This is a genomic window from Caulobacter sp. GW821-FHT12F03, assembly GCF_058806855.1.
The window spans coordinates 111,375-167,041 of the sequence record NZ_JBXAQC010000008.1; the positions used below are offsets into that span (position 1 = coordinate 111,375).

General features: G+C 69.8%; 49 protein-coding genes and 1 pseudogene (2 of these 50 cut by a window edge). 27 read left to right on the forward strand and 23 right to left on the reverse strand.

Translation table 11 applies throughout. The annotated features are described in order from the left end of the window. The 4 genes in view from AC1RN0_RS16900 to obgE are tightly spaced (at most 32 nt apart) and all read right to left on the reverse strand, a layout consistent with a single transcriptional unit that may run on beyond the window. Positions 1-1,035, reverse strand: the 5' portion of a protein-coding gene (locus tag AC1RN0_RS16900; RefSeq protein ID WP_492788631.1) for a glutamate-5-semialdehyde dehydrogenase. Its footprint begins 240 nt before the window's first position; only the first 1,035 of its 1,275 coding nucleotides appear in the window; its start codon is at positions 1,033-1,035; its stop codon lies beyond the left edge, outside the window. Positions 1,036-1,067: 32 nt separating this feature from the next. Continuing rightward, positions 1,068-2,210 carry a glutamate 5-kinase gene (gene proB / locus AC1RN0_RS16905; RefSeq protein ID WP_492788632.1) on the reverse strand — a complete coding sequence of 381 codons (1,143 nt, stop codon included), beginning with the start codon at positions 2,208-2,210 and terminating at the stop codon, positions 1,068-1,070. Further along, positions 2,210-2,650, reverse strand: coding sequence for a hypothetical protein (locus AC1RN0_RS16910; RefSeq protein WP_492788633.1), 441 nt, complete (start codon positions 2,648-2,650; stop codon positions 2,210-2,212). Before AC1RN0_RS16910 ends, proB begins: the two co-directional genes overlap by 1 nt. Positions 2,651-2,663: 13 nt before the next feature. Then, positions 2,664-3,731, reverse strand: a complete 1,068-nt coding sequence (gene obgE, locus AC1RN0_RS16915; protein ID WP_492788634.1) for a GTPase ObgE — start codon at positions 3,729-3,731, stop codon at positions 2,664-2,666. 117 nt (positions 3,732-3,848) lie between these two features. On the opposite strand from obgE, the gene AC1RN0_RS16920 reads away from it, so the two are divergent. Further along, entirely contained in the window at positions 3,849-4,481 is a 633-nt protein-coding gene (locus tag AC1RN0_RS16920; protein ID WP_492788635.1) for a DsbA family protein, read from the forward strand. Between the two features lies 1 nt (position 4,482). On the opposite strand, the gene AC1RN0_RS16925 is transcribed toward AC1RN0_RS16920, so the two are convergent. From AC1RN0_RS16925 to rplU, 3 genes are all read right to left on the reverse strand, one after another. After that, entirely contained in the window at positions 4,483-5,016 is a 534-nt protein-coding gene (locus tag AC1RN0_RS16925; protein ID WP_492788636.1) for a GNAT family N-acetyltransferase, read from the reverse strand. A 130-nt stretch (positions 5,017-5,146) separates the two neighbouring features. Continuing rightward, a complete protein-coding gene (rpmA, locus tag AC1RN0_RS16930) occupies positions 5,147-5,422 on the reverse strand; it encodes a 50S ribosomal protein L27 (protein WP_488901799.1) in 276 nt (91 codons plus the stop codon). 33 nt (positions 5,423-5,455) lie between these two features. Continuing rightward, entirely contained in the window at positions 5,456-6,052 is a 597-nt protein-coding gene (rplU, locus tag AC1RN0_RS16935; protein ID WP_492788637.1) for a 50S ribosomal protein L21, read from the reverse strand. 243 nt (positions 6,053-6,295) lie between these two features. Between rplU and AC1RN0_RS16940 the strand changes: the two genes are divergently transcribed. Further along, positions 6,296-6,943 (forward strand): hypothetical protein, encoded by a 648-nt coding sequence (locus AC1RN0_RS16940; RefSeq protein WP_492788638.1) that lies wholly within the window; start codon positions 6,296-6,298, stop codon positions 6,941-6,943. Between the two features lie 18 nt (positions 6,944-6,961). Further along, a complete protein-coding gene (locus AC1RN0_RS16945; RefSeq protein WP_492788639.1) occupies positions 6,962-8,035 on the forward strand; it encodes a CobW family GTP-binding protein in 1,074 nt (357 codons plus the stop codon). A gap of 228 nt (positions 8,036-8,263) precedes the next feature. Here the strand turns inward: AC1RN0_RS16945 and AC1RN0_RS16950 are convergent, their stop codons facing one another. Then, positions 8,264-8,716 (reverse strand): biopolymer transporter ExbD, encoded by a 453-nt coding sequence (locus AC1RN0_RS16950; RefSeq protein WP_492788640.1) that lies wholly within the window; start codon positions 8,714-8,716, stop codon positions 8,264-8,266. 155 nt (positions 8,717-8,871) lie between these two features. Between AC1RN0_RS16950 and AC1RN0_RS16955 the strand changes: the two genes are divergently transcribed. Beyond that, positions 8,872-9,867, forward strand: a complete 996-nt coding sequence (locus AC1RN0_RS16955) for a WD40 repeat domain-containing protein (protein WP_492788641.1) — start codon at positions 8,872-8,874, stop codon at positions 9,865-9,867. Here AC1RN0_RS16955 and AC1RN0_RS16960 read toward each other — a convergent pair. After that, the gene (locus AC1RN0_RS16960) at positions 9,864-10,265 is read right to left on the reverse strand and encodes an endonuclease domain-containing protein (protein WP_492788642.1); all 402 of its coding nucleotides are present in this window, start codon (positions 10,263-10,265) and stop codon (positions 9,864-9,866) included. The two genes, AC1RN0_RS16955 and AC1RN0_RS16960, sit on opposite strands and share 4 nt — an antisense overlap. A 105-nt stretch (positions 10,266-10,370) precedes the next feature. After that, positions 10,371-11,036, reverse strand: coding sequence for a nitroreductase (locus tag AC1RN0_RS16965; protein WP_492788643.1), 666 nt, complete (start codon positions 11,034-11,036; stop codon positions 10,371-10,373). Between the two features lie 281 nt (positions 11,037-11,317). Here AC1RN0_RS16965 and mtgA point away from each other — a divergent pair. Both mtgA and AC1RN0_RS16975 read left to right on the forward strand, forming a co-directional pair. Continuing rightward, positions 11,318-12,016: pseudogene (gene mtgA, locus AC1RN0_RS16970) on the forward strand (monofunctional biosynthetic peptidoglycan transglycosylase); the annotation flags it as partial. A 272-nt stretch (positions 12,017-12,288) separates the two neighbouring features. After that, on the forward strand, positions 12,289-14,124 hold the full coding sequence (locus tag AC1RN0_RS16975; protein ID WP_492788644.1) for a M2 family metallopeptidase: 1,836 nt from the start codon (positions 12,289-12,291) through the stop codon (positions 14,122-14,124). Between the two features lie 56 nt (positions 14,125-14,180). On the opposite strand, the gene AC1RN0_RS16980 is transcribed toward AC1RN0_RS16975, so the two are convergent. After that, the gene (locus AC1RN0_RS16980) at positions 14,181-14,984 is read right to left on the reverse strand and encodes a sterol desaturase family protein (protein ID WP_492788645.1); all 804 of its coding nucleotides are present in this window, start codon (positions 14,982-14,984) and stop codon (positions 14,181-14,183) included. A gap of 91 nt (positions 14,985-15,075) precedes the next feature. After that, the gene (locus AC1RN0_RS16985) at positions 15,076-16,128 is read right to left on the reverse strand and encodes a helix-turn-helix domain-containing protein (RefSeq protein WP_492788646.1); all 1,053 of its coding nucleotides are present in this window, start codon (positions 16,126-16,128) and stop codon (positions 15,076-15,078) included. A gap of 158 nt (positions 16,129-16,286) precedes the next feature. On the opposite strand from AC1RN0_RS16985, the gene AC1RN0_RS16990 reads away from it, so the two are divergent. The 3 genes from AC1RN0_RS16990 to AC1RN0_RS17000 all read left to right on the forward strand — a co-directional run bounded on the left by AC1RN0_RS16990 (position 16,287) and on the right by AC1RN0_RS17000 (position 21,496). Then, positions 16,287-17,642 (forward strand): pilus assembly protein TadG-related protein, encoded by a 1,356-nt coding sequence (locus AC1RN0_RS16990; RefSeq protein ID WP_492788647.1) that lies wholly within the window; start codon positions 16,287-16,289, stop codon positions 17,640-17,642. Positions 17,643-17,745: 103 nt separating this feature from the next. After that, on the forward strand, positions 17,746-19,572 hold the full coding sequence (locus AC1RN0_RS16995; RefSeq protein ID WP_492788648.1) for a ubiquitin-activating E1 FCCH domain-containing protein: 1,827 nt from the start codon (positions 17,746-17,748) through the stop codon (positions 19,570-19,572). 181 nt (positions 19,573-19,753) lie between these two features. Beyond that, complete coding sequence (locus AC1RN0_RS17000) at positions 19,754-21,496, forward strand: ubiquitin-activating E1 FCCH domain-containing protein (RefSeq protein ID WP_492788649.1); 1,743 nt, start codon at positions 19,754-19,756, stop codon at positions 21,494-21,496. Between the two features lie 49 nt (positions 21,497-21,545). On the opposite strand, the gene AC1RN0_RS17005 is transcribed toward AC1RN0_RS17000, so the two are convergent. Next, positions 21,546-23,972 (reverse strand): hybrid sensor histidine kinase/response regulator, encoded by a 2,427-nt coding sequence (locus tag AC1RN0_RS17005; RefSeq protein ID WP_492788650.1) that lies wholly within the window; start codon positions 23,970-23,972, stop codon positions 21,546-21,548. A gap of 68 nt (positions 23,973-24,040) precedes the next feature. Continuing rightward, entirely contained in the window at positions 24,041-24,997 is a 957-nt protein-coding gene (locus AC1RN0_RS17010; RefSeq protein ID WP_492788651.1) for an isopenicillin N synthase family dioxygenase, read from the reverse strand. Between the two features lie 102 nt (positions 24,998-25,099). On the opposite strand from AC1RN0_RS17010, the gene AC1RN0_RS17015 reads away from it, so the two are divergent. Beyond that, positions 25,100-25,774 (forward strand): YiaD family glycine zipper/OmpA-like lipoprotein, encoded by a 675-nt coding sequence (locus AC1RN0_RS17015; RefSeq protein ID WP_492788652.1) that lies wholly within the window; start codon positions 25,100-25,102, stop codon positions 25,772-25,774. A 4-nt stretch (positions 25,775-25,778) separates the two neighbouring features. On the opposite strand, the gene AC1RN0_RS17020 is transcribed toward AC1RN0_RS17015, so the two are convergent. Beyond that, a complete protein-coding gene (locus tag AC1RN0_RS17020; RefSeq protein ID WP_492788653.1) occupies positions 25,779-27,689 on the reverse strand; it encodes a monovalent cation:proton antiporter-2 (CPA2) family protein in 1,911 nt (636 codons plus the stop codon). Next, complete coding sequence (kefF, locus tag AC1RN0_RS17025; protein ID WP_492788654.1) at positions 27,689-28,255, reverse strand: glutathione-regulated potassium-efflux system oxidoreductase KefF; 567 nt, start codon at positions 28,253-28,255, stop codon at positions 27,689-27,691. Before kefF ends, AC1RN0_RS17020 begins: the two co-directional genes overlap by 1 nt. A gap of 95 nt (positions 28,256-28,350) precedes the next feature. Between kefF and AC1RN0_RS17030 the strand changes: the two genes are divergently transcribed. Next, positions 28,351-29,061, forward strand: coding sequence for a CoA transferase subunit A (locus tag AC1RN0_RS17030; RefSeq protein WP_492788655.1), 711 nt, complete (start codon positions 28,351-28,353; stop codon positions 29,059-29,061). Further along, entirely contained in the window at positions 29,061-29,702 is a 642-nt protein-coding gene (locus AC1RN0_RS17035; protein WP_492788656.1) for a 3-oxoacid CoA-transferase subunit B, read from the forward strand. The genes AC1RN0_RS17030 and AC1RN0_RS17035 overlap by 1 nt, the downstream gene beginning before the upstream one ends. Here AC1RN0_RS17035 and AC1RN0_RS17040 read toward each other — a convergent pair. After that, the gene (locus tag AC1RN0_RS17040; protein WP_492788657.1) at positions 29,699-31,327 is read right to left on the reverse strand and encodes an ArnT family glycosyltransferase; all 1,629 of its coding nucleotides are present in this window, start codon (positions 31,325-31,327) and stop codon (positions 29,699-29,701) included. The two genes, AC1RN0_RS17035 and AC1RN0_RS17040, sit on opposite strands and share 4 nt — an antisense overlap. Positions 31,328-31,558: 231 nt before the next feature. On the opposite strand from AC1RN0_RS17040, the gene AC1RN0_RS17045 reads away from it, so the two are divergent. The 4 genes from AC1RN0_RS17045 (at position 31,559) to AC1RN0_RS17060 (ending at position 36,763) form a co-directional block, all read left to right on the forward strand. Beyond that, on the forward strand, positions 31,559-34,234 hold the full coding sequence (locus AC1RN0_RS17045; protein WP_492788658.1) for a TonB-dependent receptor: 2,676 nt from the start codon (positions 31,559-31,561) through the stop codon (positions 34,232-34,234). Positions 34,235-34,356: 122 nt separating this feature from the next. Beyond that, a complete protein-coding gene (locus tag AC1RN0_RS17050; RefSeq protein ID WP_492788659.1) occupies positions 34,357-35,355 on the forward strand; it encodes an agmatine deiminase family protein in 999 nt (332 codons plus the stop codon). A 2-nt stretch (positions 35,356-35,357) separates the two neighbouring features. Further along, a complete protein-coding gene (gene aguB, locus AC1RN0_RS17055; protein ID WP_492788660.1) occupies positions 35,358-36,236 on the forward strand; it encodes an N-carbamoylputrescine amidase in 879 nt (292 codons plus the stop codon). Then, a complete protein-coding gene (locus tag AC1RN0_RS17060) occupies positions 36,233-36,763 on the forward strand; it encodes a GNAT family N-acetyltransferase (protein WP_492788661.1) in 531 nt (176 codons plus the stop codon). The genes aguB and AC1RN0_RS17060 overlap by 4 nt, the downstream gene beginning before the upstream one ends. A gap of 108 nt (positions 36,764-36,871) precedes the next feature. Here AC1RN0_RS17060 and AC1RN0_RS17065 read toward each other — a convergent pair whose 3' ends face one another. Then, positions 36,872-37,627 carry an acid phosphatase gene (locus AC1RN0_RS17065; RefSeq protein ID WP_492788662.1) on the reverse strand — a complete coding sequence of 252 codons (756 nt, stop codon included), beginning with the start codon at positions 37,625-37,627 and terminating at the stop codon, positions 36,872-36,874. Between the two features lie 170 nt (positions 37,628-37,797). Here AC1RN0_RS17065 and AC1RN0_RS17070 point away from each other — a divergent pair, with 170 nt between their 5' ends. Genes AC1RN0_RS17070 through AC1RN0_RS17080 form a run of 3 tightly spaced genes read left to right on the forward strand, consistent with a single transcriptional unit; the run spans position 37,798 to position 40,895 of the window. Continuing rightward, on the forward strand, positions 37,798-39,186 hold the full coding sequence (locus tag AC1RN0_RS17070) for a hypothetical protein (RefSeq protein WP_492788663.1): 1,389 nt from the start codon (positions 37,798-37,800) through the stop codon (positions 39,184-39,186). Positions 39,187-39,198: 12 nt separating this feature from the next. Then, complete coding sequence (locus tag AC1RN0_RS17075) at positions 39,199-40,101, forward strand: metal ABC transporter solute-binding protein, Zn/Mn family (protein ID WP_492788664.1); 903 nt, start codon at positions 39,199-39,201, stop codon at positions 40,099-40,101. Beyond that, positions 40,098-40,895 (forward strand): metal ABC transporter permease, encoded by a 798-nt coding sequence (locus AC1RN0_RS17080; RefSeq protein ID WP_492788665.1) that lies wholly within the window; start codon positions 40,098-40,100, stop codon positions 40,893-40,895. The genes AC1RN0_RS17075 and AC1RN0_RS17080 overlap by 4 nt, the downstream gene beginning before the upstream one ends. 125 nt (positions 40,896-41,020) lie before the next feature. On the opposite strand, the gene AC1RN0_RS17085 is transcribed toward AC1RN0_RS17080, so the two are convergent. After that, on the reverse strand, positions 41,021-41,872 hold the full coding sequence (locus AC1RN0_RS17085; protein WP_492788666.1) for a MaoC/PaaZ C-terminal domain-containing protein: 852 nt from the start codon (positions 41,870-41,872) through the stop codon (positions 41,021-41,023). A 157-nt stretch (positions 41,873-42,029) separates the two neighbouring features. Between AC1RN0_RS17085 and AC1RN0_RS17090 the strand changes: the two genes are divergently transcribed. Next, the gene (locus AC1RN0_RS17090) at positions 42,030-42,827 is read left to right on the forward strand and encodes a SapC family protein (protein ID WP_492788667.1); all 798 of its coding nucleotides are present in this window, start codon (positions 42,030-42,032) and stop codon (positions 42,825-42,827) included. Between the two features lie 46 nt (positions 42,828-42,873). Here the strand turns inward: AC1RN0_RS17090 and AC1RN0_RS17095 are convergent, their stop codons facing one another. Together AC1RN0_RS17095 and AC1RN0_RS17100 are read right to left on the reverse strand one after the other, a co-directional pair. Then, a complete protein-coding gene (locus AC1RN0_RS17095; RefSeq protein ID WP_492788668.1) occupies positions 42,874-43,266 on the reverse strand; it encodes an acyl dehydratase in 393 nt (130 codons plus the stop codon). Positions 43,267-43,270: 4 nt separating this feature from the next. Beyond that, entirely contained in the window at positions 43,271-44,317 is a 1,047-nt protein-coding gene (locus AC1RN0_RS17100) for an NADP-dependent oxidoreductase (RefSeq protein ID WP_492788669.1), read from the reverse strand. Between the two features lie 52 nt (positions 44,318-44,369). On the opposite strand from AC1RN0_RS17100, the gene AC1RN0_RS17105 reads away from it, so the two are divergent. After that, entirely contained in the window at positions 44,370-46,499 is a 2,130-nt protein-coding gene (locus AC1RN0_RS17105; protein ID WP_492788670.1) for a protein-disulfide reductase DsbD family protein, read from the forward strand. A 46-nt stretch (positions 46,500-46,545) separates the two neighbouring features. Here AC1RN0_RS17105 and AC1RN0_RS17110 read toward each other — a convergent pair whose 3' ends face one another. Beyond that, positions 46,546-47,013, reverse strand: a complete 468-nt coding sequence (locus tag AC1RN0_RS17110) for a hypothetical protein (protein WP_492788671.1) — start codon at positions 47,011-47,013, stop codon at positions 46,546-46,548. A 90-nt stretch (positions 47,014-47,103) separates the two neighbouring features. Between AC1RN0_RS17110 and pgi the strand changes: the two genes are divergently transcribed. From pgi to AC1RN0_RS17140, 6 genes are all read left to right on the forward strand, one after another. Next, positions 47,104-48,678, forward strand: a complete 1,575-nt coding sequence (gene pgi / locus AC1RN0_RS17115) for a glucose-6-phosphate isomerase (RefSeq protein WP_492788672.1) — start codon at positions 47,104-47,106, stop codon at positions 48,676-48,678. Next, the gene (locus tag AC1RN0_RS17120) at positions 48,675-48,896 is read left to right on the forward strand and encodes a hypothetical protein (RefSeq protein WP_492788673.1); all 222 of its coding nucleotides are present in this window, start codon (positions 48,675-48,677) and stop codon (positions 48,894-48,896) included. Before pgi ends, AC1RN0_RS17120 begins: the two co-directional genes overlap by 4 nt. A gap of 199 nt (positions 48,897-49,095) precedes the next feature. Beyond that, on the forward strand, positions 49,096-50,565 hold the full coding sequence (hisS, locus tag AC1RN0_RS17125; RefSeq protein WP_492788674.1) for a histidine--tRNA ligase: 1,470 nt from the start codon (positions 49,096-49,098) through the stop codon (positions 50,563-50,565). Beyond that, on the forward strand, positions 50,562-51,692 hold the full coding sequence (locus tag AC1RN0_RS17130; RefSeq protein WP_492788675.1) for an ATP phosphoribosyltransferase regulatory subunit: 1,131 nt from the start codon (positions 50,562-50,564) through the stop codon (positions 51,690-51,692). The genes hisS and AC1RN0_RS17130 overlap by 4 nt, the downstream gene beginning before the upstream one ends. After that, positions 51,689-52,642 carry an ATP phosphoribosyltransferase gene (gene hisG, locus AC1RN0_RS17135; RefSeq protein WP_492788676.1) on the forward strand — a complete coding sequence of 318 codons (954 nt, stop codon included), beginning with the start codon at positions 51,689-51,691 and terminating at the stop codon, positions 52,640-52,642. The genes AC1RN0_RS17130 and hisG overlap by 4 nt, the downstream gene beginning before the upstream one ends. A 443-nt stretch (positions 52,643-53,085) precedes the next feature. Beyond that, positions 53,086-53,673 (forward strand): AAA family ATPase, encoded by a 588-nt coding sequence (locus tag AC1RN0_RS17140; RefSeq protein ID WP_492788677.1) that lies wholly within the window; start codon positions 53,086-53,088, stop codon positions 53,671-53,673. Positions 53,674-53,772: 99 nt separating this feature from the next. Here AC1RN0_RS17140 and AC1RN0_RS17145 read toward each other — a convergent pair whose 3' ends face one another. Then, a protein-coding gene (locus AC1RN0_RS17145) for a M13 family metallopeptidase (protein WP_492788678.1) crosses the window boundary here: on the reverse strand, positions 53,773-55,667 show its 3' portion. It continues 223 nt past the right edge of the window; 1,895 of the gene's 2,118 nt are visible here — the last part of the coding sequence; the start codon falls outside the window, past its right edge — the gene reads right to left on this strand; the stop codon is at positions 53,773-53,775.

Below are 55,667 nucleotides of genomic sequence, written 5' to 3' on the forward strand. Positions count from 1 at the left end.
CGAGCCGTAGGCGGCGATGTGGGCGGCCGCGCCCTCGACGCCGTCGACCACCGCCACGCTGAGGATCGGGGCCAGGTATTCGGTGGTCCAGTCCTCGGTCGAGGCCGGCTTCATCGAGGGCTCGATAGCCCGGGCGGCGGCGTCGCCGCGCAACTCACAGCGCTCGCGGATCAGGGCGTCGGCGATCGGCGGCAACAGCCGGTCCGCCGCCGCGCGATCGATCAGCAGGGTCTCGGCCGCGCCACAGACCGACACCCGGCGCAGCTTGGCGTTGACGACGATGTCGCGCGCCCTGGCGATGTCGGCCTTTTCGTGGACGAAGACGTGGTTCAGCCCCTCGAGATGGCCCAGCACCGGGGCGCGGGCGTCGGCCTGGACCCGGGCGACCAGGCTCTTGCCGCCGCGCGGAATGATCAGGTCGATCGTGTGATCGAGGCCGGACAGGATCTCGCCGACCGCGGCGCGGTCGGTGGTCTTCACCTGCTGCACGCAGCTGGCGGGCAGGCCGGCCTTGACCAGGCCCTGGACCATGGCCGCGTGCAGCGCGAGGTTGGTGCGCAGGCATTCGGACCCGCCGCGCAGGATCGCCGCGTTGCCCGAGCGGATGCACAGGGCGGCGGCGTCCGCCGTCACGTTGGGCCGGCTTTCATAGATGATCGCGATGACGCCGATCGGCGTGCGCACGCGGGCGATGTCCAGGCCGTTGGGCCGGGTCCAGCGGGCGATCTCGGTTCCCAGGGGATCGGGAATGGCCGCGACCTGCGCCACCGCGTCGGCGACGCCGGCCAGACGGGCCTCATCGAGCATCATCCGGTCGAGCATCGGGCCGGGCAGGCCGGCGGCCTTCGACGCGGCGAAGTCGGCCGCGTTGGCGGCCAGGATGGCCGGGGCGTTGGCGCGGATGGCGTCGGCGGCGGCGAGAATCGCCGCGGTGCGCTGCTCCGCGGTTGACAGGCGCAGGGCGCGCGCGCCCTCGCGGGCGGCCCGTCCGGTCGCCAGCATCGTCGCCTGCAGGGATGCGCCCGCGTCGTCCACGGATCAAAGCCTCGTTTTGCTCAGACTGAGCCTTAGCGGCTTTCCGCCAGCCCGACCAGCGCAAGGTCGTCGGCGTGGACCAGCGGGCCGTTGGTGAAGCCGAGCGCCGCCTCGATGGCGTCGGAGCGCAGGCCGGCGATCTTCCGCGCGTCGGCGGCGTCGTAGCGCGACAGGCCGCGGCCGATCTCGCCGGCGGGTCCCAGCAGCAGAACCGCGTCGCCCTTGCCGAAGCCGCCCTCGACGCCGGTCACGCCGGCCGCCAGCAGGCTCTTGCCCGTGCGCAGGGCCGTGGCCGCCCCGGCGTCGACGGTCAGGGTTCCGGCCGGGGCCAGCGACCCGGCGATCCAGCTCTTGTAGGCGGCGGCCGGGCTGACGGCGGCCTCGATGATCGTCGAGGGCTCGCCGTCTTCGATGGCCCGCAGCGGGTGCGGGCGACTGCCGAGGGTGATGATGGTCGCGCAGCCCGCGGCGCGAGCGATGCGGGCGGCGGCGATCTTGGTCGCCATGCCGCCGGTGCCGACGCCGGTGGCCGCATTGGCGCCGCCTGCCATGTCGGCGATCTCCGGCGTGATGTCGGCGATGCGGTCCAGCCGGCGGGCGGCCGGATCGCGGCGCGGGTCGGCGGTGTACAGACCATCGATGTCCGACAGCAGGACCAGCACGTCGGCGCCGATCATCTGCGCCACGCGGGCGGCCAGGCGGTCGTTGTCGCCGTAGCGGATTTCCTCGGTCACCACGGTGTCGTTCTCGTTGACCACCGGGACCACGTCGAGGTCCAGCAGGGTTTCCACCGTGGCCCGGGCGTTCAGCCAGCGGCGGCGAATCTCGGTGTCGTCGCGCGTCAGCAGCACCTGGGCCACGGCCTGGCCATGCGGTTCGAAGGCCTCTTCCCAGGCCCGCATCAGCAGCGACTGCCCGGCCGCGGCGGCGGCCTGCTTCTCGGGCAGGCTGAGCGCCTTGCGCTTGAGGCCCAGCCGGCGACGGCCCAGCGCCACGGCGCCCGACGAGACGACCAGCAGCCTCTGGCCCCGCGCGCGGAGCCGGGCGGCGTCGGCCGCGAAGGCGGCCAGCCAGTCGCGCGACGGCAGGCCCGTGGCGGCGTCGACCACCAGGGCCGAGCCGACCTTGATCACGACCCGCCGCGCGTGGGTCAGGCCGGCGGCCGCCCCGTTCATCAGGGGGCCTTCAGCTTGTCGATGAACTGCCGGCAGACGGCGGGCGCGCCGCTGGCCGCCCAGGCCGTGACGAGGCCGGTCTTGTCGAAGGCGATGCCCAGCCGGCAGACGAAGGGATCGCCGCGCAGGCAGCGCATGGCCAGGGTCGCCGGGTCCATGCCGCAGCTCATCTCCTGCTCGACCTTGATCTCCCAGAAGACCACTTCGCCGTCCATCGCCGGACGCGTGCCCGCGGAGAAGCCGAGCCGGCCGCGCAGCCGGTCGCCGGTCTTGCCCTTGTAGGGGGCCATCAGGGCGTTGATCTCGGCGATCACCGGGTCGACCTCCGGCGGCTTCGCCGGGGCGGCCGCCACGGGCGGCGCGGCCGGCGCCGTCGGCGGGACCGCGGCGGGCGCGTCGGACGCCATCAGGACGAGCGAGATCAGGCTGGCGATGAGCATCGGTGAGTCCTCGTCAGACCGGCGACCAGCTGGACGGCGGGGCGTCCGCCGGCCTGGCCGATTCCACGGCCGCCGCGGTCTCGGCGGCGCGATGCTGCTTCACCGCCCGGAAGGCCGCGCGCAGCACGTCCTGGACACCCTCGCCGGACACGCCGGAGATCAGGTGGGGCGGCGCGCCGGCCGCGGCCGCGAGGGCGGCGGCCTTTTCGGCCCGCTCCTCCGCGTCGAGCGCATCGACCTTGTTCAGGGCGAGAATTTCCGGACGGTCGGCCAGGCCCTCGCCGTAGGCTTCCAGTTCGCCGCGCACCGTGCGCCAGGCGCCGACCACGTCGTCCTGGGTGGCGTCGACCAGATGGATCAGGGCGCCGGCCCGCTCGACGTGGCCGAGGAAGCGCGTTCCAAGGCCCGCGCCTTCGGACGCGCCTTCGATCAGGCCCGGAATGTCGGCGATGACGAAGCGTTCTTCCGACGACAGGTCGACGATGCCGAGGTTGGGCACCAGGGTGGTGAAGGGATAGTCGGCGATCTTCGGCTTGGCCGCGCTGACGGCGGCCAGGAAGGTCGACTTGCCGGCGTTGGGCAGGCCGACCAGGCCCGCGTCGGCGATCAGCTTGAGCCGCATCCACAGCCAGCGTTCCTCGCCCGGCAGGCCGGGGTTGGCGTGCTTGGGAGCCTGGTTGACTGGCCCCTTGAAGCGGTCGTTGCCCCAGCCGCCGTTGCCGCCCTTGGCCAGCAGCACGCGCTTGCCGGCGACGTCGAGGTCGGCGACCAGCGTCTCCTTGTCATCCTCCAGCACCTGGGTGCCGACGGGGACCTTCAGCACGATGTCCTCGCCCGCCGCGCCGTGGCGATTGCGGCCCATGCCGTGCACGCCGGTGCCGGCCTTGAAGTGCTGCTGGTAGCGATAGTCGATGAGGGTGTTGAGGCCTTCGACGGCCTCGATCCACACGTCGCCGCCACGGCCGCCGTCGCCGCCGTCCGGGCCGCCGTATTCGATATACTTCTCGCGCCGGAACGACACGGCGCCGCCGCCGCCGTCGCCGGAGCGAATGTAGATCTTGCATTGGTCGAGAAACTTCATCGCGCCCTTATGGGCCAAGGGTGGGGTCCAGAAAAGGGCGGCGAGGCCCCGCAGGGGTCGCAAAGATGCCCCGATGGCGGCATAGGTGGCCTCTGGAGCCGTTTTGGGGGACCTCTGATGCGTGGCGCGCTTCGACTGCTGATCGGGCTCAGCGCCCTGTTGCTGCTGCCGGCGGCCTCGATGGCCGCCCGGCCCGCCCTGCGGCCCGACGACATGACCCTCGGAAACGCGAAGGCGAAGGTGGTCGTGGTGGAGTACGCCTCGCTGAGCTGTCCCCACTGCGCGCGGTTCCATGACAACGTCTTCCCGGCCCTGAAGAAGAAGTACATCGACACCGGCAAGGTGCAGTTCGTCTGGCGCGAGTTCATCACCAGCCCGGCCGAGATCGCCGTGCCGGCGACGATGCTGGCGCGCTGCGCCGGCAGGGACCGCTACTTCCAGGTCGTCGATCGCGTCTTCGCCACCCAGAAGGAAATGTACGACGACGGCACCGTCGCCGGGGTCCACCGGATCCTGCGCCGCGAGGCCGCGACCCTCGGCGTCGACAGCGCCGCCTATGACGCCTGCATGCAGAACGAGACCGAGTTCGAGGCGCTGAAGGCGCGTCTCGAGCGGGCCTCGACCGAGGACAAGGTCGAGGGGACGCCGACCTTCGACGTCAACGGCAAGCGCGTCGACCCGCCGCTGGGCAAGGAAATGGACCTCGCCACCCTCGACGCCGCCATCGCCGCGGCGATGAAGGCCAGGTAAGTCAGGCCAGCCAGACCATCATGCGGCAGGGAACCGTCTCGCCTCGGGCCAGGCTGTCGCGCAGCTCGATCCGCCCCGTGTAGAGGAAACCCGCCCGGCAGAGCACGCGGCCGGAGGCGGGGTTGTCCGAGAAATGTCCGGCGGCGACCGCGCGCTTCTTCCAGCTCCGCCCGGCCCAGTCCATGGCTCCGACCAGCGCCTCGCTGGCCAGGCCCCGGCCCTGGTACGGCTTGCCGATCCAGTAGCCCACCTCGATCGCGCCCTCCGGGTTGCGATCGAAGCCCAGGCCGCCGACCACGCCGGCGTCATCATGGTCGATCAGGAAGTTCACCTCGTTCCGGCGGTCGGCGATGGCGCAGCGGGCGATGAAATCCTCCGCGTCACCCCGGGCGTAGGGCCATGGGACGCGCGAGGTCATGCGGCTGATGTCGAAGTCGTTGCACAGCTCGGCCAGACGGGCGGCGTCGTCCATCTGCGGCGCCCGCAGGGTCAGCCGCCTGGTCTCGATCCGGGGCGTGGTGTCGATCACGCACATGGTGGTCCTCCCGGCCCCTCTGCGGGGGCCTGAACATGCAAAAGCGGGGAGCCCGGCGCCCGGACTCCCCGCTTGAGGAATTGCATGTCCGGATCGCCTGTATCGGGCGATCCGGAGAAGGTCGGGTCGCCTATTCGGCGGCCTGGGCGACCTCGGCCGGAACGACCGTCGCGTAGGTGCGGTTATTGCGCTTGGTCACGAACTTCACCGCGCCGTGTACGAGCGCGAAGAGGGTGTGGTCCTTGCCGATGCCGACGTTCGTGCCCGGCCAGAACTTCGTTCCGCGCTGACGAATAATGATGTTGCCGGCGAGAACCTTCTCGCCGCCGAACTTCTTGACGCCGAGACGGCGGCCGGCGGAGTCGCGACCGTTGCTCGAGGAGCCGCCTGATTTCTTGTGAGCCATTGTGCTCTCCTGTCTCTCTGGAGGCGCCGCCGCTTAGGCGTCGCCGTCCTTCTTGGCGGCCGGCTTCTTGGCAGCGGCCTTCTTGGCGGGGGCGGCGGCGTCGTCGGCCTTGGCGGCCTTCGGCGCAGCAGCCTTCTTCGGCGCGGCGGCCTTGGGGGCCGCTTCAGCGTTGGCCGCGACGGCCTTGGCGGCCGGGGAGACCTTTTCGGCCTTCGGCGTCGCGCCGCCGAGCGGCTGGAACGCCAGGCCGCGGGCGCGGGCGTCGAGCTCGCGCTTGGTGGTCAGGCTGACTTCGCCGTCCCACTTGTCGGTCTTGCCGGCGCCGGCCACGGAGGTCACGCGCAGCACGCTTTCGTGCTGGCGGTGGCCCTTCGTGCGACGATAGCCCTGACGGCGGATCTTCTTGAAGATCTTCACCTTATCACCCTTGCGGGTTTCGATCAGGGTGGCGTTGACGGTCGCGCCGTCGACCAGGGGAGCGCCAATGGTCACCGCTTCGCCGTCGCCGAGCATGAGGACTTCGCCGAACGCGACGTCCGCGCCGGGTTCACCCGCCAGTTTCTCGACAACCAGCAGATCGCCAGCCTTGACCCGGTACTGCTTGCCGCCGGTCTTGATCACCGCGTACATCGTGTGCGCCTTGAAAAATCTAGAGTTCGCAAAATAGTGCGCGCCCGCGAGGTGTCCCGCGGGCGAGGGAGCGGTCTTATACAGCCGGCGCTTTCCGAGTCAACGCCGCGCGGCCTCCCGAGGCGTTATCCCTGAAAGAGTTTCGTCTGCCGAAGGACGGAAACCGGTTCGGGGAGGGCCTGGCGGCGCTTTCGGGCAGGGAAGGCGCTGGCGTGTTACTTTGTAACAAGTTATAGCCCTCGGGTGATCTCGCCCTTCTTTCTCTCCTTCGCGGCGGCCGGCTTCGGCGTCGCCCTCGTGCATGTGGCCATCCCCACGCACTGGTTGCCGTTCGTGCTGGTCGGCCGGGCGCAGGGCTGGCGGTTGCGCAAGGTGCTCGGCGCGGCCACGGCGGCGGCCTTCGGCCACATCCTCACCACCTCCATCGTCGGCGTGCTGATTCTGCTGGCCGGCAGGTTCATGGAGCAGTGGCTGAAGGGCCTTCTGCACTACGCCGCCGCGGCGCTGCTGTTCGGCTTCGGCCTGTTCTATCTGAGGCGCGCCTTCCAGCGCCGCGTGGCGCTGGCGGGGGTCACCGACCAGACGCTGCCGCCGCCGCCCCGGGTCGGCGACGACGCGGCCTGGTGGGGCGTGGTGGCGGCCCTGGCCCTGTCGCCGGGCGAAGTGCTGCTCTCCTTCTATCTAACGGGCGATACGCACGGCTGGCCGGGCCTGGCGCTGCTCAGCGCCGTGTTCCTGGTCGGCACCCTGGCCGGCATGGTCGCCCTGATCAGCCTGACCTGGGCCGGCATGGCCCACTTCCGCCTCGACCGGCTGGCGCGTTACGAATCGGCGGTGCTCGGTTCGGTTCTTGTCGCCCTCGCCGTCGTGGTGGTGGTTTTCGACGCCTGAGCCGCCTATCTAGCGGCCATGACCGACACGACCGCGACCCGCATTCCCGTCACCGTGCTCACCGGCTACCTCGGCGCCGGCAAGACCACGCTTCTCAACCGCATCCTCACCGAGGACCACGGCAAGCGCTACGCCGTGATCGTCAACGAGTTCGGCGAGATCGGCATCGACAACGACCTGGTGGTCGGCGCCGACGAGGAAGTGTTCGAGATGAACAACGGCTGCGTCTGCTGCACGGTGCGCGGCGACCTGATCCGGGTGGTCTCGGGCCTGATGAAGCGCAAGGGCGGCTTCGACGCGATCATCGTCGAGACCACGGGCCTGGCCGATCCCGGCCCGGTGGCCCAGACCTTCTTCGTCGACGACGACGTGCGGGCCCGCACGAAGCTCGATTCGGTGACCACCGTGGTCGACGCCAAGCACCTGCCGCTGCGACTGGCCGACAGCCGCGAGGCCGTCGAGCAGATCGCCTTCGCCGACCAGATCCTGCTCAACAAGACCGACCTGGTGACCCCGGCCGAGCTTAAGGCCGTCGAGGCGCAGATCCGCCGCATCAATCCGCTGGCCCCGATCCATCACACCCAGCGCTCGGCCGTGCCGCTCGACGCGATTCTCGGTCGCGGCGGCTTCGACCTGGACCGCATCACCGAGCTGGAGCCGGAATTCCTCAACCCCGGCCACGGCGAGGCCGGTCATGTGCATGACGAGCACTGCGATCACGATCATGACCATGGGCACGATCATCACCACCACGATCACGGCCACGAGCCTCACGCCCACGACCATGTGGCCGAGGCCGGCATCCGCGGCGTGTCCCTGACGCTGGAGCGGCCGCTCGACAGCATCAAGGTGACCAACTGGCTCAACCAGCTGCTCGCCGACAAGGGGCCCGACATCCTGCGCGCCAAGGGCATCCTCGACGTGAAGGGCGAAAACCGCCGCCTGGTGTTCCAGGCCGTGCACATGATCCTCGAGGGCGACTTCCAGCGCGACTGGAAGGACGGCGAGCCGCGCTACAGCCGCATGGTGTTCATCGGCCGCGACCTCGACGAGGCGGCGCTTAAGGCCGGCTTCGAGGCGTGCGCGGCGTAGAACCCTCTTTCCTCCCCGCGAAGCGGGGAGGGGGACCATGCGGAGCATGGTGGAGGGGCAGCGCCAGACTCGTGGGAAAGACCTGAATTCAGGATGGGGCCGCCGGCGTTTGCGCTGCCCCTCCACCGCCCTCCGGGCGGTCCCCCTCCCCACTGCGTGGGGAGGGTCGCACAAGCAAAAGGGCCGGTGTTTCCACCGGCCCTTCGCATGTCTGGCGGTGAGGCCCGACTATTCGATGTCTTCGTTGATCAGGCCGATCTTGTAGAAGCCGTTGGCCTGCAGGACGTTGAGCACGGCCATGAACTGCTCGTATTCCACGTCGGCGTCGGCGCGGACGAACACGCGCTCTTCGGTGAAGTTGCCGGTCACGCCTTCCTTCTGCATGGCCGCCGGAACGTCGACCGGGATGTTGGCCAGGCTCGACTGGTTGTCGCCGATGAAGATGGCGCCGGACTTCTGGATCGAGATGAAGACGGGCTTCTTCGGCTTGGGGTCATCCGGGCTCGGCGGCACCGCGGGCGGCAGGTCGAGCGCGATCGACACGGTGGCCATCGGCGCCGCGACCATGAAGATGATCAGCAGAACCAGCATGATGTCGACGAACGGCGTGACGTTGATGTCGCTGTTCTGACCCAGATCGTATTTGCTGCCGCCGCCGGCGCCACCAAGCTTCGCACCCATTCGGACACTCCCTTACGCGGGCCGGTGCGTCCGGTCCGCTGTCATTCGTTCAACCCCATTACGCGGTTGAAGCCGCTTGTAAAGCCTGTCTCGCTTGGCAGGGGAAAACGATCCGCCGCTGGGCAAGGCCGGTTCCGGGCTATAAACGCGCCACCATGACTTTCGATTTCGACGCCTATGTGACCGCCGCCCTTTTCGACCGCTCAGGCCGAACATTGTTCGCTCTGGGCGACGGGACGGTGCGGGCCGTGACGGGGGAAGGCTTCGTCACCGTCGAGGCCCACCAGGGCGCGATCCTGTCCGCCTGTCTGCATCCCTCGGGCCTCGGCATCCTCACCGGGGGCGACGACGGCCGGGTGGTCTGGACGCGGCTGGAGGGCGGCGAGATCGCCGCCACCCTGGTCGCCGAGGTGAAGGGCCGCTGGATCGACTCGGTCGCCGCCAGCGCCGAGTCGGGCCTGATCGCCTTCACCGCCGGCCGCGATCTGCACGTCCGCGATTCGAAGGACCCGGCCTTCAGCCGCCTGTTCACCCACGAGAAGTCCGCCGCCCATGTGGCCTTCGACCCCAAGGGCCGGCGGCTGGCCGTGGCGACCTACAACGGCGCGGCCCTGTGGTACGCGCGGATCGCCGACCAGAAGCCGCAGCTGCTGAAATGGGCCGGCAGCCATGTGCTGGTCGCCTGGAGCCCCGACGGCCGCTTCCTGATGAGCGCCATGCAGGAGAACCAGCTGCACGGCTGGAAGGTCTCCGACGAGAAGAACCTGCGCATGGGCGGCTATCCGGCCAAGGTGAAGAGCCTGGCCTTCCTGTCCAACGGCCTGATGATGGCCACCTCCGGCGCCAACGGGGCCGTGCTCTGGCCGTTCGCCGGCGCGACCGGCCCGATGGGCAAGGAAGCCGCCGAGATCGGCTACGACCAGTCGGCCATGGTGGTGCAGGTGGCGGGCACGCCGTCGCACAACGTGCTGGCCGCCGGCCTCGATGACGGCCGGGTCTGGGCCGCCGACCTGAAGAGCGGCCAGATCGTGCATCTCAAGGCCGAGAAGGGCGCGGCGATCAGCGCTCTGGCCGTCAGCCTAGACGGCGCCCGCCTCGCCTGGGGCGACGAGGACGGCGGGGCCGGGGTGGTGGAGACGGGGCTGGCTTAGTCGCTTGCCTCCCCGCTCGCGGGGAGGGGGACCGCCGGAGGCGGTGGAGGGGCAGCACCGGCGGCGCGGGCGATTATCGCAAGCGCGCCGTCGAAGTCGTCACGCACCAACCTGTCGGGAATCCGCAGCACGCGCACACCGCGCTCGGCTATCCAGGCGTCGCGCCGGGCATCTGTCATTTTTGCTTGCTCATCCTTATGGGCGCCGCCGTCGATCTCTATGGCGAGATGTCGCGCCGAGCAGAAGAAGTCGGTGACATAGGGGCCCAGTACGTGCTGCCGCCGGAAGCGAATTCCGCCGAGCCGCTTGCCTCGCAAGGCCTGCCACAGACGCTGCTCGGACCAGGTCATCGACCGCCGCAACCTGCGCGCAAGCGTTATCGTTGAGGGGGGCTGCATAATGCCACCTTAAGATGTTCTGTGTTTGTTCGCAACCCGGACGCTGCGGCGCTGCCCCTCCACCGCGCTCCGCGCGGTCCCCCTCCCCCTGCGGGGGAGGGTTTTCTAGGACTCAAACCCCTCCAGTTCGCACCACACATCCAACGGATCGCGCCGGGTGCGCAGGGTGTTGATCGGGGCGGTCTCGTCCGCGTAGCCGAGGGCCATGCCGGAGAACAGCATGTGGTCGTCGGGCAGGCGGATGTGCCCTGCCACGGTCTTCGGATAGCGGGCCCAGAACTCCTGGGCGCAGGTGGCCAGGCCGCGCTCGACGGCCAGCAGCATGACCGTCTGCATGTACATGCCCACGTCCGCCCACTGCGGCGGCCCCAGCTTGCGGTCGAGGCTGAAGAAGATCCCCACCGGCGCGCCGAAGAACTGGGTGTTCCTGAACAGTTGCCGCAGCCGGGCCGGCTTGTCGTCGCGCGGGATGCCGATGGTCGCGTAGAGGTCCTCGCCGCACTCGAAGCGGCGGGTGCGGAACGGGTCCCAGAGATTGTCGGGATAGACGTTGTATTCCGGCGTCTCGCCGCCGGGATTGGCCGCCACCTTCGCCTTCAGCGCCTCCAGCGGCGCGCCGGCCAGGGCGTGGACCTTCCACGGCTGCAGGTTGCCGCCCGAGGGCGCGCGCTGGGCCAGGACGAGAATCTCCTTCACCAGGTCCCCGGGGACGGGCTTGTCGAGGTAGGCGCGGACGGAGACGCGGCGGTCGACGGCTTCGGTAACGTTCATGCGGGGCGCTTTCGATGAGCGACAGGGACGGCGTCAGTGGCTAGCATCCGTCCGCCGCGTCAAGGCAAGGGGAGGCAGGGTTGAGCACGGAGCCGCCGCACGAGCCGGAAGACGAGACCGTCCCGCATCCGGAGGCGGACCTTCCGCATGCGCCGGAGGCCGAGTCCGGGCCGGACGTGAGTCCCGAGCCCGAGCCCGAACCCGCCCCGCCGCCGGCTCCGCCGCCGGGCTACACCCCGCCCTGGCCGCCCGGGCGGCCCGCGGATGTCCCGCCGCCGACACTGGCGCGACGCCGGACGTTCTCCCTCGGCCGGCTGATCCGGACCCTGTTCGTCTGGGGCCTGCTGATCACCGTCGTGTTCCCGGTCGGGCTGACCCTGGTCTACCGGTTCGTGCCGCCGCCGGTGACCATCCTGATGGTCCAGCGGCTGTTCGAGGGCAAAGGCCTCGACTACCGCTGGCGCTCGCTGAAGCACATCTCGCCGGCGCTGGTGCAGGCGGCGATCGCGTCCGAGGACGCCAAGTTCTGCACCCATCACGGCTTCGACTTCGAGGCGATCCAGAAGGCCGCCGCCGCCAACAAGCGGCGTCCGGGCAAGGTCCGCGGCGGCTCGACCATCAGCCAGCAGACGGCCAAGAACGTCTTCGCCTGGCCGCAGCGGTCGTATCTGCGCAAGGGCGTGGAGGCCTACTACACGGTGCTGATCGAGACCCTGTGGGGCAAGCGGCGCATCATGGAGGTCTATCTCAACGTCGCCGAGATGGGGGCCGGGACTTATGGGGCCGAGGCCGCGGCGCAGCGCTATTTCGGCGTCAGCGCCGACCAGCTGACCCGCGCCCAGGCCGCGCGGCTGGTGGCCATCCTGCCCAATCCGCTGAAGTACAAGGCGGTCAATCCGGGCCGGTATGTCGCCCGGCGTTCGCGCAAGATCGGCGCGGCCGCCGGAACGGTGCGCAGCGACGGCCTGTCGGCCTGCGTCGGCCATCTGCGCTATCCCACCCCCGCCGAGCGTCAGGACGTGGCCCCGGTGCAGCGCCCGGTCCCGCGTCAGCCCGCGCCGGCGAAGCCCACCGATCCGCTGCCGCCGCCAGTTGAGGCCGCGCCGCCGGTCGAGGCGCCGGCCGTCGAGACCCCCGCGCCGGCCGACTCGCCCGCCGATCCGACGTAGGCGGACGGGCAGGGCGCCTTGACGGAACCCGCCGCGGCCCCTCCCATGCCGCGCCATAGAGTTCCCCTGTGAGGATACGTCCGATGTTGAAGACGAAGCTTCTGGCGGCCGGGGCCGCCCTCGCCCTGGTCGCGGGCCTCGGCGCCGCCGCGCCGATCGCCCAGGCCCAGACGCCCGCCGCCGCCGCGCCGGCCCCGACCCCGGCCGAGGCCAAGGCCTTTATCGACAAGGCCGAGGCCGACCTGGCCGCCCTGTCGCAGTATGTGAACAAGGCCTCGTGGGTCCGCGCGACCTACATCACCGAAGACACCCAGTGGCTGGAGGCCAAGGCCGGCGCCGAGGCGACCGACCTGGCCACCCGGCTGGCCATCCAGGCGGCGCGATTCGACCATGTCGCCGTCGATCCCGTGACGCGCCGCAAGCTGGACATCCTCAAGCGCGCCCTGGTCGCCCCCGCGCCGCAGCGCCCCGGCGCCGCCGAGGAGATGGCCACCATCGCCTCGCGCCTGGACTCGACCTATTCGACCGGCAAGTTCACCTACAAGGGCAAGACCCTGACGCTGAACGACGCCGAGGATATCCTGGCGTCGAGCACCGATCCGGAAGAGCTCAAGGCGGTCTGGGAAGGCTGGCACTCGATCTCGCCGGTGATGGTCCCCGACTATGCCCGGCTGGTGGCCCTCTCCAACGAGGGCTCGGTGGCGCTCGGCTACAAGGACACCGGCGCGCTGTGGCGCTCGGGCTACGACATGGATCCGGACGCCTTCGCGGCCGAGACCGACCGGCTGTGGAAGCAGATCGAGCCGTTCTACAGGAACCTGCACTGCTACGTGCGGGCGCGCCTGAACGAGAAGTACGGCGACGCCGTGCAGCCGCGCACCGGCCCGATCCGCGCCGACCTGCTGGGCAACATGTGGGCCCAGCAGTGGGGCAACATCTATCCGATCGTCGCGCCGAAGAGCACGACCCCGTCCTATGCGCTGGACGACCTGCTGGTGAACGCCGGCTACGATCCGGTGAAAATGGTCAAGACGGGCGAGGCCTTCTACGTCTCGATGGGTCTGGCCCCGTTGCCGGAGACCTTCTGGACCCGCTCGCAGATCACCCGCCCGCGTGACCGCGAGGTGGTCTGCCACGCCTCGGCCTGGGACCTCGACGACGCCGACGACATCCGCATCAAGATGTGCACCAAGGTCAACGGCGAGGACTTCTACACGGTCCACCACGAGCTCGGGCACAACTTCTACCAGCGCGCCTACAAGGGTCAGCCGTACATCTTCAAGGGCGGGGCCAACGACGGCTTCCACGAGGCCATCGGCGACTTCGTCGGCCTGTCGGCCCTGACCCCGACCTACCTGCAGCAGATCGGCCTGCTGAAGGACGCGCCGGGCCCGGAAGGCGACATCCCCTTCCTGCTGAAGATGGCGCTCGACAAGATCGCCTTCATGCCGTTCGGCCTGATGGTCGATCGCTGGCGCTGGGAAGTGTTCAACGGCGAGCTGACGCCGGCGACCTACAACAGCGGCTGGTGGAAGCTGCGCACCCAGTACCAGGGCATCACCCCGCCGGGGCCGCGCCCGACCGACGCCTTCGATCCGGGCGCCAAGTACCATGTGCCGGCCAACGTTCCGTACACGCGCTACTTCCTGGCCCATGTGTACCAGTTCCAGTTCCAGCGCGCGGCCTGCCGGCAGGCGGGCTGGACCGGCCCGCTGCACCGCTGCTCGATCTACGGCAACAGGGAGGTGGGGGCCAAGTTCAACACCATGCTGGAGATGGGCGCCTCGCGGCCCTGGCCGGAGGCCATGCAGGCCTTCACCGGCGAGAGCCGCGGCGACGCCTCGGCGGTGGCCGACTACTTCAAGCCGCTGAACATCTGGCTGACCAAGCAGAACAAGGGCGAGCACTGCGGCTGGTAGGTCGCGGCCCGTCCTGGCGGAATGCGGGGAGGCGGAGCGATCCGCCTCCCCTTTTTCTATTCCGCCGCCGCCAGGGCCGCGGCGCGCGGCCGGGTCACCGCCGCGAAGCGCGCGTGATACTGCGGATGCTCGGTGCCCATCCAGCGGTCCCACCAGGTGAAGTACAGGCCGTAGTTCCAGCCGGCCTGGCTGTGGTGCAGGTCGTGGTGGGTGACCGTGGTCATCCAGTCGAACAGCGGCTTGCCCTCGCGGTTGGCCGGGAACAGTTCGTAGCCCGAGTGGCCGAGCACGTTGCGCGCGATCTGGTGCAGCATGAACAGGCCGAAGCCGACCCAGGACACCGGAACCAGCAGCTCCCAGACCACCGTGAACGTCGCCATCACGGCCGCCTCGGCCAGATCGAAGCTGTAGGCCGTGAACGGGGTGGGGTTGTGCGAGCGGTGGTGTCGCCGGTGGAACCTGCGGAACAGGCGGGGGTCATGCATGAGGCGGTGCGCCCAGTAGAAGTAGGCGTCGTGGGCGATGACCGTGATGACGAACGACACGGCGATCCAGACCCACCCGGCATGTTCCCGCAGGTCGTGGCCCCACAGCCACCCCGCCTTCCACATCAGCACGCTGAGCAGGGAGACGGTCGAGAACACCGCCACCGAGCGGACCGAACAGAGGAACTCGATGACCAGCTGCCGCGCCGGCGGGCTGTCGGGCCGGATCTTGCGGTGGCGCAGCAGCGGCGCGCAGATCACGCACAGCACCAGCCAGGTCAGCGGCGCGGCGATGATGTAGCGCGTCAGGTCGGCGCCGAAGCCGGTCAGCCAGTGGCGGCCGAGGTCGAGAAGCTGGGACAGGATCTGGTCCATGCGGGTCACTCCGAAAGATCGATGACCGCAGGCTGCCGGACCGCCGCCGCCGTCGCTTCCTCAGGCCGGCCGGGACTCGCGGATTCCGGAATCAGCCGGACTTTTCCGGATTCGGCGAGCCGGCGAGGGCCCGCAGCCGCCAGGCCGACGGGGTCAGGCCGGTGGCCTCCTTGAAGGCCCGGTTGAACGGCCCGAGCGACGCGTAGCCGAGATCAAAGGCCAGGGCCGAGATCGAGGCCCGGGCGTTCTCCGGCGCGGCCAGCGCCGTCTGCGCCGCTTCGATCCGGCGGGCGTTGAGAAAGTCGGCGAAGTTGCGATGGCCGAGCCCGCCGTTGATCAGCCGGCGCAGACGATGCTCCGGCGCGCCGAGCTCGGCGGCCAGCTGGACGATGGTCAGGCCTTCCCGCCGCCACAGGTCGCCCTCGGCCATGATCGCCTGCAGTCGCGCCAGCAGCGGCCGGTCCTGGGGTGATACGGCGTCCGGGGGCGCCGCGCCGGCGCGGGCCGGCCGGCCGAACAGGTCAGGGCGGCCCTGCAGGAAGGTGATCGCCCCGGCCAGGTTCATGGCCGCGAGGCTGGCGGCCTGGGCCAGCGGACCCCAGGCGGGGTTGAACCCCAGGTCGCTGGCGATCTCGAAGCCGGACAGGACGATGCAGTAGACGCCGACCACGCCCATGAACGGCCCGCGCAGCGACCGTCGCGTCTCGACCAGATCGCCGCCCCAGCTGCGCCCGATGACCAGCAGTACATGCAGCACCAGCACGACCTCGAGCAGGTTGTGCACGATCCATACGCCCCGCGACATCGGCAGGCCCAGAAGGCCGCCGACAAGGCCGACGACCATCATGATGGCGACCGGCGTCATCCGGCTCCAGGTCACCGGACGGTCCTCGAACAGGGTCACGGCGAACAGCCAGAACCAGGCGGTGCCGGCGATCGACAGCAGCCAGATCAGACCGGCGACAGGGTGCAGCGCGCGAGTTTCCGCCCCGCCGGAGTTCAGCGCGAAGGCGGCGACCGACAGGCAGAAGATCGCGCCGGTCCAGCGGGCCGGACCGCCCCGGCCGCTGCGCAGCAGGCCAAAGCCCGTCGCGAGCACCGCGCCGACGGCCATGCCGCGCAACAGCAGTTCCAGTGAGTCCATGCGGCCGTTCCACCCCTGGAGGCGAGATTTCCATGCCGCGCCGGTCCCGTCGATAGGCCGGCATGGTTTCCCGACTTTGACCTTGTCTGGTGGGGCATGCGTTTACCGCGTCGCCGCATCCTCCGTTGTTGTTCACAACTCTGTTCGGGGCAGGGGCCATGACGAGGAAGCTGTCGATTCCCGGCTGGGTCAGCCGGTTTCTGGCGCGGGCCAGGCGGGAGGACGGCGCGGTCGCCGTGCAGTTCGCCATGCTCATCGTGCCGATGACGGTGATGGTGTTCGGCGCGATCGACGTCAGTCGCGCCTCGGGCGAGAAGGCCCGGCTGCAGGACGCGCTCGACGCCGCCACCCTGGCCGCCGCGCGGTCCAGCGAAACCACCGACGCCGGGCTGAAGACCGTCGGCGACAAGGTTCTCAACGCCGATCTGGCCGCGAGCAAGGCGGTGCTGGCCTCGGCGACCTACCACCTCGAGGGCACGAAGATCATCGCCACGGCCCGCGCCTCGATGACCACCACCATCGCCAACCTGTGGATGGACGGCGACATGACCGTCGGCGCGACGTCGGAGGTCACGCGCTCGTCCAACAACCTCGAGGTGGCGCTGGCGCTGGACGTCACCGGCTCGATGGCCGGGTCGCGGATCACCGACCTGAAGTCGGCGGCCAAGGATCTGGTCGACCTCGTCGTCCAGGACCAGCAGACGCCGTACTATACCAAGGTCGCGCTCGCGCCCTACTCGGCCGCGGTCAATGTCGGGACCTACGCCGCGAGCGTGCGCGGAGCGGCCACGGCCGGCACCTGCACGAGCCCGGGCTGCGCCAGTTTCAAGTTCACCAACGCCAGCGGGTCGCTGAAGACCTTCGCCATCAGCAACTGCGTGACCGAGCGATCGGGCGTCAACGCCTATACCGACGCGTCGCCGTCGACGACCTTCCTCGGGCGCAACTACCCGAGCACGGCCAATCCCTGCCTCGCCAGCACCATCACGCCCCTGTCGACCGACCGCGCCGCGCTGAAGAGCAAGATCGACGGCCTCACCGCGTCCGGCTCGACCGCCGGCCACATCGGCCTGGCCTGGGGCTGGTACCTGGTCTCGCCCAACTTCGCCTCGCTGTGGCCGACGGCCAGCCAGCCGGCGGCCTATGGCGCGGACAAGCTGCTCAAGGTGGTCGTGCTGATGACCGATGGCGCCTTCAACACCACCTACTGCAAGGGCGTGATCAGCCAGGATTCCGGGTCCGGCAGCGGATCGGCGGCCGACCACATCAACTGCAACGCCCCTAACGGCGACGCCTTCAGCCAGGCGCGGTCGCTGTGCAACAACATGAAGGCCCAGGGCGTGATCATCTACACGGTCGGCTTCGACGTGGGCAGCGACGCGTCCGCCGAGGCCATCGTGCGGGAATGCGCGACCGACGCCCAGCACGTCTATCTGCCGTCCACCGGGGCGGCGTTGAAGACGGCCTTCCACGCCATCGGCGAGGACATTTCCAGACTGAGGATCTCGAAATAGGCGGGATGGTCCGTAACCGGAGATTCACCACGCCTGTTCGCGGTTCCCTTACCGCCGGCCGTCATGATGCGCGGCGAAGGGACGACCCACGATGTTTCGCGCCTTGAAAGGATCCGTCGCCAGGCTGGCCTCGCCGGTCGCGGGATTCCTGCGTCGATTCCGCCATGAAGGCGGCGCGGTGGCGATCTGGTTCGCCGTCCTGGCGCTGCCTATCGCGGTGCTCGGCTTCGGCCTGATCGACGTCAACCGCGCCAGCGTGGAGAAGCGCCACCTGCAGGACGCGCTCGACGCCGCGACCCTGCTGGCGGCCCGCTCGACCGCCACCACCGACGCCCAGATGCAGACCATCGGCGCCGCGGCCCTGGCCGCCCAGATGAGCGGCGTCAGCGAGGCGACGCTCAAGACCTCGTCGTTCAAGATCGTCGGCACCAAGGTCACCGGAACGGCGACGGCCACCGTGGTTCCGGTCATCGCCGGGCTCTGGCTCCAGGGCGACATGACCATCGGCGCCCAGGCCGAGGTGACGCGGGCCTCGACCAACCTCGAGGTGTCGATCGTCCTCGACATCACCGGCTCGATGGCCGGGACGCGGCTGACGGACCTGAAGACCGCGGCCAGCGACCTGATCGACCTGGTCGTGTCCGACACCCAGACGCCGTTCTATTCGAAGGCCGCCATCGTCCCCTATTCGATCGGGGTGAACGTCGGCGGTTACGCGGCCAGCGCCCGCGGGGCGATCACGGGCGCCAAGACGATCACCGGCGCGTCCTGGACGACGGGGTCTGCGAAGACCATCACCGGCGCCACCCGGGCCAACCCCGTGGTGATCACTTCCAACGGCCACGGCTTTTCCAACGGCGACGTCGTCTGGATCAGCGGCGTCAGCGGCATGACGCAGCTCAACAACCGCGCCTTCGTGGTTGCGAACAAGACGACCAACACCTTCCAGCTCTCCGGCGTCAGCGGGTCCGGCTACAACAGCTATTCGTCCGGCGGCACGATCCGCAAATGCCAGGTGTCCGACTGCGGCGTGGTCATCACGGCGGCCGGTCACGGCCTGAACAACGGCGACACGGTCTACATCACCGGCGTCGGCGGCATGACGCAGATCAACAACCTGACCTTCACCGTCGCCAACAAGACGACCAACACCTTCTCGCTCTCGGGCGTGAACGGGGCCAGCTACGGGACCTACACCTCGGGCGGCTCGTCCTGGTGCACGGCGGCCGGCTGCCAGTATTACCGGTTCACCAGCGACACCGGCACGACCAACCTGTTCCAGGTCAGCACCTGCGTGACCGAGCGCACCGGGGCGCAGGCCTACACCGACGCCGCGCCCAGCGGCGCGCCGGTCGGGCGCAACTATCCCAGCGCCGCCAACCCCTGTCCGACCAGCGGCCTGACCCCGCTGTCGAGCGACAAGACGGCGCTCAAGTCCCAGGTCACCGGCCTGGCCGCCACGGGCTCGACCGCGGGCCAGATCGGCATCGCCTGGGGCTGGTACATGATCTCGCCGAACTTCGCCTATCTGTGGCCGGCCGCCAGCCAGGGCGCGGCCTACGCGACGCCCAACCTGCTGAAGGTGGTGGTGATCATGACCGACGGCGACTTCAACACGCCGTACTGCAACGGCGTCATCGCCAGCGACGCCGGCTCCGGCAGCGGCGCGACGTCCGACCACATCAACTGCAACGCCACCAACGGCGATCCGGTCGCCCAGGGCCTGGCGCTGTGCACGGCGATGAAGGCCAAGGGCGTGGTGGTCTACACGGTGGGCTTCGACGTCGGCACGGGCACCACCGCCGAGACCCTGATGAAGGGCTGCGCCACCAGCGCCGCCAACGTCTACCTGCCGTCCAGCGGCACCGCGCTGAAGGACGCCTTCGCCGCCATCGGGCGCGACATCACCAAGTTGCGACTCTCAAAGTAGGGGTCCGCGGTAACCTTGCGTTTACCAAGACCGTTCGCGGTTTGATTACCCGTCATGGGCATAACGCTGGTTCCTCATTTCTGGGTGGGCTCCAGTGTCTCGAGTCGAAAAGCCGTCGCTGAAGGGGCTTCCAGCGCCCGTCGGGCGTTTTCTTCGCCGCTTTCGCAATGACAGCGGGGCGGTGGCGATCTGGTTCGCCGTGCTCGCGCTGCCCATGGCCGTCCTCGGCTTCGGCCTGATAGACGTCAACCGCGCCAGCGTGGAGAAACGCCAGCTACAGGACGCGCTCGACGCCGCGACCCTGCTGGCGGCCCGCTCCACCGCCACGACCGACCAGGGCATGCAGGACATCGGCGAGCCGGCGCTCAAGGCCCAGCTGGCCAGCGGCAGCGACGCCACCCTGAAGAGCTCCAGCTTCAAGATCGTCGGGACCAAGGTCGTCGGCTCGGCGACCGCCAGCGTCACGCCGGTGATCGCCAACCTCTGGCTCCAGGGCAACATGACCATCGGCGCCGACGCCGAGGTCGCGCGCGCCTCGACCAACCTCGAGGTGGCGCTGGTGCTCGACATCACCGGCTCGATGAAGGGGCAGAAGCTCACCGACCTGAAGCAGGCGGCCAAGGACCTGCTCGACCTGGTCGTCTCGGCCAACCAGACGCCCTACTATTCCAAGGCGGCGCTCGTGCCGTTCGATATCGGGGTCAATCTGGGCGGCTACGCCGCGAGCGCGCGAGGCGCGGTCACCGGAGCGACGAGCATCACGGGCGCCTCCTGGTCGACGGGGTCGGCCAAGACCATCACCGGCGCGACCCGGGCCAATCCGGTGGTCATCACCTCGAACGGCCACGGCTTTTCCAACGGCGACGTCGTCTGGATCAGCGGCGTCAACGGCATGACGCAGCTGAACGGCAAGGCCTATACGGTGGCCAACAAGACCAACAACACCTTCCAGCTCTCGGGTGTGAACGGGTCCGGCTACAGCAGCTATTCGTCGTCGGGCTCGGTCACCAAGTGCCAGGTCTCGGACTGTTCCATCGTCGTGACCTCGGCCAGCCACGGCCTGAACAACGGCGACCCGGTCTACATCACCGGCGTCAACGGCATGACGCAGATCAACAACACCGTCTTCACCGTGGCCAACAAGACCGCCAGCACCTTCTCGCTGTCAGGTGTCAACGGCGCGGGCTACGGCGCCTACACCTCCGGTGGGTCGGCCTGGTGCATGCTGCAGGGCTGCCAGTACTACCGCTTCACCAACGCCAACAACAGCCTGACGACCTTCTCGATCAGCACCTGCGCGACCGAGCGGACGGGGACCAACGCCTATACCGACGTCTCGCCCTCCACGAGCCCGGTGGGGCGGCTGTACCTGGCCGACACGAGCGACTGCACGGCCACCGCCATCGTGCCGCTGTCGAGCGACAAGGCCTCGCTGAAGACGACCATCGACGGCCTGGCCGTCGGCGGCTCAACGGCGGGCCAGATCGGCGTGGCCTGGGGCTGGTACATGGTGTCGCCCAATTTCGCCTCGATGTGGCCGACCGCCAGCCAGCCCGCCGCCTACACCAAGCCGGACGTCCTGAAGGTGATCGTGTTCATGACCGACGGGGACTTCAACACGGCCTACTGCAACGGCGTGCTGAGCAAGGAGTCCCAGGGCAGCAACAGCGACCAGATCAACTGCAACGCCACCAACGGGGATCCCACCGCACAGGCGAAGTCCGTCTGCGCCGCCGCCAAGCTGCAGAAGGTCGTGATCTACACGGTGGGCTTCCAGGTCTCGAAGGGGTCTGACGCCGAGACCTTCATCAAGGCCTGCGCGACGGACTCCAGCCACGTCTATCTGCCCTCCAGCGGCTCGCTGCTGAAGGACGCCTTCTCGGCGATCGGTCGGGACATCACCAAGCTTCGACTGTCGAAGTAGCGGCGGGGGCGGCGGCAATCGCGCCTCCGGCCGGCCCGGCCGGCAAGGTCTAGGCGCTGATCCGCGCGTCGCCGTCGGCGGCCAGGGCGCAGGCCGTTTCAAGCACCGTGAACAGGGCCTCGGCGGACACCGGCTTGCTCAGGTGGCCGTTCGCGCCAGCGGCCATCGACGCGGCGATGTGCTCGGGCAGGGCGTTGGCCGACAGGGCCCAGACCGGCGTGGCGCGACGGCCGTCGGCCACTTCCGCCGCGCGGATCGCGCGGATCGCGGTCAGGCCGTCCATGACCGGCATCTGCATGTCCATCAGGATCAGGTCGAAGGCCGCGCCCGCCGCCGCGGCGACCGCCTCGGCCCCGTTCTCGACGCTCGTCAGGTCCACGCCCGTGCCGGCGAACAGAAGCTCGACGACCTTGCGGTTGATCGGATGGTCCTCGGCCAGCAGCACGCGCGGCGCGCGCTCGACGGCCCCGAGCGCCGGGACCTCGGCGTCGCGGGCCGGCAGGGCGCCCACGAAGGGCGCGAGGGCGACCGTCAGGGTGAAGCAGGCGCCGGCGCCGGGGGCCGAGCGGGCCTCCAGCGACCCGCCCATGGCCTCGGCCAGGGCGCGCGAGATGGCCAGGCCCAGGCCCGTGCCGCCGAACCGCCGGGTGATGGACCCGTCGGCCTGCTCGAACCGCTCGAACAGCCGCTCCTTGACCTCGGCGTCGAAGCCGATGCCGGTGTCGCTGACGGCGATGACCAGGGCGCCGGCGGCGTTCAGGGACGCCTCGAGCCGGATTTCGCCCCGCACCGTGAACTTCACCGCGTTGGACAGCAGGTTGCAGACGATCTGGCGCAGGCGCACCGCGTCGCCGACGAAGGCGCCCCCGGCGCGGGCGTCGATCTCGAGGGCGAAGGCCAGGCCCTTGTCCCGCGCGCCGGGCTGGAACAGCGCCGCCGCCGACCGCAGACAGGCGCCCAGGTCGAACGGCTCGGGCTTCAGCTCGAGACGGCCGGATTCGATGCGGGCCAGATCCAGCACATCGGCGAGGATCGCCTCCAGCGTCTGGCCCGAGGTCCCGATCAGCCCGACCATCTCGGCCTGCGCCGGGGTCAGGGCGGTGCGCGACAGGGCCGAGGCCACGCCCATCACGCCGTTCAGCGGCGTGCGGATCTCGTGGCTCATGTTGGCGAGGAACTCGCTCTTGGCGCGGTTGGCGGCCTCGGCCAGGTCGCGGGCGCGGGCGGTCGCCGCCTCGACGGCCTTGCGGCTGGTGATGTTCTTCAGCACCCCCAGGACGCCGGTGATCCGGCCATCGTCGTCGCGCAGCAGCTCGGCGGCCGAGAAGGCCCAGACCTCGCGGCCGTCGGCGGTGTTCATGCGGTATTCGGTGCGGAAGGGCTCGCCCGTCTTCAGATAGGCGTCCCAGCGCAGCTTGGCCGCGTCCCGGTCGTCGGGATGAACGCTGACCCACATGTCGTCGACCACGTCGTCGAACGTCAGGGTCCCGCCGAAGAAGGTGTCGGCGGCGCCGTCGACGGTCAGGGTCCTGGCGCGATAGTCCATCTCGTAGACCAGCACCTCGGCGATCTCGAGCGCCAGCTCGAGCCGCTGCTTGGCGTGCTCGGCCATCTTGAGCCCGCCGATCACGTCGCTGACGTCATGGCTCATCGAGATCATGCCGCCGATCCGGCCGGCTGCGTCGTACCAGGGGCAGATCGTGGCGCGCAGCCAGCGGTCCGGCCTGCGGGTGCTGGGCACCAGCACCCGGTCGGTCGAGATCGTCTCGCCCGCCAGGCACCGCAGGTAGGTTTCCTCCAGCATCGGGTACGAAGCCGGGAACAGTTCGCCCATGCTCCGGCCGATCGCCTCGTCCGCCGCGATGCCCTTCTCCTGGACCCACTGGTCGTTGACATAGAGGTAGCGCAGGGCGTTGTCGGTCATGCCCAGCGCCACGGGCGAGGACCGCATGATGGCGTCTTTCAGGTCCGTCGCCGCGCGGGACCGTTGCTCGGCGAGGACGCCGCGGCGCTGCGCGCGCAGCCGTTCGATCGCCTCCGCCAGCAGCGCCGCCAGATCGGCGAGCGATGCGAGAATGGCCTCGTCCCGCTCGCGCGGCGCATCGAACAGCAGGCACAGGCCACCGAGCCTGACGTCGTCGCCAAGGCACACGGGGGCGTTGGCGTAGGCGCGGGCGTAGGGCGGGCCGCTGACCCAGGGATGGTCAGACCAGGTGAGGCCGATGTCCTCCATCCAGATCGGCTGGAGCTGGTCGATGTTCTTCGCCGTCGTGGAGTCGGTCAGGGGCCCGAGGCACTCCGCTGTGCCCTCGAAGCCCGATTGCCAGACGTGGTCTTCCTCGACGATGACGACGTAGGCGTGGTCGGCGCCCGTGACCTGGCGCGCGAGGCGGGTCACCCGCTCGATCACCGGCCTCAAGGCGTTCAGGTCCAGAGACCGGATCTCCGTCAGCCTCGCGGCCTCCGACGGCGCCATTCCCGCTTCCCCCGTTCTTCCGTACACAGGGTGACGAGGCAGGGTTAATTCGGGGTGACTCTACCCGATCAGAGGAGTTTGATTTCCTTCAGCCTCTGCACGAGGAATTCGTCGGCCGTGATGGACTGCGGATAGCGATCAGGGTTTTCGGCCGTGGCGCAGCCCGGCAGGGTGCGGATCTCGTAGTCCGGCGCGAAATGCAGGAAGAACGGCGTCGAGTAGCGCGGGTAGATGCGCCGCTCGGGCGGCGGGTTGACCACCCGGTGGATCGTCGAGGGCAGCACGTGGTTGCAGGCCCGCTCCAGCATGTCGCCGATGTTGATCACCAGACAGCCCGGCGGCGGGTTGATCGGCAGCCACTGGCCGTCGCGATCCAGAACCTCGAGTCCGCCTTCCTCGGCGCCGAGCAGCAGGGTGATGGCGTTGATGTCGCCGTGGGCGCCGGCGCGGACGCCGGTCGCGTCGACCGGGATCGGCGGATAGTGCAGCAGCCGCAGCACGCTGTTGCCGTACTCGACGGCATCGTCGAACTCATGCCGCGGCAGGCCCAGATAGTGGGCGATGGCCTGCAGCACCTTGGCGCCCATGCCGTCGAGCGCGTTGTAGAGCCAGGCGACGTTGTCATGGAAACCGGCGACCTCGGCCGGCCAGACGTTGTCCGGCATCTGGGCGCGGTAGCGGTGCCCGGCCGGCAGGTCCCGGCCCATGTGCCAGAATTCCTTCAGGTCGAAGTGGTCCGCGCCCTTGGCCGTCTCGATGCCGAACGGGATGTAGCCGCGCTGGCCGCCCTTGCCGACGGCGTACTGCTTCTTCACGTCCTCGGGCAGGGCGAAGAAGCGCTTGGCCGAGTCGATCGCGGCGTCGATCCGCGCCTGGTCCAGGTCGTAGTCCGACAGAACCGCGAAACCGTAGCGGCGGAAGCTGTCGCCGAGGGCCTTGGCGAAGGCTTCGAAGTCCGTCGCGTAGGCCTTGAAGGAGACGGGCGCGATCGCGGAGGCGGGCGGGGAGGAGGGGGCATCGGTCATGCCCGCCTTTTACACCGGCCCCGGGTGTTGGGAAACGCAGAGAAGGAACCGGCGCCCGCCCGCGGCGTTGCGGGTCCGACAGATTTTCCCGGAGACATCGCAATGCTGAAGAAAACGGCCATGGCCGCCATCATGCTTGGGGCCACCGCGCTCGGCGCCTGCACCACCATCGACCCCTATTCCGGCCAGACGGTCCGCAACAACACCGGCACCGGCGCCATCGCCGGCGCGGTCGGCGGCGCGCTGCTCGGCTACCTGACCAACACCAGCGACGGCGAACAGGGTCGCAAGAACGCCCTGCTCGGCGCCGGCATCGGCGCCCTCGGCGGCGCGGCCGTCGGCAACTACATGGACCGCCAGCAGGCCGAACTCAGCCGACAGCTCGCCGGCACCGGCGTCAGCGTCACGCGCGACGGCGACAATCTTATCCTGAACATGCCCAGCGACGTGACCTTCGCGGTCGACCGCGCCGACATCCAGCCGCAGTTCGTGCGGGTGCTGGAGGGCGTGGCCACCATCCTCAACCGCTACCCGCAGACGCTGGTCGACGTGACCGGCCACGCCGACTCGACCGGCGATGACGCCTATAACCAGGCGCTGTCGGAGCGCCGCGCCAGTTCGGTGGCGATGTTCCTGACGGACCGGGCCCGGGTGCTGCCGGGCCGGCTGTTCGTGCAGGGTCGCGGCGAAAGCCAGCCGATCGCCAGCAACGACACGGCCCAGGGCCGGGCGATGAACCGCCGCGTCGAAATCGTGCTGCGACCGTTCCGCGGCTGATGCGTCAGGCCGGCCGGGTGGAATCGTCCTGCCCGGCGGCCTCCCGCTGTTCCTCGTCGCGGCCGCTGGTGTCCCAGCCGTCGGCCGCGCCCGGGCGCATCTTGGCCAGGTCCGCCTGCAGCAGCCGGTCCATCGTCTGGGCCGCGTCGCGCGAGGCCAGCAGATAGGCCTCGGTCTGGCCCCACATCGGCCGCAGCTCCTCGAAGGTGCGGTTGTCGTGACGGCGGAAGAAGTCCGCCGCGCGCAGCGCGCGGTGGGCCCGGAAGCCGAGCGACTTCAGCGCGGTGACCCCCATGGCCAGGGCCGCCTCGAACGTCTCGCGCTCGACCGCGTCGGCGCCGTTGGCCAGCAGGTCATAGGCGTGCCGCCGGTCGAACGCCCGGGCCAGGATCGTCAGGTTGGGGAAGGCCTCGCGGGCCCGCTCGACCAGTTCGGTGGCCTTCTCCTGATCGTCGATGGCCACGATCAGCATGCGCGCCCGCTCCGCCCCGGCGGCGCGCAGCAGGTCCAGCCGCGTGGCGTCGCCGTAGTGCACGCGGCGGCCGAAGCGGCGCAGCAGGTCGATCTGCTCGATGTCGGCGTCCAGCACCGTCGATTTGAAGCCGTTGGCCGTCAGCAGGCGGCCGGTCACCTGACCGAAGCGACCAAAGCCGGCGATGATGATGTCCGGCTCGGCGTCGGCCTCCTCGAAGGTCGGATCGGCGATCGTCTCGGTCGGCGTCTTGCGGTCCAGCGCGGTGAGGATCTTCTCGAAGACGATCACCGTCAGGGGCGTCATGGCCATCGAGACGGCGACGACCGCGGTCAGCAGGTCGGCCAGCGGGCGGCTGATGACGCCCGCCCCGACCGTGAAGGTCAGCAGGACAAAGGCGAACTCGCCGCCCTGGGCCAGGGCCACGGCCACCGTCGCGGCCAGCCGGTTCGACGCGCCGCCGACCCGGGCGAGGGCGAACAGCACCACGAACTTCAGCGCCATCAGCCCCAGCACCAGACCGATCAGCAGCAGCGGCTGGCGCAGGATCAGGCCGAAGTCGATGGTCGCGCCGACGGTGATGAAGAACAGGCCCAGCAGCAGGCCGCGGAACGGCTCGATGTCGGTCTCCAGCTCGCGGCGGAATTCGCTCTCGGCCAGCACCACCCCGGCGAGGAAGGCGCCGAGCGCCGGCGACAGGCCGACGATCTGCATCAGGGCGGCGACGCCGACGACGATCAGCAGGGCCGAGGCGGTGAAGATCTCGCGCAGGCGGGATTCGGCGATGAAGCGGAACACCGGCCGGACCACGAACCGGCCGCCGCCGACCACCACGCCGACCGCGCCCAGCACCGCGAGCGCCTGCAGCCAGCCGGGCAGGTCGGAAATCAGGCTGGTCGAGTGGGTGTTGGCCGTCAGCTGCACCGGACCGGTGGCCAGCAGCGGCAGCAGGGCGAACAGCGGAATGATCGACAGATCCTGCAACAGCAGCACGCCGAAGGCGGCCCGGCCGACGGGCCCCTGTCGCAGGCCCTTTTCATCCAGTGTCTGCAGCACGATGGCCGTCGAGGACATGGCCAGCACCAGGCCGGCCGCCAGCGCCGTCTGCCAGGCGAGGCCGAACAGCATGGCCGCGCCGGCGATGGCCAGGGCCGTGGCGACCACCTGGGCGCCGCCCAGGCCGAAGATGGTCTTGCGCATCGACCACAGCAGGGCGGGGCGCACCTCCAGGCCGATGAGGAACAGCAGGATGACCACGCCGAACTCGGCGAATTTCATCACGTCCTCGGCTTCGCCGGTCAGGTTCAGGGCGAACGGGCCGATGATCGCGCCGGCGATCAGGTAGCCGAGCACCGACCCCAGGCCGAGCTTCTTGGCGGCCGCGACGGTGATCACGCCCGCGGCGAGATAGACCAGCGCCTGGGTGAGGAAGTCGCCGTGCATCAGACCGTCTCCCGGGCGGCCGCCGCGAGGCCTTCGAGTCGCTGGCGATAACGGTCCGCCTCGCCCTGGATCTGGGCCTCGTCCTTCAGGCGGGCGGCATGGACGATGTACGGATTTTCCCAGGTCATGCCGCAGAGGGCCGCCGTCTGTTCGAGCGGGCGGAGGAATTCCTCCATGGTGAACCGGTTGTAGCCGCGCTTGTGATAGGCCTGCGCCGGCCCGCCCGTGGTGCAGGCCACGAACAGCTGCTTGCCCTTCAACCGGTCGCCGCCCTTGCCGTAGGCGAAGCCGTGCAGCCAGACGAGGTCGAGCCACTCCTTCATCAGGGCCGGCGTCGAGTACCAGTAGAACGGAAACTGCAGGGCGATGACCTGGTGGGCCAGCAGCTTCTCCTGCTCGGCTTCGACGTCGATGACGAAGTCGGGATAGACCTCGTACAGGTCGTGGAAGCGCACCCCGGCCGCCCGTTTTCCGGACTCCGCCAGCACCGCGTTGGCGCGCGACCGTTCAAGCGCCGGATGGGCGAAGACGAGCAGCACCGAGGGTTCGCGCCCTTCAGGCTCCATGATAGCGTTCTCCTGACAGGCCCATCTTATTCATCAAGGGTTGAATTTCTCGTCCGGTCGGGCGAGAGGGGCTGACCCTTTTGAGCGGAGCGATCATGGCGGACAAGGTTCGCGAGGACGCCGTCGGGGCCCTTGAGGGGCTCCTCTTCGACGGCATGACGATCATGGCCGGAGGCTTCGGCCTCTGCGGCATTCCCGAGAACCTGATCGCGGCGATCCGCGAAAGCGGGGTCAAGGACCTCACGGTCGTCTCCAACAACTGCGGCGTCGACGGCTTCGGCCTGGGCATCCTGCTGGAGAACCGTCAGATCCGGAAGATGGTCAGCTCCTATGTGGGGGAGAACAAGCTGTTCGAACAGCTCTACCTCTCCGGCGAGCTTGAACTGGAGTTCAATCCGCAGGGCACCCTGGCCGAACGGATCCGCGCCGGCGGCGCCGGCATCCCGGCCTTCTTCACGAAGACCGGCGTCGGCACGCTGGTCGCCGAGGGCAAGGAAGTCCGCGAGTTCGACGGCGAACAATATGTGATGGAGCGCGGCCTGGTGGCCGACCTGTCGATCGTCAAGGCCTGGAAGGGCGACGCCGAGGGCAACCTCGTCTACCGGAAGACCGCGCGGAACTTCAATCCGATGATGGCCACGGCCGGCAAGGCCACCGTCGTCGAGGTCGAGCAGCTGGTCGCCATCGGCGACCTGGACAAGGACAACATCCACACGCCCGGCATCTACGTCGACCGCCTGTTCAAGGGCGCCGTCTTCGAGAAGCGCATCGAGCGCGTGACCACCCGCGTGAAGGAAGCCGTCTGATGGCCTGGACCCGCGAAGACATGGCCGCCCGGGCGGCGCGAGAGCTGCGGGACGGCTTCTACGTCAACCTCGGCATCGGTATTCCCACGCTGGTCGCGAACTACATCCCCGACGGGATGCATGTGACGCTGCAGAGCGAGAACGGCATGCTGGGCATGGGCCCCTTCCCCTATGAGGGCGAAGAGGACGCCGATCTGATCAACGCCGGCAAGCAGACGATCACCGAGCTGGAGTCGAGCTCGTATTTTTCGAGCGCCGACAGTTTCGCCATGATCCGCGGCGGGCACATCGCCCTGTCGATCCTCGGCGGCATGCAGGTGGCCGAGAACGGCGACCTGGCCAACTGGATGGTGCCCGGCAAGATGGTCAAGGGCATGGGCGGGGCCATGGACCTCGTCGCCGGGGTCAAGCGCGTGGTGGTCGTCATGGACCACTGCGAGAAGACCGGCGCGCCCAAGCTGCTGCATCGCTGCACCCTGCCGCTCACCGGCGCGGGCGTGGTCGACCTGCTGATCACCGAGCTCGGCGTGTTCGAGATCAACCGTGGCAAGACGCCCGTGCGGCTGATCGAGCTGGCGCCCGGCGTGACGGTCGACGAGGTGAAGAGCAAGACCGAAGCGACGTTCGAGGTCGTGGTCTAGTCCCGGTCCTTCACCGGCCGGAAGCCCTCGCCGACGATCAGCGTTTCGCGCCGCAGGCAGCGATGCGCGTACTTCTTCTCGTCGTCGGCGTAGCGGGCCGCGCACTTCACGCTGAGCACCTGGCGCAGGATCCCGGCTGTCCGGCTGGCGCCGAAGTCGGCGACGATACGGTCGGCCTGGAGGCCCTCGAGGCTGACCACCATCACGCGACGGCCCAGCGCCGGCGTCAGCGGGGCGGTCGCCTCGGCCTGGTTGCCGGCGTGGCTGCGGCGCAGCCAGACGGTCAGCGGCGGCGCGTCCGGCGTGCCGATGTAGTCGCGGCCATAGTAGGACAGGGCGTTGAACAGGAAGCGGTCGTCGACGGCGATGGCCGACAGTCCGCCGTTGATCTGCTCGACCTGGGCGCGCTGGACGACCTGTTCGGCCATCTCCCTCCAGCCGCGGACGCGCTTGATGTCGTTGGACCGGCCCAGCGCGTCGACCATCGCCGGATTGGTCACCGCCAGCAGGACGAACACGACCAGGGCCGCCTGCAGGCCGAGGCCGACGCCGAGCCACCAGCGGGCGCGCCAGCGGACCAGCAGCGCCGCCGCCAGCACGGCGCCGGCGACATAGGCGCTGGCCGCCCAGTTGTCGTTGGCCCGCGACAGCAGCGCGCCGACCGTGACGACCGCCAGCGGCGGCAAGGCGAAGCACAGAAGCAGCAGGTCCTGCGGCTCCAGCCGCCGGCGCCAGGCCAGAAGGCCGGCGCCGCCGATCAGCACGCCGAACGGCACCGGGCCGAACACCCCGAACTGCCCGCCGAGGAAGCCGAACATCTCGCCCGGATTGAACAGCTTGCCGCCGAGATTGGCGTTGGCCGCCGTGTGGCCGACCGTGGCGAAGTGGTGCTGGGCGTTCCAGACCACGTTGGGCGCCAGCACCGCGGCGAAGGCCAGCACCGCCAGGGCCGCGGTCTTGGGGTCCCAGGCGCGGCGGGCGTCCTTTGACAGCGCCAGGTGCAGGCCGATGGCGATCACCGCGTAGAGCGCCGCGTACTTGGACAGCATGGCCAGGCCGAGCGCCGCCCCGAGGCCGGCGGCCGGGGCCGGCTTTCGTCCGCCCGACTGGATCCAGACGTAGGCCAGCAAGGCCAGCGACAGGAAGCAGAGCAGCGGCGCGTCGGTGGCCAGGATGAAGGACGACAGGGCCACGCCCGGCATCAGCATGTAGACGGCGGCCGCCGCGACGCCGGTCCAGTCGCCGTAGAGCCGGCGGCCGACCGCGAACAGCGACAGGCCCGCGACCGCGTGGAACAGCGGCGCGGAGAAGCGCACCCAGGGCTCGGCGTTTCCGCCGATCGCCGTGGTGGCCCAGATCGCCCAGGCGATCATCGGCGGCTTGGAGAAGTAGCCGAAATCCAGCGTCCGCGACCACAGCCAGTACTGGGCTTCCTCCGGATTCAGCTCCAGCGGACTGGCGAAAATGGCCGCCATCCGCAGGACGGTCAGCACAAGGACGAGCGTGGCGGCGAGGCGCAACGGGCGGCTGTAACCGGTGGGTGAGGGCGGAGCGTCGGTGTCGGAAAGGATGTTCATGGGGCCGGGACGCTGGCCCGCGTCCGGGGCCGTGTAAAGGCGATCCATGCCCAAAGGTGTCGCAATCTTGCGACAAAGCGACCCAAAAGCGCGCCAATTGTTAACACCGCCTTGCCTCTTTTCCCGTCGGGCCTACAACCTCGAAACAGGCGTTTTGGGGCTCCTTCGGGCGACGTCACCTTAGCTTCGCAAAGGCGGAGTAGAGGCATGGCAGTTGCCCGGACCGGGTTCTTTGAAGGTTTCAGACCGGCGTCGGGATTGAGAGGGGATACTCAAACTATGATGAAGAACAAGCTCGCCTTCGTGGCGACAACCGCGCTTGTGGGCAGCATGCTGCTGGCCTCCAGCGCCTACGCGCAATCCACCGGTACGACGGAAGTCGAAGAAGTCGTCATCACCGCGGCCTCGGGCCAGCCGAACATCGCCGGCGTGATCACGGCGGAATCGGCCCCCAAGGCCAAGGCCACGATCGACCAGGAGTTCATCGCGACCCAGCCGACCGGCCAGACCATCCTTCAGACCCTGAACCTGACGCCGGGCCTGAACTTCACCAACAACGACCCGTACGGCTCGTCGGGCGGCAACGTCCGCCTCCGCGGCTTCGATGGCCCGCGTGTCTCGCTGACGTTTGACGGCGTCCCGCTGAACGACACCGGCAACTACGCCATCTACACCAACCAGCAGCTGGACCCGGAACTGATTTCCAAGGCCAGCGTCAACATGGGCACCACCGACGTGGACAGCCCGACCGCCTCGGCCACCGGCGGCACGATCAACTACACCAGCCGCAAGCCCGCCAGCGAAATGGGCATGATGCTCAACGGCGCCGTCGGCAGCTTCAACTATCGCCGCGTGTTCGGCCTGGTCGACTCCGGCGAGTTCGGCCCCTGGGGCACCACCGCCTACCTGGCCGCCTCGTACCAGAAGTACGACAAGTTCAAGGGCCCCGGCGACCTCGAGAAGTGGCAGATCAACGGCAAGGTTTACCAGCCGATCGGCGACAACGGCGACTTCGTCTCGCTGGCGTTCCACTACAACGAGAACCGCAACAACTTCTACCGCACCGCCACCATGGCGACGTTCGCGGCCAACGGCATCGACTACGACAACAACGACACCTACCTGCCGATCGTTTCGACGCCGGTCGCCCTTCCGGGCACGGGTGACGTCGACGCCGATCCGGCGGACAACTCCAACTACTACGGTCTGCGGATCAACCCGTCGAACACGGGCAACATCCGTGAACAGGCCAAGTTCACCCTGACCGACACCCTGACCCTCACCGTCGACTCGGCCTTCCAGTACACCCTGGCCAACGGCGGCGGCAGCACGACCCTGAGCGAAGTGGGCACGCTCGGCCAGCAGAACACCGTCTTCGGCACCACCGGCGCCCAGCCCTGTGGCGTCGGCGGCGCGGCCGGCACCGGCTTCGACCTGAACGGCGACGGCGACTGCCGCGACACCTTCGTTCGCTTCTATTCCCCCAGCAACACCAACACCCGCCGCTACACGGTGGCCGGCTCGCTGATCTGGGAACCGAACGACAACAACACCTTCCGCGTCGCCTACACCTTCGACCGCGGTCGTCACCGCCAGACCGGCGAATACGGCCTGATCAGCGCCAGCGGTGACCCGCTTGACGTGTTCGGCGGCAAGGACGGCAACGGCGAGAAGGTCTACAACGCCGATGGCTACTTCTTCCGCAGCCGCGACCGCCTGTCCTACGCGATCCTCAACCAGATCTCGGCTGACTGGCGCGGCAACTTCATGGACGACAACCTGTTCGTCACGATCGGCGTCCGGGCCCCGGTGTTCAAGCGCGAGCTGAACCAGTACTGCTTGACGCAGAACGGCTCCAACACCGTCGTCTGCACCAGCCAGCCGGTCTACCACAACGTTGACACGGACCTGACCACGGCGGGCCTGCAGGCCGCGGCCAACCTCGTCACCCTGACGAACGTGCCGATCGCGGCCGCCGGCACCACCCGCTACATCCCGGCGTTCTCGGCGGAAGCGGAATACAAGGACGTGCTGCCGAACGTCGGCGTGTCCTACAATATCGCGCCGGGCCACACGATCTTCGTCAGCTATGCCGAAGGCCTGTCGGCGCCCCGCACGGACAACCTCTACACCGCCGGTGTGGCCAACGCCGTGTCCAGCACCAACCCGATCCTGAACGTGCCGACCGTCTCGCCGACGGCCCGGGTCGTCCTGTCGGACGTGGAGCCGGAAACCAGCCAGGCCTGGGATCTGGGCTATCGCTACCACTCGCCGACCCTGATCGTGTCGACCGCCCTGTGGTCGAACAACTTCCAGAACCGCATCGTTTCGTCCTTCGACCCGGACCTCGGCTACAACGTCGACCGGAACGTGGGCGACGTGAAGCTCTGGGGTATCGACGCCCAGGCCGGCTGGACGCCGAACGAGACGTTCAACCTGTACGCCTCGGTCAGCTACACCAACAGCGAACTGCAGGATGATCTCCAGCTGGGTCGTTCGACCGTGATCGTCGCTCCGGCGACGACCCCGGCGAACACCCCGACCTACCTGCCCACCAAGGGCAAGCAACTGGTCGAGACGCCGGAATGGATGTTCACGGCCCGCGCCCAGTGGAACGTGACCGAGGACTTCACCATCGGCTTCCAGGGCAAGCACGTCGGCAACCGCTTCACCACGGACGTCAACGATGAAGAGACCCCGGCGTACAACGTGTTCGACCTGGATCTGCGTTACGCCCTGCCGTTCGGCGCTGAAGGCACCTCGCTGCAACTGAACGTCACCAACATCTTCGACGAACAGTACTTCGGCAACATCAGCTCGGGCACCAACGCCAAGGCCATCCCGCGGATCAACCCGGAGCTTGACCAGACGGCGATCTCGCGCGCTGCGAACACCGCGTTCGTCAGCGTCGGCGCGCCGCGCACGATCCAGCTGAGCCTGCGTACGCGCTTCTAGTTCGAAGCTCTTACGGCTAGATGCGAAGGGGCGGTCCGGAAACGGGCCGCCCCTTTTCTTTGTCGCGGCCGCCGTGCGCCGCACTTGACGCAACCCCCTGTCAGGGCCACTTCCCCCGTCCCATGAGCACCCCCCTCGTTCCCGCCGAATGGTCCCCGCACCGCGCCATGTGGCTCGGCTTCCCCAGCCACGCCGATCTGTGGCGGGAAGACCTCGCCCAGGCCCAGGACGAAGTCGCCGCCCTGGCCCGGGCCCTCGCCGGTCCGGGTGAGGAACGCGTGCGGCTGATGGTCTGCGGCGACGACGCCGAGGCCGCCGCCCGCGCCCGTCTGGACGGCGTCGCCGGCGTCGAGATTGTCCGCGCCCTGTTCGGCGACATCTGGGTCCGCGACACCGGCCCGATCTTCCGCAACGACGGTCGCGCCGCCGGCTTCCGCTTCAACGGCTGGGGCGGCAAGTACGAGATGGAGGGTGACGACCAGGTCGCCGCCCAGATCGCCGCCGCCTCCGGCGCGCCGCTGGACATGAACCCGTTCATCCTTGAGGGCGGGGCGCTCGACCATGACGGCCTGGGCACGGTGCTGACCACCCGCCAGTGCCTGCTCAACAGGAACCGCAATGCCGGCTGGACCGAAGAGGCCGCCGCCGCCGCCCTGGGCGAGGCGCTCGGCGCGCGCAAGGTGCTGTGGCTCGATGAGGGCCTGCGCAACGACCACACCGACGGCCACGTCGACAACCTGGCCCGCTTCGTCGCGCCCGGCGTCGTCGCCTGCCCGATCGCCTGGGGCAAGGCCGATCCCAACGCTAACGTCTACGACGCCACCGCCCGCGCCCTGTCGCAGATGACCGACGCCCGCGGCGGCCAGCTGCAGGTCATGCGCATCCCCTCGCCGGGCTGGATCGACGGCGACGGCGGCCCCGCGCCGGCCAGCCACATGAACTTCATCATCGCCAACGGCGCGGTCATCGTGCCGCTGTACGACGACGCCAAGGCCGGCGCTTTCGCCGTCGACGCGGTGCAGAGCCTGTTCCCCGAGCGCAAGGCCATCGGCCTGCCGTCGATGGCCGTCCTGACCGGCGGCGGCTCGTTCCACTGCATCACCCAGCAGGAGCCCGCCTGACCATGGCCCGGACCCTCAGCCTCGCGGCGATCCAGACGAGCTACGGCCTGGATCTGGACGCCAACATCCGCAAGACCGAGGCCTTCATCCGCGAGGCGGCGGCCGGCGGGTCGCAGGTCATCCTGCCGTCCGAGCTGTTCCAGGGTCCCTATTTCTGCGTCACCCAGGAAGAGCACTGGTTCGCCGCCGCCCATCCGTGGCGCGAGCATCCGTGCGTCAAGGCGCTGGCTCCGCTGGCCGGCGAGCTGGGCGTGGTCATCCCGATCTCGATCTTCGAGCGCGAGGGGCCGCACTACTTCAACAGCCTGGTGATGGCCGACGCCGACGGCTCGCTGCTCGGGGTCTATCGCAAGAGTCACATCCCCGACGGGCCCGGCTACCAGGAGAAGTACTACTTCAAGCCGGGCGATACGGGCTTCCGCGTCTGGGACACGCGCTTCGGCAGGATCGGCGTCGGCATCTGCTGGGACCAGTGGTACCCGGAGGCCGCCCGCGCCATGGCCCTGATGGGCGCCGAGGCGCTGCTCTATCCGACCGCCATCGGCAGCGAGCCGCATGACGCCAGCCTCGACACGGCGCTGCCGTGGCGGCGGGCGATGCAGGGTCATGCCGTCAGCAACGTCATCCCGGTGGTCGGGGCCAACCGCATCGGCTTCGAGCCGTGGGACGGCTACCCGAACGGCGGCCAGGGCTTCTACGGCTCGTCGTTCATCGCCGACCACCGCGGCGACCTGGTCTCCGAGCTGGGCCGCGACGACGAGGGCCTGGTGTCGGCCACTTTCGACCTCGACTTCCTCGCCACCCACCGCGCCGCCTGGGGCTTCTTCCGCGACCGTCGTCCGGACCTCTACGGCGCCCTGTCGAGCCCGCGCCCGGCATGATCGAGACGCCGCGCCTGATCCTGCGGACCTGGCGCGAAAGCGATTTCGAGCCCTGGGCGGCGCTGAACGCCGATCCCGAGGTCATGCGCCATTTCCCGGCGACGCTGACGCGGATCGAGGCCGACGCCATGGCCGCGCGCAACCGCGATTACATCGATGAACACGGCTTCGGCCTGTGGGCCGTCGAGCGGCGCGAGGACGGGGCTTTCCTCGGCTTCACCGGCCTGATGACCCTGCGCGAGTCCAATCCGCTGGCGCCGGGCGTCGAGGCCGGCTGGCGCTTCGCCCGTCACGCCTGGGGCCAGGGCTACGCCACCGAGGCGGCCAAGGCGGCGATCGACGACGGCTTCATGCGGCTGGGCCTGGCGCAGATCGTCGCCTTCACCGCTGTCCCCAACCTGCCCTCGCAGGCGGTGATGGGCCGGCTGGGCATGACCCGCCGGACCGACCTCGATTTCGACCACCCGATGCTGCCGCGCGGCCATGTGCTGGAGCGGCACCTGGTCTGGTCGCTGGACCGGCCCTAGTCGGCGCGGCAAGCCGGGCGATCCGCAATCAGGGGACAGCTTGCTCATTTCCCGCGAGGCCGATCGGCCGGGCCATGGAAATGAGTAAGCTGTCCCCTGATTGCCGGGTTAACCGCCGCAGCCCTCGGGCGGGGGCGCCGACGCCAGCTCGGCTTTCGCCGTCTCCAGATCCTTAAGGAAGGCCGGGTCGGCATGCAGCCGCGCGACCAGCGCCGCGCCCATGGTGCGACCGGCGGCGACGTCGCTGGGCCAGTGCAGGCCGCAGATCGCCCGGCTTTCGCCGGCCGCCAGGCCTCGCCTGATGATCGGCGTCGCCGTCTTCGGCAGCAGTTCGGCCAGCACCAGGGCCCAGGCCCAGCCCGCCGCCGCGCTGCTCGACGGATAGGAGGGGTTGGTCTGCATCCAGGCCTCGCGCGGCACGCAGATCGGCGCGTCATCGTGCCCGACCAGCGGACGCGGTCGGCTGTAGGTCGTCTTCGCGCCGCCCACGCTCTGGCCCGCGTCGACGGTCATGCGATCGAGCATGCGCGAGAGAGTCGGCGTGTCCTTCACCGTGATCGCCACGCCCGCGGCGCAGGCGAAGCTGGCGTGGGCCTTGTCGCCGAAGGCCTCCGCGTCGTCGGCGGCCTGACGCCAGCGCGGCGTGCCGGCCAGGGCGCGGGTCTTGAGGAAGTAGGCCCGTTCCGCCGCCGCTTCCGCCGAGTCGGGCGCCGGGGGCGGCGGCAGCAGGACCAGACTGTCGGGCAGGGCCGCGGGGGCCAGATAGCCGGCCGGCCGCTCCTCCCGCGCAGGAGCCGCGCCGGCCGTCAGGGCGAGCGCCAGGATGATAGCGCCGCCGATGGCAAGGGTTCGTCCGCCGGCCATGTCCGCTTCTCCCGGGCTGTGCAGGCCTCCCGAGTCGACCATGCGGCGCGGAGCGTCAAGCCGGAAGGCGCCACCGCCCCTTGACGAGTGAGTATGTTATTTCATAACACTGACTCGACGCCGCCCGGGATCCGCCCGTCCGCGTCGACCACACCGTTCAGGGACCCATCATGTCCAGAGCCCTTCCCGGCCTGCCCTTGCTCGCGGCCGTGGCCGTCTTCAGCGCGGCCGCCCTGCCGGCGCAGGCCGCCGAGCCCGACGTCGCCGCCCTCCGCCAGGAGATCGATGCGCTGAAGGCGGACTACGAGGCGCGGATCGCCGCCCTGGAAGCGCGGGTCGCCGCCGCCGAGGTCGCCCGTGGCGCCGCGCCCGCTCCGGCCGCGGACGCGGCCGTCGCCCAGGCCGATGCGCCGGCGGAGCCCGTCGAGCTGGCGGACGCCGGCGGCGGCGAGGCGCCCGCCGCTCCGGCCGAGGCCTCGGCCAACGCCCTGAATCCCGGCATCTCGGTCGTGCTCAACGGCAACTACGTCGCCTCGTCGGAGGACCCGGCGATGGCGCGGATGCCCGGCTTCGCGCTCGGCGACGAGGCCGGCCCCGCGACGCGCGGCTTCTCGCTGGCCGAGTCCGAGGTGACCCTGGCGGCCAACGTCGATCCCTACCTCTACGCCAACCTGACCGTGGCCTTCGACGGCCAGGGCGAGGCCGGGGTCGAGGAGGCCTACATCCAGACCACCGCCCTGCCGAACGGCCTGACGCTCAAGGGCGGCCGGTTCTTCTCCGGCATCGGCTATCTGAACGAGCGGCACGCCCACAACTGGTCGTTCATCGACATGCCGCTGCCCTACCGCGCCTTCCTCGGCGGCCAGTACGGCGACGACGGCGTGCAGGTGCGCTGGCTGGCGCCGACGCCGATGTTCCTCGAGGTCGGGGCCGAGTGGTTCCGGGGCGACAGCTTCCCGGCCGGCAACGGCGCCGATCGCGGCGCGGGCACGCAGACCGTGTTCGTCCACACCGGCGCCGACATCAATGACTCGTCGAGCTGGCTGGCCGCCGCCTCGTACATCCATACGAAGGCCGACGCCCGCGAGACCACCGATCCGCTGTATGGCGTCGACATGTTCAGCGGCGACAGCGACGTGGCCATCGTCTCGGGCGTCTACAAATGGGCCCCCGGCGGCAACAGCGTGCAGCGCAACCTGACCCTCAGCGGGGAGCTGTTCCTGGCCAGCGAGAGCGGCCGGTTCAACGGCGTGCCGGTCGAGGGCGACAAGACCGGCTGGTACGTGCAGGGCGTCTACCAGTTCAGGCCGCGCTGGAGCGTGGGCCTGCGCTATTCGGCCCTCGACGCCGGCGACACGCCAGCCCCGCTGGTCGGCACGACCCTCGACGGCCTCGGCCTCAACAGCTGGAACGCCACGGCGCTGATCGAATACGACTCCAGCGAATTCGGCCGCTTCCGCCTGCAGTACTCGCGCGACGAAAGCGACCGGAAGGCCCGCGACGAGCTCTTCCTCCAATACACGGTCGTCTACGGCCCCCACGGCGCCCACCGCTACTAAGGAGATCCCCGGATGTTCAGATCACTTGTTCTCGCGGTGCTGCTGGCGCTCGGCGTCAGTTCACCGACCTGGGCCATGGGCGTGTTCGCCTGTGAACCCGAATGGGCCGCCCTGGCCACGGAGATCGGCGGCGCCAAGGTGACGACCTACACCGCCACCACCGCCCTTCAGGACCCGCACCAGATCCAGGCCCGCCCCAGCCTGATCGCCAAGGCGCGCACGGCCGACATCGCCGTCTGCACCGGCTCGGAGCTGGAAATCGGCTGGCTGCCGCAGATCCTGACCCAGGCCGCCAACAGGAAGATCATGCCGGGCGCGCCGGGCTCCTTCGAGGCCACGCGCTACGTGAACCTGCTGGAAAAGCCCGCGCGGCTCGACCGGGCCGAGGGCGACATCCACGCCGGCGGCAACCCGCACATCCAGACCGATCCGCGCGTCATGCTGCCGGTCGGCAAGGCGATGGCCGACCGGTTCGCGCAGATCGACCCGGCCAACGCCGCCTACTACCAGGCCCGCTACGCCGCCTTCGCCGTGAAGTGGAACGCCGCCCTGGTCCGCTGGCAGGCCCGCGCCGCGCCGCTGCGCGGCCAGCCGATCGCCGTGCAGCACAAGACCTGGATCTATCTGGAGAGCTGGCTGGGCCTGAAGCGCGTCGTGGCGCTCGAGCCCAAGCCCGGCGTGCCGGCGTCGAGCGGCTACCTCGCCCAGGTGCTGGGCGTGCTGCAGAAAACCCCGGTGAAGATGGTCATCCGCTCGGCCTACGAGGACGGCCGCTCGTCGGACTTCGTCTCGCAGCGCGCACACATCCCGGCGGTCGTGCTGCCCTACACCATCGGCGGCACGCCGGGGGCGAAGGACCTCTATTCGCTCTACGACGACACCCTCACCCGGCTGCTTGGGGCTCTGAACAAGTGAACATCGGCGCGATCGAACTCTCCATCCTGCTGCCGGCCCTGCTGGCCGGCCTGCTGGTGCTCTCCACCCACGTCCCGATGGGCCAGCAGGTGCTCAACCGCGGCATCGTGTTCATCGACCTGGCCATCGCCCAGGTGGCCGGCCTCGGGGTGACCGTGGCCAGCGCCATGGGCGCCGAACCGGCCGGCTGGCACGTCCAGCTGGCCGCCTGCGTCGCGGCGCTGATCGGGGCCCTGGTGCTGACCTGGACCGAGAAGAAGTGGCCCCAGGTGCAGGAGGCCCTGATCGGCGTGCTGTTCGTGGTGGCGGCCTGCGTCGAGCTGCTGCTGCTGGCCAACAACCCGCACGGCGGCGAGCATCTGAAGGACCTGCTGGTCGGCCAGATCCTGTGGGTGCAGGTCCCTGCCCTGATCCCGATCGCGGTGTTCTACGCCGTGGCGCTGGCGATCTGGTTCTTCCTGCGCCACCGGCTGGGGCAGCTGGGCTTCTATGTGCTGTTCGCGCTGGTCGTGACCCAGTCGGTGCAGCTGGTCGGGGTCTATCTGGTGTTCGCCAGCCTGATCGTGCCGGCCCTGGCCTCGCGCCGGTTCGCGCCGAAGCTGCGGCTGGGCGTGGGCTATGCCGTCGGCGTCCTCGGCTATGTCGCCGGTCTGGTGCTGTCGTCCGTGCTCGACCTGCCGACGGGCGCGGCCATCGTCGTCACCCTGGTGGCCAGCTTCGTGCTGGCGGTGATCGCCTCGATGCTGGTTCCGCCGGCGCTGCGGGCCGATTCCGAGCCCGCGCCGGTCCACTGAGCAGCGGGGACATGTACCGGAGGTACGTGTCCCCTAAACCCGCGCGCTCGATTGGGGGACACGTACCTGCGGTACATGTCCCGCTCGATTGGGGGACACGTACCTGCGGTACATGTCCCCGCCGGCTAACCCAGCAGTGTCTTGCCGTTCTTCACCACCGTGACGCCGCGCGACTTCACCCGGGCCTCGAACGAGACGACATCGCCATCCTTCCACAGGTCGACGGTGATCGTTTCGCCCGGGAACACCGGGCTGGAGAAGCGGACCTGGTGGCTTTTGATCTTCGCCGGATCGAAGCCGCAGTATTCCTGCAGCACCGCCCGGCAGGTGATGCCGTAGGTGCACAGACCGTGCAGGATCGGGCGCGGGAAGCCCGCCGCCGCCGCGATGCGCGGATCGGAGTGCAGCGGATTGCGGTCGCCGCTGAGGCGGTAGATCAGCGCCTGATCCGGCCTCGTGGCGATGTCGACCGACAGGTCCGGCGCGCGGGTCGGGACCACATGCGGCTCGGGTCCGCCCTCCGCCGGCCCGCCGAAATGGCCGTCGCCGCGGGCGAAGGTCGAGCCGGTCAGGGTGGCGATCTTCTCGCCAGACTTGGCGTCGACCAGCACCGTCTCGTTGTAGATCACCGCGCCCTTGTCGCCCTTGTCGTAGGCGCCGATGATCCGGCTGTTGGCCAGCACCTGCGCCTCGGTCGGCAGCGGCTTGTGAAACTCGACCTTCTGCTCGCCGTGGACCACCAGCAGGAAGTTGATGCCCAGCTTGCCGAGCCCCGGCCCCGCGCCCCAGGCGACGGTGGTGGCCATGGTCGGCACGGCCTTCAGGCCGCTCTCATAGACGAACGGCAGCTCGTCCAGATTCATCGGGTCCGAGCCCATGCCGATGCCCAGGGCGTAGAGCATCGTGTCCTTGTCGGTCCAGGCGAACGGCTGGTTCTCGGTCGCGAGCGACAGAATCTCGGGGTAGGCGATAGGCATGGACGGCTCCCGGGGTTTTCTTCTTGCGGTGATTGAAGCGCGTTGATGCCGCAATCCGCAAGACGGGAGGTCGGATTGCCGGGTTCCCTCTGATCGGCTAGAAGCGCCGGCTCACCTTCATCGCGGCCGGTTCCGCCCGCAGCTATAAGAGTCTCGAATGGCCAAGACCCCAGCCGCCGCCCCCAGCCCGGTTTCCGGCAGCCTCCTGTTCTACACGACCCCCGAACCCCTGAGCCGCGACCAGCACAGCGGCCTGGGCGTCCAGCGCATGGACAAGCCGTTCGGCTTCGCCGCCAAGGCGCACGTCGTGCCCCTGACCGTGGCCGAATTCACCTTCGCCGCGATCAGCTTCCCGATCATCTTCGCCGGCCCCGACTACACGCCGCTGGGCGTGCTGGGCGTCAACCAGGGTGAGAACCTGTTCGTCAACGAGGACGGCTCGTTCACCATCGGCGGCTACGTGCCGGCCTACATCCGCCGCTATCCGTTCGTGCTGGCCACCGACGAGAAGCAGGACCGCATGGTCGTCTGCATCGAGCGCACCGCGACCATCTTCACCGACAAGGCGAAGGCCGAAGTCCCGCTGTTCCTGGAGAACGGCGAGCCGTCGGAATACACCCAGAACGCCATCAAGTTCTGCGAGGACTTCGAGGGCGAGCGTCGCCGCACCGAATCCTTCATCAAGCTGCTCGCCGACCTCGACCTGTTCGAGATGCGCGAGACGACCTTCAACATGCCGAAGGATGACGGCACGATCGAGCCGGTGAAGCTGGCCGAGTACTTCGCCGTCTCGGAAGCCAAGCTGAACGCCCTGACGCCCGAACAGCTGGCCAGCCTGCGCGACAACGGCGCGCTGGAGAAGATCTACAACCACCTGACCTCGCTGGTCGCGTGGGACCGCCTGGTCGCGGTCGCCAGCGAGCGTTCGATCCAGATCGGCGTCAACAAGTCCTGATCAGGACGCCGCGGCCGCTCCTCGGGGGCGGCCGCGATCCCTGGCTCTAGCGGGCGAACACGCTGCGCGTGAGACAGGAGAAGACGAGGCGCCCGGCCTCGTCGAGCAGGTCGTGCTGGGCGATGATGATGCCCTTGTCCTCGCCAACCGGGTCCTTGCCCATCACCGTCATGCGACCGCGCAGCAATTCGCCGACCGGCGGGTTGCGCGCCCAGCGCAGCGCGTCGACGCCCAGCCGCTTGGTCTGCGGCCAGTCGGCCGAGGCATGCTCCTCCAGCCGCGACCACAGCGCGTAGACCATCGCGTCCGGGGCGCCGCGCTCGCTGTCCCAGCCCGTGGTGAAGGCGCGGACGAAGCCGTCGAGCGCCGCGGCGTCGACCGCCACGGCGCCGAGGTTGATCACCTGGCCGATCGAGATGTCGTCAAAGCTGGAAGGCATGGTCTCAGGGCTCCGCCGAGATGCGAATCAGCAGCTTGCCGTCGTGGTCGCCGGTGAACAGCCGCTTGACCGCCTCGGCGGCGTTTTCCAGCCCGTCGACGGCGTGCGCCTTCCATTTGATCTGGCCCTGCAGGACCCAGGGCGCCAGCTCGGCCAGCGCCTCGCCGGCGCGCGGGATGAAGTCGATGACGATGAAGCCGCGGATCATGATCCGGCGCATCAGCACCCGGGCGAAGTCGCTGGGTCCCGGGATCGGCCCCTCGGTGTTGTAGGTGCTGATCATGCCGCACAGGGGCATGCGGCTGAAGTTGTTCATCCGGGCGATGACCGCGTCCATGATCGCGCCGCCGACGTTCTCGAAGTTCACGTCGATGCCGTTCGGGCAGAGCTTGTCCAGCGCCGCGCCGACGTCCTCGTTCTTGTAGTCGATGGCCCCGTCGAAGCCGAGTTCGTCGACCAGCCAGGCGCACTTCTCCGGGCCGCCGGCGATGCCGATGACCCGGGCGCCCTTGAGCTTGGCGATCTGGCCGGCGATCGAGCCGACCGCGCCCGCCGCCGCCGAGACGACCACTGTCTCGCCCGGCTGCGGCTTGCCGATGTCGACCATGCCGTACCAGGCCGTCAGGCCCGTGGCGCCGAGCACGCTCATGAAGGCGGTCATCGGCACGCCGGGCAGGGCCGGCACCGGGCTCAGCGTCGCTTCGTGGGCGATGGAGTAGCTCTGCCAGCCGGACAGGCCCGCGTTGACGGAAGTTCCGACCGGGAACCGGTCGGAGCGGCTTTCCTCGACCACGCCGATGGTCCCGCCACGCATCACGTCGCCGACCTCGACGGGCGGCAGGTACTGGTCCTGGTCGCTCATCCAGATGCGGTTGGTAGGGTCCAGCGAGAGGTAGACGTTGCGCACCAGAACTTCGCCGGGCTCCAGCGCGCGCAGCGGCCGCTCGACATATTCCAGGTCGCCGGGGGCGATCTCGCCGACAGGCCGCTTGTTCAGAATCCAGGCGTGGTTGACGGGCATCTCGGTCCTCATGGGTTCGGCGTCGATCATGGCGGGCGCACCGCCGTTGTCGAGGGGCCCTCGCGGGCCATATAGCTGCATTATGCGACTGAGCACCCTCCTGGCCGTCCTGCTGGCCCTGACCGCCGCCCCCGCGCTCGCCGCGCCGGTGAACACGGGCCACATCGAGGCCGAACTGGTGGCCCAGGAGGCCGCGGTCCCGGGCGGCACGGTGTTCGTCGCCGTGCGGCAGAAGATCGTGAAGGACTGGCACACCTACTGGCGCAATCCGGGCGACGCCGGCAACGCCACCAGGCTGGCCTGGACCCTGCCCGCCGGCTGGAAGGCCGGCGAGATCGTGTGGCCCGCGCCCAAGCTGCTGCTGGAGGGCGAAAAGCCCAACCAGCTGGGCGTCTACGCCTATGAGGGCGAGGTGCTGCTGCCCGTGCCCGTCGAGGTTCCGGCGATGGCGAAGCCCGGCCAGACCGCGCGGCTGCAGGTAGCGGTCAGCTTCCTCGTGTGCGCCGAGACCTGCATCCCCGAAGACGCCACGCTCAGCCTGGACCTGCCGGTGGTCGCCGGACCGCCGCAACCGGACAAGGTCTGGGGCCCGCGCATCGCCGAGACCCTCGCCAGGGCGCCCAAGCCGTCGAACCTGGGCGCGGTCTTCGCCGTGACCGGCGGCACGCTGTCGCTGGCCGTGACCGGCGCCGAGCTGAAAGGCGCCGACCTCGCCGGCGCCTGGTTCTTCCCGTTCAGCGGCACGGCGATCAAGCACGCCGATCCTCAGGTCGTCGAGCGCGGCCCGGACGGGCTGACGATCCGCGTGCCCGGCGGCTATGACTTCACCCAAGGAACCGCGCCCAAGACGCTCGCCGGGGTGCTGGCGCTGGGCGACCGGGCGTTCGAGATCTCGGCGGAGGCGGGCGCCTTGCCGGCCGGGGCGTCGGGTCTCGGCGTGGTGTCCGCGCCCGCCGCCGGCTTCCCGCTCGGCCTGCCCGTCGCCCTGCTGTTCGCCTTCCTCGGCGGGCTGATCCTCAACCTGATGCCCTGCGTCTTCCCGATCCTGTCGATGAAGGCCGCCTCGCTGGCCGGCCATGCGCACGAGGCGAAGGCCGCGCGGCATCAGGGCCTGGCCTACCTGTTCGGGGTGGTGGCCTCGTTCGTCGCGCTGGCGGGCGTGCTGATCGCGCTGAAGGCCGCCGGCGCCGCCGTCGGCTGGGGCTTCCAGCTGCAGTCGCCGGCCGCCGTGGCCGCGCTGTCGGTGCTGATGCTGCTGGTGGCGCTGAACCTGTCGGGCGTGTTCGAGATCGGGACCTCGCTGCAGGGCGTCGGCGGCACGCTGGCCGACAACAGCCGCGGCCTGCTGGGCAGCGTCCTGACGGGCGTGCTGGCGGTGGTCGTGGCCGCGCCCTGCACCGCGCCCTTCATGGGCCCGGCGATGGGCTTCGCCCTGACCCAGAGCCCGGTGGTGTCGCTGTCGGTGTTCGCCTTTCTCGGCCTCGGGCTCGCCGCGCCGTTCGTGGCCCTGTCGTTCGCGCCGGCGCTGCTGCGGCTGATGCCGAAGCCGGGGGCGTGGATGGAGACCCTGCGTAACGTGCTGGCCTTCCCGATGTACGGCACCGCCGCCTGGCTGACCTGGGTGCTGGCGCAGCAGACGGGGTCGCTGGGCCTCGGCCTCGGCCTCGCCGCGGCGGTGACGGCGGCCTTCGCCGGCTGGCTGTTCGGCCGGGCGCAGAAGCGGGAGAAGGCTCCGGTGCTGCGCGGCCTTGCGCTGCTGGCCCTGCTGGCCGTGGCCGGACTGATCTATGGCCTGGCCATGGCGCCGCGCGCCGCGGTCGCCCTGACCGACGCGCCGGCGGAGACGGAGGCCAGGGCGGACCTGCCGTCCGAGCCCTGGTCGCCCGAGCGGGTCGCCGCGCTGCGGGCGGAGGGCAAGCCGGTGTTCGTCAACTTCACCGCCGCCTGGTGCGTGACCTGCCAGGTCAACGACGCCGCAGCAATCTCGCGGCCGGCGGTCGCCGAGGCGTCCAGGGCGGCCGGGGCGGTCTATCTCGTGGCCGACTGGACCAACCGCGACGCAACCATCGCCGCGGCCCTGGCCGAACACGGCCGGGCCGGGGTGCCGCTGTATCTGGTCTATGGCGCCGATGGCGGCGAGCCGGTGGTGCTGCCGCAGCTGCTGACCGAGGGCCTGGTCCTCAAGGCCATCGGCCAGGCAGCGAAACGGTAGGGCTCGCTCGCGCCCCGCAAAATTCCGACGATGACGGGTGTGGGGTTTAGGTCCCGCTGGTCGCCGTCGGCGGGGTGGTGATCACCTCGACGTTGTCGCGCAGCAGCCAGAACATCTCCTTCAGCGCCATGTCGCGCGTGCGCGTGTCGACGGCGTCCTGGACTTCCTTCAGCCGCACCGGCAGGTCCTGCGAGATGCCGCGCAGGATGCACTTCAGGTCGCCGTCCGTGCCGCGCGCCTTGAGCAGCAGGTGGGCCTGCATGTCGAGGCCGGAGAGCTCGGTGATCTGTTGCGCGAACGTGTCCCAGCCGGGCAGGGGGCCGTCCTTGCCCTTCCAGCCGTCGACCTCGGTCTTCAGGGCGTCGGCCCGTTTGACGATGTCCATGAACAGCGGCTCGCTGGCCACCGACGACGGCGGGGCGCTGACGGCGACGGCCGACGTGGCGGTCGCCGCCATGGGGCTGGCGGCGGTGAGCCACAGGGTGGCGGCAAGGGCGACAGCGTCACAGGACATGGAGCGTCCCTCGGTGAATGGGCGTTTGCCCTCTGGTAAGCCCGTTATGGTAAACGCCGTGTTGCCGCGGGCTTGGCCGCCGGAGCCCTCATGACCGACCTGACCGCCGCCTGGACCGCCTTTGAAGCCGCCGCCCGCCAGGATGGCGGGACGCGAATCGTCGATCACTTCGCCGCCGAGCCGGATCGGCTTGAGCGAATGGTGGTCGAGGCCTGCGGCCTGCGGCTGGACCTCAGCAAGCAGCCGTGGAGCGGCGCCGGCCTCGACGCCGGCCTGGACCTGGCCCGGGCCGCCGGGGTCGAGGCCGCGCGGGACCGGCTGTTCGCCGGCGAGGCCGTCAACATCACCGAGACGCGCGCCGCCCTGCATATGGCCCTGCGCGCGCCGGACGGGGCGGACTTCAGGGCCGTCGGCAAGCCGGTGTCCGGCGAGGTCGAGGCCGTGCGCGGCCGGATGAAGGCCTTCGCCAGGGCCGTCCGGTCGGGCGAGATCTGTGGCGCGACGGGCCGGCCGTTCACCACCGTCGTCCATATCGGCATCGGCGGCTCGGACCTCGGGCCCCGCTTCGTCTGGCGGGCGCTGAAGCGGCTGGAGCCGGACATCGCCCTGCGCTTCGTCGGCAATGTCGACCCGTCCGACCTGGCCCAGGCGATGGCCGGGCTGAACCCGGAAACGACGCTGATCGTCATCGTCTCCAAGACCTTCACCACCCAGGAGACCATGGCCAACGCCGCCGCCGCGCGCGGCTGGCTGCACGCCTTCCTCGGCCCCGACGGCGACGCCAACCTGGCGGCGGCCTCGACCAACCTGGCGGCCTGCGCGGCGTTCGGCATTCCGGCGGAGCGGGTATTCGGCTTCGAGGACTGGGTCGGCGGCCGTTACTCGGTGATGTCGGCCGTCGGCCTCAGCTGCGCCATTGCGCTCGGCTGGGACCGGTTCGAGGCGCTGATGGCCGGCGCGGCGGCGATGGACGACCACTTCCGCACGGCCCCTCTGGCGGCCAACGCCCCGGTGCTTCTGGCGCTGGCCCATGTGTTCAACCGCAATGGCCTGGGCCGCCCCGTGCGGGTGGTCGAGCCCTACGCCGACCGGCTGGGGCTGCTGGCCAGCTACCTGCAGCAGCTGGAAATGGAGTCCAACGGCAAGCGGGTGACCCTGTCCGGCGCGCCCGTGGCCCATGCCACCGCCACCGCCGTGTTCGGCAACGCCGGCACCAACGATCAGCACGCCTTCTTCCAGATGCTGCACCAGGGGACCGACGTGATCCCGGTCGACTTCGTCGCCGTGGCCAGGGCCGAGGAAGGGCCCAAGCCGCAGCAGGCGATCCTGCTGGCCAACGCCATCGCCCAGGCCGAGGCCCTGATGACCGGGTCGGCCAACGCCGCCGAGCCGCACCGCCACTTCCCTGGCGACCGGCCGTCGAGCTTCATCCTGATGGACCGGCTGTCGCCGAAGACGCTGGGCGCCCTGATCGCCCTCTATGAGCACAAGGTGTTCGTCGAGGGGGTGCTGTGGGACATCAACAGCTTCGACCAGTGGGGCGTGGAGCTGGGCAAGACCCTGGCGACGGCGGTGCTGGGCGAACTGCAGGGCGGCGAGGCCGGGGCGCACGATCCGTCGACGGCGGCGTTGATCGCGCGGTTGAGGCGCGACGCCGTGTCATGAGCAAGGTCAGCGATCCCGAGCCGAAGATGCGCCGCCGGCCGATCTGGCCCGTCATCCTCGGATGGGGGATCGTCGCGCTCATCGCCTTGGCCGTCCTGCCCTCCGGCGCCGTGAGGGGCATTGACCTGCGGGCCTTGGCGGGGGCGGTCCTGCTCCTGTCCTTTCACGTCCATCTGGGCGCGCGGCTTCGCCATCGCCGCAAGCCTTCGAAGCGCTAGCCCTTTCGCAAGAGTTCCACTATAGACCCGCCCCGATGACCCGCGCCTCGCACCATCACGGCAGCCACCACGCCATCCCTCGCGGGACGGAACGGGTTCGCGCGGCCTGAGGCCAGCGCTCCACCCCTCCGGCCCCGCCCGACGCGGATGGGGCTGAAGACAGCTCCATCCGGCCCGACCGACCCGATGAGAGCTTGATATGACCGACCAGCCTTTCCGCCCCGAAGCCCGCGCCCCGCGCGGATTCGCCGACAAGCGCGCCGCCACGCTGCGAGCCGAGCGGCGGATCGTCGAACAGGTGTCCAGGGTCTACGAGCAGTGGGGCTTCGAGCCGCTCGACACCGGGGCGTTCGAGTACGCCGACGCGCTGGGCAAGTTCCTGCCCGACAGCGACCGGCCCAACGAGGGCGTGTTCGCGCTGCAGGACGACGACGAGCAGTGGATGGCCCTGCGCTACGACCTGACCGCGCCGCTGGCCCGGTTCGCGGCGCAGAACTGGGAGACCCTGCCCAAGCCCTATCGCCGCTATGCCTTCGGGCCGGTCTGGCGCAACGAGAAGCCGGGCCCGGGCCGGTTCCGCGAGTTCATCCAGTGCGACGCCGACACCGTCGGTTCTGCGCGGCCGGAAGCGGACGCGGAGATCATCGCCCTGGCCGTGGCCGGCCTCGAGGCCGCCGGCCTGCCGCGCGGCACGGCGGTGATGAAGATCAACAACCGCAAGCTGCTGGACGGTGTTCTCGATGGCACGGGCGTTACCGATGCCGGGCAGAAGCTCGCCGTGCTGCGCGCAATGGACAAGCTGGACCGCCTCGGCATCGACGGCGTGACCCTGCTCCTTGGCGAAGGCCGTCTGGATGAATCGGGCGCCTTTACAAAGGGCGCCGGGCTTTCGAAGTCGGCGATCGACGACGTGCTGGGCTATCTGCAGGCGCCGGCGGTTTCCCGCTCCGACTTCCTCGACTGGCTCTCGGACACGACGCGCGCCATCGGCGGGCAGGAGGGCCTCGAGGAACTGGCCAAGATCGACGCGGCCCTGAAGGGCCTGGGAATCAGCGACGAACAGGCTGTGTTCGACCCCTCCATCGTGCGCGGGCTTGAGTACTACACCGGCGCGGTGTTCGAGGCCGAGCTGCTGCTGGAGACCACCGATGACAAGGGCCAGCCGATGCGCTTCGGCTCGATCGGTGGCGGCGGTCGCTATGACGACCTGGTGGCGCGGTTCACCGGCGAGCGAACCCCGGCGACGGGCTTCTCGTTCGGCGTGTCGCGGCTGGCGGCGGCGCTGAAGGCGGCGGGCCGCGAGGAGGCCGGCGAGAACCGCGGGCCGGTGGTGATCATCGCCTTCGACCAGGCGCGGATGGCCGACTATTTCGCCGTCGCCGGCGAGCTGCGGGCGGGCGGCATCGCCGCCGAGGTCTATCTCGGGACCTCCGGCATGCGGCCGCAGATGAAGTACGCCGACCGCCGCATGGCCCCGGCCGCGGTGATCATCGGCGAGGACGAGTTCGCCGCCGGAACCGTGACGATCAAGGACCTCGACCTCGGCCGCGACCTGTCGAAGGACGTCACCGACAACGCCGCCTGGAAGGCCGAACGGCCCGGCCAGCAGACCATCCCGCGCGCCGACCTCGTCGCCGCCGTGCGCAAGATCGTGGACGCCGCTCGATGAGACTGGAGCCCCCCGTACCCGCCGAGGCCCTGGCGGCGATCCGCGCGCCGTTCGCCACGGCCGGCGCCGCCGCCGTCGAGGTTCCGGTGCTGCAGCCGCTGGCCCTGCTGCTGGACCTGTCGGGGGAGGCCATGCGGCCCCGCCTGTTCGTGGTCCAGGCCGAAGGCGGCGAGGAGTTGGCCATGCGGCCGGACTTCACCATTCCCGTGGCGCGGGCGCACATCGCCGGCGGCGCCGCGGCCGGACGCTACGCCTACGAAGGCAAGGCCTTCCGCGCCGCGCCGGCCGGCTCGGGTCGGGCCGAGGAATTCCTGCAGATCGGCGTCGAGGCCTTCGGCGGCGATGACGCGGCGACGGCCGATGTCGAGGTCGTCGGCCTGGCCTGGCGCTCGGCGGCGGCCGGCGGGCGGACCGACCTGTCGCTGATCGTCGGCGACATCGCCCTGTTCGCGGCCTTCATCGACAGCCTGGCCCTGACGCCGGCGCTGGCCGGACGGCTCAAGCGGCTGTTCACCCGCCCCCGCCTGTTGCAGGCCGAGCTCGACCGCGCCGGCCAGCCGACCGACGAGGCCGCCGCGCGGCAGATCAATCCGCTGGAAGGCGTGCCGGACGGGGAGGGCGAGGCGGCCCTGCGCCGGCTGTGGTCCATCGCCGGCATCGAGCCGGTCGGCAGTCGCCCGGCCGGGGAGATCGTTCGCCGTCTGGCCGATCGGGCCGAGGCCGCCCGCACGCCGCCGCTGACGCTCGCCGAGGCCGACGCCGTGCGCCGCTATCTGGCCGTGTCCGCGGCGCCCCGGGAGGCGCTGGCCGCGATCCGCGCGCTGGCGGGCCCCGCTCCTGGCGCCATCGAGGCGGCGCTGGCCGTCTGGAAACGGCGGCTCGACGGGCTGACGTCCCAGGGCGTGCCCGCCGACCGGATCACCCTGACGGCGGCCTTCGGGCGGGCCTTCGGCTACTACGACGGCCTGGTGTTCGAGGTGCGCAGCGCCGCGCTGGGCGAGGAACGGCCCGTGGCGGCCGGCGGTCGCTACGACGGCCTGCCGGCGCGGCTCGGCGCGCCTTCGGCCCAGGGCGCGGTCGGCTGCATGGTGCGGCCGGCCAGGGCTTTCGCGGGAGGCGTGGAATGACCGGACCGTTGATTCTGGCGATCCCCTCGAAGGGGCGTCTGAAGGAGCAGGTCGAGGCCTGGCTGGCCGACGCCGGTCTGCCGCTGTCGTCGGCCGCCGGCGGGCGCGGCTATACCGCCGCCATTCCGGCCCTGCCGAAGGTCGAGGTGCGGCTGCTGTCGGCCTCCGACATCGCCGCTGCGCTCGACAGCGGCGAGATCCACCTGGGCGTCACCGGCGAGGACCTGCTGCGCGAACAGGTCGCCGACCTCGACAGCCGGGTCATGCTGCTGCGGGCCCTGGGCTTCGGCAAGGCCGACCTGATCGTCGCCGTGCCGCGCGGCTGGCTCGATGTCGAGACCATGGCCGACCTCGAGGAGGTGGCGCACGCCCATCTGGTGCGCACCGGCAGGCGGCTGCGGGTGGCGACCAAGTATCTGGTCCAGACGCGGGCCTTCTTCGCCCGCTGCGGCGTGGCCGACTACCGCATCGTGGAATCGGGCGGCGCGACCGAAGGGGCCCCGGCCTCCGGCGCGGCGGAGATCATCGTCGACATCACCACCACCGGCGCGACCTTGGCGGCCAACCATCTGAAGATCGTCGGCGACGGCGTGATCCTGAAGAGTCAGGCGCAGCTGGCGGCCTCGCTGTCCGCTGACTGGGACGCCGACCGGCTGGCCGTGGTGCGGCAGCTGCTGGGGGTGGTCGAGGCCCGGGCGCGGGCGCGGGGCTCGATGATGCTGGTCTGGCCGGCCGAGGCGGATGTCGCGGCCCGGTCGGCGCTGGCGGAGCTGGTCCAGCGTGGCGCGCGGCCGCGGGCCAACGGCCTGCTGATCGCCGAGCGCGACCTGCTGCAGGCCCAGGCCCTGCTGGCGGGGGCGGGAATCGGTCCGGTGGCCGCGAGTCGTCCCGAGCACATGTTCGAGCCGACGTCGGACGCCGCCGAAGCCCTGGCTACCCGCATCGGGTGAGAAAACTGACGGCAACGTCGAAAATGACCGTTGTTTTGACTGGGCGGTCCAACAATCGACCCTGGATTCGCCAATTCGGCGTATTTTGTTGCGCGTAGGGGTCGTTCCATCCCTTGACAGGGAAAGTCTATTGCCGTCTTTTGACATTGCGCGAGGAACTAGAACCCCTGAGAGTTCTTACCTCACGGCGTTTCGGGGAGGAAACGCCCGCTTGGATCGAGTGATCGAGAAATAAACCGGACCCGCCGCGAATATCCCCCGCGGCGGGTCTGTGTTTTTGGTCATCGCCGTCAAAACCTCCCGTATCCGACACCCTGCGCCCTTCGACACGGCCGCGTCGCGGCCTGCTCAGAATGACGCGTATTGCCGCACGTCATGGTGAGCAGCGCCCGACGGGCGCGTCGAACCACGCACCCCTTGCCCAACATCCCCCAGGAGGCCTCATGACCTCGAACCCTGAAGACGGCTACCTGCCGTCCCGCGTCACCGACGGCGCGGGCCGGGCGGTGGTCATCACCGGCTGCTCCGGCGGCGGCAAATCGACCCTGCTCGGCGAGCTGGCGCGGCGCGGCCATCGCGTGTTCGCCGAGCCCGGCCGGCAGATCGTCAGGGAGCAGGACTGGATCGGCGGCGACGCCCAGCCCTGGACCGCGCCGGCGAAGTTCGCCGAGCTGGCCCTGTCGCGCGGGCTTCACCAGCGCATCACCGCCGCGGAGGCCGGCGGCCTGGCCTTCTTCGACCGCAGCATCGTTGAGCCGCTGGCCGCGCTAGAGTGGCTGGGCGTGCCGGTCCCGGACCATTTCCCGCGGGCGGCCGAGGTCTGCCGCTATGACCGGACAGTGTTCGTCGCGCCGCCCTGGCCGGAGATCTTCCGGACGGACGCGGAGCGCCGCCACGGGCTCGACGAAGCGGTCGCCGAGTATGGCCCGCTGACCGCGACCTACGCGCGGCTGGGCTACCGGCTGGTCGAGCTGCCGAAGGTCGACGTCGCCGCGCGGGCCGACTTCGTGCTGGAGACGCTCGGGGTGTGACGGGGCGGAAGCGGGGACATGTACCGGCTTCGGTACATGTCCCCTAAACCGGCCGCTCGATTGGGGGACACGTACCTGCGGTGCATGTCCCCGTGCTGGCTACCAGATCTTCACGCGGTCGGCCGGGGCGACGTAGAGCTTGTCGCCGGGCTGCACGCCGAAGGCGTCGTACCAGGCGTTGACGTTCCGGATCGTGCCGTTGACGCGATAGTAGGCCGGCGAGTGCGGGTCGGTGACGACCTGCTGGCGGACGAAGTCCTCGCGGGCCTTCTGACGCCACACCTGGGCCCAGCCGAGGAACACCCGCTGCTGGCCGGTGAAGCCGTCGAGCACGGGCGCCGGCTGGCCGGCCAGCGAGACGAGGTAGGCGTCGTAGGCCAGCGAGAGGCCGCCCATGTCGCCGATGTTCTCACCCATCGTCAGCCCGCCCTGCACCTTCGCCCCGGGATAGGGTTCGAAGGCCGAGTACTGGGCGCCCAGGCGGTCGGCCTGGACCTTGAACTTGGTCGCGTCCTCGGCCGTCCACCAGTCGCGCAGCACGCCGTCGCCGTCGCTCTTGCGGCCCTGGTCGTCGAAGCCGTGGCTGATCTCGTGGCCGATCACGCCGCCGATGCCGCCGAAGTTGACGGCCATGTCGGCCTGCGGATCAAAGAACGGCGCCTGAAGGATGGCGGCCGGGAAGACGATCTCGTTCTTCACCGGGCTGTAGTAGGCGTTGACCGTCTGCGGGGTCATGCCCCACTCGGTCTTGTCGACCGGGCCGTTGAGGCGGGCGACGTCATATTCCCAGTCGAATTTCGCGGCCCGCATGGCGTTGCCGTAGGCGTCGTCGGCGCGGATCTCGAGCGCCGAATAGTCGCGCCACTTGTCGGGGTAGCCGATCTTCACGCCGAACTTGGCCAGCTTCTCCAGCGCCTTGACCTTGGTCTCGGGGCTCATCCAGTCGAGGTGCTCGATGCGGACCTTCAGCGCCGCGCGGATGTTGGCGACGAGCGCCTCCATCTTGGCCTTCGACTCGGCCGGGAAATAGCGGGCGACGTAGACCTTGCCGACCGGCTCGCCGAGCATGCCGTTGACGTAGCCGACGCCGCGCTTCCAGCGGGGCTTCTGCTCGGGCTGTCCGGCCAGCGTCTTCGAGCGGAACTCGAAGTTGGCGTCGACGAACCGGCGCGACAGCAGCGGCGCGGCGCCGTCGACGAGGTGGAACGCTTCCCAGGCCTTCAGGGTGTCGACCGGCGTGGCCGAATAGATGGCGGCGAACTTGGGGAAGGCGGTGTTGGTGCTGACGATGTAGCGATTGACGCCCTTCAGCTCCGTGCCCGGCAGGTAGCGATCCCAGTTGAAGCCCGGCGTCGCCGCCTGCAGCTCGACCAGGGTCATCGGGTTGTAGGTCTTGTCGCGGTCGCGGCGCTCGATGCGCGTCCAGGAAGCCTCGGCCAGCTGGGTCTCGAAGGCCATGATGGCCTTGGCCGACTCGGCGGGCTTCGGCCAGCCGACCATGGTCAGCATCTGGACGATGTAGGCCTCGTAGGCGGCCTTCTTGGCGGCGAACTTCGGGTCCAGGTAGTAGTCGCGGTCGGGCAGGCCCAGGCCGCCGGCGCCGGCGTAGACGGCGTACCGGGTGGGGTCCTTGGCGTCGTCGCCGATGCCCAGGCCGAAGATGGTCGAGAAGCCGGAGGTGTTGGCGCGGCCCATCAGGGCGGTGATGTCGTCGCGGGTCCTGGCCGCCATGATCTGGGCCAGCTCGGGCTTGATCGGGGCCACGTCGAGCCGCTCGGCGCGGGCCTCGTCCATGAAGGCGGCGTAGGCGGCGCCGATCTTGACCGCGTCCGGGCCGGTGATGCGGCCGGCGGCGGAATCCTCGATGATCGCGCGGGTGCGGGCTTCGGACAGGATTGCCAGGGCGTCGAAGTTGCCGAAGCGCGTGCGGTCGGACGGGATTTCGGTGCGGGCGTTCCACGCGCCGCTGGCCCACATGTAGAAGTCGTCGCCCG

What these genes read in the sequence shown, in the direction of transcription:
- pgi (WP_492788672.1), top strand. Translation starts at nt 47,104, where the DNA reads ATGACCGACCTGACCGCCGCCTGGACCGCCTTTGAAGCCGCCGCCCGC.
- AC1RN0_RS17075 (WP_492788664.1), top strand. Translation starts at nt 39,199, where the DNA reads ATGTTCAGATCACTTGTTCTCGCGGTGCTGCTGGCGCTCGGCGTCAGT.
- AC1RN0_RS17050 (WP_492788659.1), top strand. Translation starts at nt 34,357, where the DNA reads ATGAGCACCCCCCTCGTTCCCGCCGAATGGTCCCCGCACCGCGCCATG.
- AC1RN0_RS16910 (WP_492788633.1), bottom strand. Translation starts at nt 2,650, where the DNA reads ATGCTCATCGCCAGCCTGATCTCGCTCGTCCTGATGGCGTCCGACGCG.
- AC1RN0_RS17035 (WP_492788656.1), top strand. Translation starts at nt 29,061, where the DNA reads ATGGCCTGGACCCGCGAAGACATGGCCGCCCGGGCGGCGCGAGAGCTG.
- AC1RN0_RS16960 (WP_492788642.1), bottom strand. Translation starts at nt 10,265, where the DNA reads ATGCAGCCCCCCTCAACGATAACGCTTGCGCGCAGGTTGCGGCGGTCG.
- rplU (WP_492788637.1), bottom strand. Translation starts at nt 6,052, where the DNA reads ATGTACGCGGTGATCAAGACCGGCGGCAAGCAGTACCGGGTCAAGGCT.
- AC1RN0_RS16925 (WP_492788636.1), bottom strand. Translation starts at nt 5,016, where the DNA reads ATGTGCGTGATCGACACCACGCCCCGGATCGAGACCAGGCGGCTGACC.
- AC1RN0_RS17120 (WP_492788673.1), top strand. Translation starts at nt 48,675, where the DNA reads ATGAGCAAGGTCAGCGATCCCGAGCCGAAGATGCGCCGCCGGCCGATC.
- proB (WP_492788632.1), bottom strand. Translation starts at nt 2,210, where the DNA reads ATGAACGGGGCGGCCGCCGGCCTGACCCACGCGCGGCGGGTCGTGATC.
- AC1RN0_RS17030 (WP_492788655.1), top strand. Translation starts at nt 28,351, where the DNA reads ATGGCGGACAAGGTTCGCGAGGACGCCGTCGGGGCCCTTGAGGGGCTC.
- AC1RN0_RS17090 (WP_492788667.1), top strand. Translation starts at nt 42,030, where the DNA reads ATGGCCAAGACCCCAGCCGCCGCCCCCAGCCCGGTTTCCGGCAGCCTC.
- AC1RN0_RS16975 (WP_492788644.1), top strand. Translation starts at nt 12,289, where the DNA reads ATGTTGAAGACGAAGCTTCTGGCGGCCGGGGCCGCCCTCGCCCTGGTC.
- AC1RN0_RS17130 (WP_492788675.1), top strand. Translation starts at nt 50,562, where the DNA reads ATGAGACTGGAGCCCCCCGTACCCGCCGAGGCCCTGGCGGCGATCCGC.
- AC1RN0_RS17020 (WP_492788653.1), bottom strand. Translation starts at nt 27,689, where the DNA reads ATGCACGGCGACTTCCTCACCCAGGCGCTGGTCTATCTCGCCGCGGGC.
- AC1RN0_RS16990 (WP_492788647.1), top strand. Translation starts at nt 16,287, where the DNA reads ATGACGAGGAAGCTGTCGATTCCCGGCTGGGTCAGCCGGTTTCTGGCG.
- AC1RN0_RS17105 (WP_492788670.1), top strand. Translation starts at nt 44,370, where the DNA reads ATGCGACTGAGCACCCTCCTGGCCGTCCTGCTGGCCCTGACCGCCGCC.
- rpmA (WP_488901799.1), bottom strand. Translation starts at nt 5,422, where the DNA reads ATGGCTCACAAGAAATCAGGCGGCTCCTCGAGCAACGGTCGCGACTCC.
- AC1RN0_RS17045 (WP_492788658.1), top strand. Translation starts at nt 31,559, where the DNA reads ATGATGAAGAACAAGCTCGCCTTCGTGGCGACAACCGCGCTTGTGGGC.
- AC1RN0_RS16955 (WP_492788641.1), top strand. Translation starts at nt 8,872, where the DNA reads ATGACTTTCGATTTCGACGCCTATGTGACCGCCGCCCTTTTCGACCGC.
- AC1RN0_RS17110 (WP_492788671.1), bottom strand. Translation starts at nt 47,013, where the DNA reads ATGTCCTGTGACGCTGTCGCCCTTGCCGCCACCCTGTGGCTCACCGCC.
- kefF (WP_492788654.1), bottom strand. Translation starts at nt 28,255, where the DNA reads ATGGAGCCTGAAGGGCGCGAACCCTCGGTGCTGCTCGTCTTCGCCCAT.
- AC1RN0_RS17010 (WP_492788651.1), bottom strand. Translation starts at nt 24,997, where the DNA reads ATGACCGATGCCCCCTCCTCCCCGCCCGCCTCCGCGATCGCGCCCGTC.
- AC1RN0_RS16985 (WP_492788646.1), bottom strand. Translation starts at nt 16,128, where the DNA reads ATGGACTCACTGGAACTGCTGTTGCGCGGCATGGCCGTCGGCGCGGTG.
- AC1RN0_RS16950 (WP_492788640.1), bottom strand. Translation starts at nt 8,716, where the DNA reads ATGGGTGCGAAGCTTGGTGGCGCCGGCGGCGGCAGCAAATACGATCTG.
- AC1RN0_RS17085 (WP_492788666.1), bottom strand. Translation starts at nt 41,872, where the DNA reads ATGCCTATCGCCTACCCCGAGATTCTGTCGCTCGCGACCGAGAACCAG.
- hisS (WP_492788674.1), top strand. Translation starts at nt 49,096, where the DNA reads ATGACCGACCAGCCTTTCCGCCCCGAAGCCCGCGCCCCGCGCGGATTC.
- AC1RN0_RS17015 (WP_492788652.1), top strand. Translation starts at nt 25,100, where the DNA reads ATGCTGAAGAAAACGGCCATGGCCGCCATCATGCTTGGGGCCACCGCG.
- AC1RN0_RS17065 (WP_492788662.1), bottom strand. Translation starts at nt 37,627, where the DNA reads ATGGCCGGCGGACGAACCCTTGCCATCGGCGGCGCTATCATCCTGGCG.
- AC1RN0_RS17095 (WP_492788668.1), bottom strand. Translation starts at nt 43,266, where the DNA reads ATGCCTTCCAGCTTTGACGACATCTCGATCGGCCAGGTGATCAACCTC.
- AC1RN0_RS17060 (WP_492788661.1), top strand. Translation starts at nt 36,233, where the DNA reads ATGATCGAGACGCCGCGCCTGATCCTGCGGACCTGGCGCGAAAGCGAT.
- AC1RN0_RS17140 (WP_492788677.1), top strand. Translation starts at nt 53,086, where the DNA reads ATGACCTCGAACCCTGAAGACGGCTACCTGCCGTCCCGCGTCACCGAC.
- AC1RN0_RS17100 (WP_492788669.1), bottom strand. Translation starts at nt 44,317, where the DNA reads ATGATCGACGCCGAACCCATGAGGACCGAGATGCCCGTCAACCACGCC.
- AC1RN0_RS17040 (WP_492788657.1), bottom strand. Translation starts at nt 31,327, where the DNA reads ATGGATCGCCTTTACACGGCCCCGGACGCGGGCCAGCGTCCCGGCCCC.
- aguB (WP_492788660.1), top strand. Translation starts at nt 35,358, where the DNA reads ATGGCCCGGACCCTCAGCCTCGCGGCGATCCAGACGAGCTACGGCCTG.
- AC1RN0_RS16920 (WP_492788635.1), top strand. Translation starts at nt 3,849, where the DNA reads ATGCGTGGCGCGCTTCGACTGCTGATCGGGCTCAGCGCCCTGTTGCTG.
- AC1RN0_RS16965 (WP_492788643.1), bottom strand. Translation starts at nt 11,036, where the DNA reads ATGAACGTTACCGAAGCCGTCGACCGCCGCGTCTCCGTCCGCGCCTAC.
- obgE (WP_492788634.1), bottom strand. Translation starts at nt 3,731, where the DNA reads ATGAAGTTTCTCGACCAATGCAAGATCTACATTCGCTCCGGCGACGGC.
- AC1RN0_RS17005 (WP_492788650.1), bottom strand. Translation starts at nt 23,972, where the DNA reads ATGGCGCCGTCGGAGGCCGCGAGGCTGACGGAGATCCGGTCTCTGGAC.
- hisG (WP_492788676.1), top strand. Translation starts at nt 51,689, where the DNA reads ATGACCGGACCGTTGATTCTGGCGATCCCCTCGAAGGGGCGTCTGAAG.
- AC1RN0_RS17070 (WP_492788663.1), top strand. Translation starts at nt 37,798, where the DNA reads ATGTCCAGAGCCCTTCCCGGCCTGCCCTTGCTCGCGGCCGTGGCCGTC.
- AC1RN0_RS16980 (WP_492788645.1), bottom strand. Translation starts at nt 14,984, where the DNA reads ATGGACCAGATCCTGTCCCAGCTTCTCGACCTCGGCCGCCACTGGCTG.
- AC1RN0_RS16945 (WP_492788639.1), top strand. Translation starts at nt 6,962, where the DNA reads ATGACCGACACGACCGCGACCCGCATTCCCGTCACCGTGCTCACCGGC.